A 57671-nucleotide genomic window follows, 5' to 3' on the forward strand; every position below is an offset into this window, starting at 1 on the left:
ATGTACACGTAGAACATAGAATAAAATGATAAATGGAAAAGGCGCCCGATGGGATGCCTCGTGGGAGCTACTGGATTCGAACCAGTGACCCTCTGCTTGTAAGGCAGATGCTCTGAACCAGCTGAGCTAAGCTCCCTATTACTGAATTATGGCGCAAAGATACTTGTCTGTTTGGAATTGTCAAGTGACTTTTGTAGCCTATCTTTTAAATAGCTGTCTACTAGTTTCATATTTTTTGGCATGCGTTTCCTCAGCGATACTTTCCGAAGGAAAAAATATGTGGAGCCAAAAAATAAATTAAATCATCACGGAAAGCGATTTTGGGTTGCTTTCCGTGATGATTGCAACAACAATTAAAATTAAACTAGTATGGGTTGGATGGTTCTGTCACGCGAATGAGTTTTGCATTGACGAACTCGTAGATGCCCAACTTGCCCTGTTCTCTTCCATAGCCAGATTTTTTCACGCCACCAAAGGGTAGTTGCGGCGCATTGCTGGTTTCATGATTGATGTAGACAATGCCCGATTCTATTTTCCTGGCCACTTTAACGGCGTGTGCCTTATCGCTGCTGAAAACAGTGGCTCCTAGACCGTACTTGGTATCATTGGCCAGTTTTATGGCCTCATCTTCATTTTTTACTACATAAAGCATGAAAACGGGACCAAAGATCTCCTCGTGATAGGCATCCATATCGGGTGTAATATCCGTGATGAAGGTAGGTTCCATAAATTCTCCCGAACCTTCTATTTTATGGCCTCCGATGACAATATTGGCACCTTGTTCGGCTGCCTTTTGCACTTGTTCAATAACGGTCTCTAGGGCTTTTTTCGAACTCATTGGGCCCATATCCGTTCCCGATTCCAATGGATTGCCTACCTTGATGTTTCTGAATGTTTCTTTTGCCTTTTCGATAAAGATATCGGCTATCGCTTCCACCACGATGATGCGTTTGGGTGAGGTACACACTTGTCCCGCATTGGCTATCCTGCCGAGCACGGCCCGCTCTACGGCATCGTCTACGTTGGCATCTTCCAATACGATGAAAGGATCGCTGCCGCCAAGTTCGATGACCGTTTTTTTGATATGTTTTCCCGCCAAAGCAGCCACGCTAGATCCAGCACGTTCGGAACCGGTCAAGGTGATGGCCTGGATGCGTTCGTCGGCAATGACGTCCTCTATATGATCCACGTGGAGGAAGAGATTGGTATAAACCCCATCTGGAGCTCCAGCTTCCTTAAAGAGATCTTCCATCAATTGGGCTATTTGGGGGACTATCTCAGCATGCTTGAGTACAACCGTATTGCCAGCTAGGACATTGGGGGCGGCGGAGCGCGCTATTTGATAATAAGGGAAATTCCAAGGCTGGATACTTAATATAGTACCTATCGGCTCATAACTGATGAAAGCTTCGCCCGTTTCCGTTTCTATGCTGTCATCTGCCAGGAGGCTTTGACCATGTTGGGCATAATAGTCGAAAATACCTGCAGACAGTGTCACCTCTTCAATCCCTTGTGCAAGCGGCTTTCCCATTTCTTCGGCCTCCAATCGTGCCAGTTCCTCCTTGCGTTCCAACATAATGGAAGCAAGCTTGCTCAGCACGCCTGCACGTGCTTCAAAGGATTCATCCTTCCATGTTGAATAAGCATTGGCCGCTGCTTCCAATTTCCGGTCGAGTGCAGCACTGGTCAGTTCCTCAAATTCTTTGTTTAATTGACCATTGGATGGATTGACGGATTTAAACGTCGTTGTTTTTGTCGTTTCTTTCATGGTAGTATGTTTTTGGGTATTTAATAATAGATGTACTAATGATACAAGATGAATCCATAATTGTTCATTTTTTTTGATAATGGGGAAAATAGCCGTTGCTTTGTCTGTATTAAAAGGATTTTACCATGCATCAAGTTTTTTTACTACTGGGGGCCAACTTGGGAGATAGGTGTGCTACACTGGAAAAAGCAAGAACAGCTATAGACAATGAAGTTGGAACCATAATAAAAAAGAGCTACCTGTATGAAACGCAAGCATGGGGCACACAAGGGGAGGAGCAACCTTCTTATTTAAATCAGGTACTGGAGCTGACTACTTTACTTGGCCCAGAACAATTATTGGAAACTACGATGCATATTGAGGACAAGCTGGGGAGAACGAGAAAAAAAAAGTGGGAATCCAGATTGATTGATATCGATATTTTGTTTTACGATGATTTGATGATGCAATCCGATACTCTAACGATTCCACATCCTTTGCTGCATAAAAGAAAGTTTACTCTCATGCCCTTGGTAGAAATTGCACCTGACCTAGTTCATCCAAAATTTAGGAAGAACATTACACAGCTACTTTGCTTATTGGACGATGACCTTGAGGTGCGTATGCTTGACTCTTCGACAAGCTAAAATCTACAGCTTCTATTTCAATTGACTGAACTGAACTGCCGATAAAACGATGTATAAGATAACAATGAGCGGAATAGCACTGAATTGCCATAGCAGTATCAAAACCAAGGAGCAGAGTAATAAAAGATACCTATAAGCATTATTTTTTAGACCGAAGTCGGTGAATTTCAAAGACATAAGCGGTATTTCCGCCACCAGTAAAAAGCTAAGGGCTAAAGTTAGGATGATGAGTATGACAGGATTTTGAATATAAGCACTGACGAGTAAGCTAGGGCTCATGGCTATATGGGGCAAACCCAATATAAAAAGCGCGCAAGCAGGTGTAGGTAGACCGATAAATATGGTAGTTTGGCGAGTGTCTAGGTTAAACTTAGCCAATCGGAGGGCAGAGAAGATGGTAATCAGAAAAGCAATGTATTTAAGCCATTCGTCACCGAACATCAAAGCAGGGCTTTCATGCAACATCACGTATATGATGACGGAAGGTAGTAAGCCAAAGCTTACCATATCTGCCAAAGAATCCAACTCTTTGCCCATTGGCGAAGAAACATTCAATAGGCGAGCCGCCAGGCCATCAAAAAAATCGAATATAGCAGCGGCAATGATGGCATATCCCGCATCGATAAGCTGCCCGTTGAAAGCTAAAGAGATACCTATACATCCACTGAATAAGTTGAGGCATGTAATAACATTGGGTATTTGTCTTTTCATGTATTGGATATCGTAAACTTGATGAAATCTGGCCAAAGGTATGCAAAATTTTGATGCTAGTGGACTTTTACTATTAGTTAAAAAAAACAGAGAAAACACCAAAAATAAAAAGACGGTTGGCGATATTAATTCACCAACCGTCTTAAAGTAACTTCCTGAATACACGGAAGCTTATACGATTCTAGCCGTTCATGCTAATGAGAAATTCCTCATTGGAACGTGTTCCCTGCATCTGTTTGAGCAGGAACTCCATGGATTCGTTGGAGTTCATGTCGGCAAGGTGGTTGCGCAATATCCATATCCGTTGCAAGGTTTCCTTATCGTTCAACAGGTCGTCTCTACGCGTGCTGGATGCCGTAAGGTCTATAGCAGGGAATACGCGCTTATTGGCCAACTTACGATCCAGTTGAAGTTCCATATTGCCCGTACCTTTAAATTCTTCGAAGATTACCTCGTCCATTTTAGATCCTGTATCTGTCAAGGCAGTAGCTAAAATGGTAAGGGAACCACCATGTTCTATATTACGTGCCGCACCAAAGAAACGTTTCGGCTTATGCAAAGCATTGGCATCCACACCACCGGAAAGGATTTTTCCGGAAGCAGGAGCTACCGTATTATATGCACGTGCCAATCGGGTAATAGAGTCTAGCAGGATGACCACGTCGTGGCCGCACTCTACCATGCGTTTTGCTTTTTCCAGTACAATATTGGCTATTTTCACGTGCCGTTCCGCAGGCTCGTCAAAGGTGGACGATACCACTTCAGCCCTTACGCTCCTGGCCATGTCGGTTACTTCCTCCGGACGTTCATCTATCAGTAATATGATCAAATATACTTCGGGGTGATTCTTGGCTATGGCATTTGCCACATCCTTCAACAACATGGTCTTTCCCGTCTTGGGCTGCGCTACGATAAGTCCGCGCTGGCCCTTACCGATAGGAGTAAAGAGGTCCATAATGCGTGTAGAATAGTGGTTGGGGCCGGTAAACAGCTTCAGTCTCTCGGTGGGGAAGAGCGGTGTCAAAAAGTCAAATGGCACCCGGTCTCTCACTTCGGCAGGCACATGGCCATTAATGGCTTCCACACGTACAAGGGGGAAATATTTTTCGCCTTCTTTCGGTGGGCGTATGCTTCCCCGCACGGTATCTCCAGTTTTTAGTCCGAAAAGTTTGATTTGCGATTGGGAAACATATATATCGTCTGGCGAAGTCAGGTAATTGTAGTCCGAAGAGCGTAAAAAACCATAGCCATCAGGCATGATTTCCAGTACACCCTCATTAACGATCACATTGTCAAAGTCGAGATTGCTGGCCGGGGTTTGAGAAGCAGTAGCAGCTACGCTTTCGTTGCCTGTAGGCTGACTGCTCGCTGCCTTTCTTTCGCTAGCTGGACTACGATAATCTGCTGTACTACTTTTCCGATCGGCATAGGCAGTTGCAGTATCTAAAGGAGATCTTCCTTCGTCCTGCTTGCGATGCATGCCGACGGGTTCGGCTTCTTTGACCGTTCTCACTCTTTTTCTAGGGCGCGATTCCGAAGACTCTTCAGCTGCTACTGTAACTGGCTCTTCTTCTTTCTCTTGTGTTTCTGCATCGGTAGACATGATGTGGTTAATGAGCTCTTGCTTCCGCATTTTTTCGACATCCTTGATGCCAATCAACTTGGCAATCTCACGTAGCTCGGACACGAGCTTTGCGTTCAATTCGTTTGTATTCATTTAGAAATTCTTGTTCTTTTTTGCAGGTCATAAGACGTGCCAATCACGGATAAACTATTTTACCATTTTGTACTGACTGTAAATAAATCTCCCCAGGACTGGTATATCATCAATAAAACCTTATTTTGAAAAATATGTATAGGATTTAAATTTGATTTTTAAATACAGAAACTCGCTACACTATAAATTGTCGTAATTATCTGCGTCCTCAGCAGTGCCTTACAAAACATATTATCAGAACTATTAGCGTATGCAACAACTTCTAGATGCGAAGCGAGTTTTGAGATAACGGTGCAATTGTAGGCATTTAATTTGAATTATCAAAGGAATTGTGAAATTTTTCAGCTTAGATGAATGACGTTATTTACTTTCGGCAATCAGCAGTTAGCCATCAGCTCAGGGAAAAATTTACGGAAACTTAAGCTTTCGGCTATTTAGTCCCTTTACGAGCTCAAGACAAACCTGTAATGTCAAGGGTCTATAATGCACCGCCAGATCTGTGCAAAGGCAAAAACAATTGTCAAAAGAAATTGTATTTTTGCAGCCGTTTGGACACCGTTATTTTTTTATCATAGATATCCCATGAGGCGCGACGAACTAATAGCTCAAATAAAACGCAAAAGATCATTCCTATGTGTAGGCTTAGATACGGACTTGGAAAAAATACCCGATTTTTTGCTGGATGAGGAAGATCCTATCTTCAGTTTCAATAAAGCGATTGTGGAAGCCACGGCCGACTTGTGCGTTGCCTATAAGCCCAATATCGCATTCTATGAATGCTATGGTGCAAAGGGATGGGAAACCCTGCGGAAAACGTGGGAGATACTGCCCAAGGATTGCCTGAGCATTGCCGATGCCAAGCGGGGAGACATAGGCAATACTGCGGAGCGCTACGCCAGGGCCTTCTTTGATGAGAAGCAAGCAGGTCTAGGCTTCGACGCCATTACGATAGCGCCTTATATGGGCGAGGATTCTGTAAAGCCATTTCTAACCTTTGCTGGGAGATGGGGTATCGTGCTCGCCCTCACTTCCAATTCCGGTAGTTTCGATTTCCAACTGTTCGAAGATTCTGTCGGCACGCACCTGTTTGAGCAGGTCATAGAAAAGGTGAATGAGTGGGGCAGTACGGATAATTTGATGTACGTGGTAGGTGCTACACGGGGCGAAGCCTTTGAGACCATAAGAAAGCATGCACCGGCACATTTTCTGCTGGTGCCTGGGGTAGGTGCCCAAGGTGGCGATCTGGCCGAAGTATGCCGCTATGGCATGAACGACGACTGCGGCTTGCTAGTTAACGCCACACGTTCTATCATTTATGCTAGTAAAGGCAGGGATTTTGCGGAAAAGGCTAGGGAGGAGGCTTTGAAGCTACAAGGCGAGATGGAAACGGAACTGCAACGCTACGGTATTATATGAGATCGGTAAGGCTATCAGCTTTCGGGAATTTTTAATCTCACGTCTCATATCGTAAAAATAACCAAAATCATTTTTTTTTATGAAAGAGGACATTCCATTGCATTAAAATTGTGTCATATTAAAGAAAGACGTGCCTAAAATAATCGTTAATCTCATGCCCAAATCGTACATTTGCAGATAATTTAAAGGGCCTAGCATGTTATGCGCAAAGGCATGGTGCTGGTAGGCAGTAATGGGGTGAAAAAGCCCCGCCTAAAACAAGGACGAGGAATGAGTGCCAATAACGACGAAATATTAAAAGAACTAGCTGTAGAGGAATACAAATATGGGTTCACTACGGATATAGAGATGGACATTGCCAAAGTGGGGTTGTCCGAAGAAACCGTGCGGTTTATTTCTGCCAAGAAAGGTGAACCAGAATGGTTGTTGGAATGGAGACTGAAGGCTTTCAGGCATTTTCAAAAAATGCAGCTGCCTCAATGGCAAAACTTTAAGCATCCGGATGTGGATTTTCAAAGTATTTCCTATTATGCTGCCCCCAAGGCGAAGCCACAGGTGGACAGCTTGGAAGATGTAGATCCCGAGCTATTGGAGACCTTTGCTAAGCTAGGTATCCCACTAAACGAGCAAAAAGTGCTGGCAGGAGTGGTAGCGGTGGATGCTGTATTTGACAGCGTGTCCGTAAAGACCACTTTCCGTGAAAAGTTGAAGGAACAGGGGGTTATTTTTTGTTCTTTCGGCGAAGCAGTAAAAGAACATCCCGAACTGGTAAAACAATATTTGGGAACGGTGGTGCCGCAAACGGACAATATCTATGCCGCGTTGAATGCTGCCGTTTTTTCGGATGGCTCTTTCGTATATATACCGAAGGGCGTTCACTGCCCCATGGAGCTATCCACTTATTTCAGGATAAACGCGCAGAATACCGGGCAGTTTGAGCGTACGCTCATCGTAGCAGATGAAGGTGCATATGTGAGCTATTTGGAGGGCTGTACCGCTCCTATGCGCGATGAGAACCAGCTGCACGCGGCGGTGGTAGAACTGATAGCCATGGAAAATGCCGAAATCAAGTACAGTACCGTACAGAACTGGTATCCTGGTGATAAGGACGGCAAAGGTGGTATTTATAATTTCGTTACAAAAAGGGGCATTTGCAAGGGAAACAACAGTAAAATTTCCTGGACACAGGTAGAGACAGGTTCTTCCATCACCTGGAAGTACCCATCTGTTATCCTGAAAGGGGACAATTCGGTAGGCGAGTTTTATTCCGTTGCCCTGACGCGCAATCACCAAATTGCCGACACGGGCACCAAAATGTTCCACATCGGTAAGAATACACGGAGCAAGATTATATCTAAGGGAATTTCGGCAGGGGTGAGCCAAAACAGTTATCGTGGCATGGTGCAGATAGGCAAAGGTGCCGATAAGGCACGGAACTTCACGCAATGTGATTCATTGCTAATAGGCGATCGCTGTGGAGCACATACGTTTCCCTATATCGAAGCGAAAAATAAGTCGGCCATGCTAGAGCATGAAGCTACGACATCAAAGATTGGGGAAGACCAGATTTTCTATCTCAATCAGCGAGGCATAGACCCTGAAAAGGCAGTTGGGCTTATCGTAAACGGTTACGCCAAAGAAGTGTTGAACCAGCTACCGATGGAGTTTGCCGTGGAAGCTCAAAAATTGCTTTCCATCAGTCTGGAAGGTAGTGTAGGCTAAAAGGTTAGTATCAATAAAGTAAATTATTAGTAGAGGATGCATGCGCATCCGTGATAGCGAAATATGTTAAGTATCAAAAATTTGCACGCCTCGATAGATGGCAAAGAAATTTTAAAGGGATTGAGCCTGGACGTAAAAGCAGGAGAGGTACATGCGATTATGGGGCCTAATGGCTCTGGCAAGAGTACTTTGGCTTCCGTTTTGGCCGGTCGCGAGGATTATGAAGTCACCGAAGGTGAGGTGACATTGGACGGCGTAAACCTATTGGAAATGGCCCCAGAAGATAGGGCAAGAGAGGGAGTCTTCTTGGCTTTCCAATATCCCATAGAGATTCCTGGGGTATCCAATATCAACTTTCTGAAAACTGCGGTTAACGAAATTCGTGCTTACAAAGGATTACCCCCAATGGAGGCAAAGGAATTTTTGCAGCGTGTGAAAGAAAAGCAAAAACTAGTGGAGTTTGACGCCAAATTGGCCAACCGTTCCCTGAACGAAGGTTTTTCTGGAGGAGAAAAAAAGCGTAATGAGATATTCCAATTGGCCATGTTGGAACCAAAATTGTCTATCTTGGATGAGACAGACTCTGGTTTGGATATAGATGCCTTGCGTATCGTGGCCAATGGTGTGAATACACTTCGTTCGCAGAACAATGCCTTTGTGGTCATTACGCACTATCAAAGACTGCTGGACTATATTGTTCCAGATTATGTTCATGTACTGTACAAAGGTAAAATCGTACGCTCAGGAACAAAAGAATTGGCCCTAGAGCTGGAAGAGAAAGGCTACGATTGGTTGAAGCAAAGTGTCGACGCAGCCGAAAATGCTACGATATAAAACGACCTTTAGAATTTTTATTTAAATGATAACACAAGTTTCAAGTTCATTATATCAACAGATAGTTGCCAACTTTGAGGAGGGGCTAATGGTTGGTGCACAGGTACCAAGCTTGGACACTGTACGTAAGGATGCGTTCGAACGCTTTAAGCGCACGGGCTTTCCTACCACAAAGATGGAAGATTGGAAATATACCAATCTGCAGCCTTTGCTCAATGAAAGCTATATGTTGGAAGATACATTGCCAGAGCGTAATGTGGGTCTAGAGGACGCAGTGATATCTGGTTTGGATGCCTATCGTATTGTGCTCGTCAATGGCGAGTACAGGGCGGACTTGTCAGATGTTATAGCTGAGCATGGGGTGCAAGTATTGCCATTCTTAGAGGCAGTGAACAATCCTATTTTTCAAAAGCATTTCGCTCAATATGCTGATAAGACCGACAATCCATTGGTGGCATTGAATACGGCATCCAATAAAGGTGGGGTTTTTATTTCACTTTCTGATGGAACTGTACTTAGTAAGGCAATTCAGCTGGTACACATTATGGCTTCATCGGAAACCTTGTTCAGTCAGTCCCGTAACCTGATGGTATTGAGCAAAAACACGAAGGCTCAATTGGTAGAGTCATTCATCACTTCAGATGGATCGGCTAAGTCGTTGAGCAATAATGTGTCGGAAATAGTAGTGGAGGAAAATGCGCAGCTGTACCATTATTATATCCAAGTAGCTGGCGAGCAAAGCAATTTCCTCAATCATATAGAAGTGCATCAAAAGAAGCACAGCCTGTATAACAACTATAACTGTTCCTTTCCGGGGGCCAGCTTTGTGCGCAACAATATCAATGTCCGACTGGATGACAGTGCCGTGGAAAGCCATTTGTACGGCATCGTACTAGGCGCAAGGAAGCAGTTTGTGGACAACCACACTATCGTGGATCATAGCATGCCGCATTGTGAAAGTTACGAATGGTACAAAAACATCATGCAGGATGAGGCTACTGCTGTCTTCAACGGTAAGATATTTGTACAATTGGATGCACAAAAGACCAATGCATTCCAGCAGAACAACAATATGCTGATAGGTGACAAAGCGGTAGTCTATAGTAAGCCACAGTTGGAAATATTTGCAGATGATGTAAAATGCAGCCACGGATGTACTATTGGCCAGTTTGACGACGATGCACTGTTCTACCTGCGAGCTAGGGCCATTGGCGAGCAACAAGCCAGGACATTGCTGGTACATGCCTTTGCCTACGATGTCACCGAGAAATTTGACAATTCGGCAGTACGGGATTACGTAGATCGGCTCATTGAAAGAGGATTGAATATAGCATAAGCATATTCAACAAATTTAAAGTTATGAAAATGTAAAAGAATCCATCCCAAGCGGTGGATTTTTTTATTTCTTCACTTATTTGGTTATTATAATTTATCTTTGTTATATACAAAGCAAAAGAAAGTGAAAGTTTTGACACCATATGATATAGCGGCCGTGAGAGCCGATTTTCCTTTGTTAAGAACAACTGTCAATGGCAAGCCGTTGATTTATCTCGATAATGGGGCAACGACTCAAAAGCCCCGATTTGTCATCGATGCCATACAGCAATACTATACGCTCCAAAACAGTAATATCCATAGGGGGGTGCACCATCTCAGCCAGTTGGCCACGGATGCCTATGAGGTAACCAGAAATAAGCTGAAAGATTTTATCCATGCCGAGCACGGACATGAAATTATCTTAACGGCAGGAACTACGCATAGCATCAACCTGGTATCTACCTGTTTTGGCAAGGCGTTTGTGAAGGAAGGGGATGAGGTAATCATTTCGGCCATGGAGCACCATAGCAACATTGTGCCCTGGCAGATGATGTGCGAAGAGCGGGGAGCCAAGTTGAAAGTGGTCCCCATTGATGATGACGGCGTACTGGATATGGATGCCTATGCGCGTTTGCTCAATGATCGGGTAAAATTGGTCTCCATGACCTACGTATCCAATACGTTGGGAACGATCAATCCCGTACAGCAGATTATTCAAATGGCACATGAAAACGGTAGTCCTGTACTGTTGGATGCGGCACAAGCCGTACAACATATGGCTATTGACGTGCAGGCACTTGATGTGGATTTCCTTGCTTTTTCCGGACACAAGATGTACGGACCAACAGGGGTGGGGGTGCTATATGGGAAAGAGAAGTGGCTCAATGCCATGCCGCCCTATCAAGGTGGAGGCGATATGATAAAGGACGTGACCTTTGAAAAAACGACCTACAACGACCTGCCCTTCAAATTTGAGGCAGGTACTCCCAATATCGAGGCTGGCATTTGCTTAGGAGCCTCTATAGATTATATCAATCAGATTGGATTGGACCATATCGCTGAGTACGAAGCCGAATTATTGCACTATGCCCTTGAGGCTCTTGCCGAAATAGAAGGCATTCGCTTTATTGGCAAGGCCAGGGAAAGGTCAAGTGTGATTTCGTTTTTGATAGAGGGTACGCATCCATATGACGTAGGGGTAATATTGGATAAATTGGGGATTGCCGTGCGGACGGGACACCATTGTACGCAACCATTGATGGATCGATTCGGTATACCGGGCACAGTGAGGGCTTCCATTGCTATGTACAACACACAGGAAGACATAGATGGTTTGGTGGCTGGAGTGAAGCGTGCGGCCCGCATGTTATTATAATAATTTGTACCTTTAAAAATGACGATAAACGAAATACAGGATGAACTGATAGCCGATTTTGCTTTCTTTGAAGACTGGATGGAAAAATACGAATACATTATCCAACTGGGCAAGGAACTGCCTTTGATAGAAGAAAGCAAAAAATCGGATGACTTACTTATAAAAGGCTGCCAATCTAGGGTGTGGTTGCTGGCAGAGGAAAAGGACGGAAGGATATACTTCACCGCCGATAGCGATGCCATCATCACCAAGGGACTCGTAAGTCTAATGGTAAAGGTACTATCTGGCCAGTTGGCAGAAGACATTGCCACTGCCGATCTGTATTTCATAGATAAGATAGGATTGAAAGACCACTTATCGCCCACACGAGCCAATGGTCTATTGGCTATGGTAAAACAAATGCGACTCTTTGCTTTGGCTCTTCAAGCCAAATAAAAACAATACTAGATGATATAATCAAGATGAAGCTATTTAAATGCACGCAATGTGAAAACCCTGTCTATTTTGAAAATACAAGCTGCGACAGGTGTAAGTATCAATTGGGTTTTGAAGTAAATAGCATGTCACTTTTTGCCATCAAGACGGAGGCCGATGGCAGCTATTCATTGGTGAAGCACGATGACGTTCCAAATTCGGGCTATCGTTATTGTGCCAATCATCAATATCAGGTGTGCAATTGGCTCGTAGCAGAAGGCGCAAAAAGCGACTATTGTGTCGCTTGCAATCTAAACAGGACCATACCCGACCTTGCCGTTGACGATAATTTGCGCAAATGGAGCAAGATAGAGATTGCAAAACATAGGCTTATTTACGCACTTCTGCGTTTCAACCTACCCGTAAACAGGAAAACAAGTGATGCTGTTCATGGCATCTTATTTGATTTTCTTGCTGATACGGAAGGCCAGCCACGTGTACTCACAGGCCATGCGAATGGCCTGGTGACCTTGAATATAGCAGAGGCCGATGACATAGAACGAGAAATGATGCGCAAGCAGATGGATGAAATCTATCGTACTTTGCTTGGGCATTTCCGCCACGAGATTGGCCATTACTATTGGGAGGTCTTTTTTCTCGACCACCCTGAAAGGCTTTCTCTTTTTCGTAAGATATTTGGTGATGAAAGAGCGGATTATGGCGAGTCACTTCAAAGGCATTATGAACAGGGAACACCTAAAGACTGGGAGGAGCACTATATCAGTGCCTATGCAGCGGCCCATCCATGGGAAGACTGGGCGGAAACATGGGCGCATTACCTGCATATGGTAGGAACGTTGGAAACGGCATATGCTTTTGGAGTAACAATAGATCCGCTTATACATGCCGATAAAAGGGGAATGAGTACAAGGATAGACAAAGATCCTTACCTGGAAATGGACTTTGAAGAGATCATTGGAAAATGGCTGCCACTAACCTTTGCCATGAATTCCCTCAATCGAAGTATGGGCCTAAAAGATCCATATCCATTTATCATTACGCCAAGTGTATTGGGAAAACTTCAGTTTATCCATAACGCAATACACCAACAATGGGCTAGTGTATAGTTGTGGATTATGAGTTGCGGGTCGGAACAAGCGGTTTGCTTTTTTTATTTTCATTTTTACTTTATACTTTTGAGCATGGCCTTTGAACCTGATAAAATAGATCTTCAAATCCTGAAGCTACTGCAAGAGAACGGACGGATTACCAATCTCCAACTGTCTTCCAATATTGGACTTTCGCCAGCGCCCACATTAGAACGGGTACGTAAATTGGAGAATGCCGGCTATATCAAAAGTTACCATGCCTTGGTAGACGAGGAAAAGCTTGGAATAGGCATTAAAACTTTTATACAAATCCAATTGGATTTTCATACGCACAATGCCATTCCAGAATTTGTGGAGGCCATCAGGGCGATACAAGAAGTGACGGAATGCCATCACGTAACCGGGCCATGTGATTTTATCCTCAAGGCTTATGTGAAGGATATAAAGGGCTATGAAAAGCTCATCATGGAAAAGATCAGCAAGATACCCTATGTGAAGACTTTCCAGACGATGATGATCATGTCTACTTCAAAAAAGGAGCCTATTGTGCCCATGGAGTATTAAATTGGCAATAAGTACTCATACCTGCCAGTCTATTGGAGTCTTCCCTTTCGATATGAGGTAAGCATTGGCTTTGGAAAAGGGCTTGCTGCCGAAAAAGCCGTTGTGGGCTGAAAGTGGAGAGGGGTGAGCTGAGGTGATTACACAGTGTTTGCTCGTATCTATCAGCGCCATTTTTTTTCTGGCATAGGCCCCCCATAAAATGAAAACCAAACCCTCGCGGAGTTGGGATAACTTCGTTATCGCTTCGTCCGTAAACTGCTCCCAACCCTTTTTTTGATGGGAACCTGCCTGGTGCGCTCTCACGGTAAGCGTGGCATTCAGCAAGAGTACGCCCTGATCTGCCCACTTGGTCAAATTGCCGTGACGTGGTATGGTGAATCCATCGATATCGTTACTCAATTCTTTGTACATGTTCTGTAGTGAGGGAGGAATGGCTATGCCCTCGGGGACCGAAAAAGATAGGCCATGTGCCTGTCCTACATTGTGGTAGGGGTCTTGGCCCAATATGACGACCTTTACCTTGTCAAAAGGTGTATGCTGGAAAGCATTAAATATTAGCTTATTAGGAGGGTAAATTTGATGATTGGCCTTTTCTTCCGTCAGAAAGGATTTAAGGGATTTCATGTATGGCTTTTCAAACTCATCGGCGAGCACGTCGAGCCAGCTTTTTTCCAATGCAATACTCATACTCAAACATAGCTAAAATCGGTCTTAAAGTCATAACGCAATTGAAAAAATTTGATTTGGCCACCCCGCAGTAATAATAAGCTTTACAATTGCTAATTCCATTAAATAAACAGATATTTGCAGTTTAATCTCAAATAAGCAAATTACATATGCCTAATTTTATTCGAATCATACTAGCTTTCGCACTATTGGGTGCCTCTGTCACTTTAATGGTATTTGGTCATTGGGGATGGGGTATTACGGTGCTCTTATTATCGATATTGGTTTTTGTCACCTTTTTCTTTAATGAAAATATGCTGATAGCTCAGTTTTATCTGCGTAAAGAAAATATGGATAAAGCTAAACAGTTTTTGGATAGGATTACCAATTATGAGAAACAATTGATTCGCGCACAACATGGATACTACCATTTGCTGATAGGATTGATTGAGTCCCGTAAATCGCCCCTACAGTCTGAAAAGTATTTCAAGAAGGCCTTATCTTTGGGCATGCAGATGGATCACAACATCGCTTTGGCCAAACTGAGTCTAGCTGGTATTGCCATGTCCAAAAGGAACAAAAGGGAGGCGCTGCAATTGTTGCAAGAGGCTAAGCGAGCTGATAAGAACAAGTTGTTGGCCGATCAAATAAAAATGATGAAAGACCAAATGTCACTCATCGATAAGCAGCAACATCAACAGATGAGGTATAGGTAGGCTTTAGCTTTCTTGCTCCTCTAGCAGTTGTTTCTGATATAGATCAAAATATGCACCGCCTTGTGCTATCAGGTCATCGTGTGTTCCCTGCTCTATGATACTTTCCTTATCCAAAAGGAGAATATGATCTGCATTTTTGATGCTGGAAATGCGGTGGGCTATGAATAATGCACTTTTGCCTCGCAATACGGGGCGGAGGTTTTGCAATATTTCCTCTTCTGTCTTGGTGTCTACTGCAGAAAGGCAATCGTCGAAAACGAGTACCTGCGGTTGTATAGCCAAAGCTCTCGCAATGGATAGGCGCTGTTTTTGCCCACCTGATAACGTGAGGCCACGTTCGCCGATTTCCGTTTCAAACTGGTGTTCAAAACGCATGATGTTTTCGTATAAGGCGGCTTGCTTGGCGGCCTTTTCCACAACGGCCATATCCAAAGTGTCTAAGCCAAAGGCGATATTGCGCCCTATGGTGTCTGAGAAGAGAAAAACCTCTTGTGGCACAAAGCCAACTTGACTTCTATAATCATGCAAATTGATCGTTTTTATGTCCTGACCATCAATCATTACTTTTCCTTCGTCAGTATCGTACATGCGCATAAGTAAGCGTGCGATAGTCGATTTGCCACTGCCCGTCCGACCGATGACGGCCAATAGCTGATCGGGTTTGACATGAAAGGAAACATTCTTAAGTGCCGTGATGCCTGTATTGGGATAAGTGAAGCTGACTTCTTGGAACTCAAGGTGGCCTTGTAGCTTAAAGTCGGCAGTGGTGGGAGAGAGGATGGTGGGCGTGGTCTTCAAAAACTCATTGATGCGCTTCTGCGAAGCTGCAGCACGTTGTACCAATGAGGTTATCCAGGCAATGGACATAACCGGAAAAGTCAATTGATTGACGTACACAATAAATTCGGCAATATTTCCCGAAGTAATACTACCTTTCATCACCTCTATCCCTCCAATATAAATGGTTATGACCGTACTTAGCCCGGTAAGTAATACGATAAGTGGAAAGAAAAAGGCTTGCACTTTTATCAAGGATATGGAAGCATCTTTATATGCTACGCTTTCTTCCTCAAAGGCATTCTGTTTGTTGCTTTCCCTGTTGTACGATTTAATGACCCGAATACCAGAAAACGTTTCTTGGACAAACGAACTCATAGAGGAAAGTCGTTCCTGTATTACTTGACTGCGTTGGTTGATTATCTTGTTGACATACAAGACGATGATGGATAGAATGGGGATAGGGAGTAAGGCATAAACGGCCAAATGTGCATTGACATTGAACATTGCGGTAATTACCATGACGAAAATAACCAAGATGTTAACGCTATGCATTAAGGCAGGACCCAAATAGCCTCTCACACGGCTTACATCTTCTGTTACCCTGTTCATCAAATCACCCGTATTGTTGGCTCGGAAGAATGCCATATCCAGTTTTTGGTAATGGCTGTATATTTCGTTTTTCAGATCATATTCTATATGGCGTGATGTCAGGATGATGGTCTGCCGCATCAGAAATAAGAACAGCCCCCTGATGAGGGCTAGCAGCAAAACCAGGGCACCAAATAGCAGCAAGCTATAGCCAAAAACTTGGTACACCAATGCCTGCCTATCAAAGCCAGCGAAAAGCTGGTACAGTCCGATGTTTTCTTTCACCAAGTCAAAAGCTATGCGGATGACTTGTGCGGGCAGAACCCCGAAATAGTTGGATATAACGACGAATATAAATCCGGGAATAAGTCGCCATCGGTACTTGTACAGGTATTTATTTAGATATGCTAAATGCTTCATTTGGTCTTATTGTATGTTCAATGCCTGTGATACACTCGATTTAATCTTTTTTTGGCACAAACATCATGTTGCTAATACCTCTCACCAGCAACCTAGTTCTAGTGTCATTCCATAGCTCGCATTGTACGTGACTGAGTTGCTTGCCTTTTTTGATCAAGCTGGTGCTGGCGACGATTTTGGTACCTAGAAATGCTGGCGCAAAGTAGTCTATCACATTGTTGACCGTTACGTAGAAACCTGATTCTCCCTTGACGGTCACCATCGTGAAGCCGATGATATCGTCAATAATGGCAGCAGATATTCCTCCGTGTAGGGACGAGATGCTATTGAGCATGTCTTCTCTTACTATATAGGAAAACTCCAAATGTCCTGGCTCCACCTTGAGGACTTCTGGCGCTAGCCACCTTGTCAATGGTGAACCAAAGTCGCTAATCGTTTTTCCTATGTATGTCTCTAATATTTCAAGTTTACTGTTTTTTTCCATAAATAATCTTCTGTCAGCTCAAAAATTTAATGTTCCTTGTTAATCCTTCATATTTGGCCCGTTTTACGGCCGATTTCTTAAATACCTTCTTAAAGGTATCTTCCGTCAACTCTTCCCAGTCTTGCTTGGTCATATCCAACAAGCTTTCATGCGGTGTAAATGCGGCCTCCTCATGTGGCTTGGAAAACTTGTTCCAAGGACATACATCTTGGCAAATGTCGCAACCAAACATCCAATTATCTAATTTATGCTTAAAATAGCTTGGCGTTTCCTCTTTCAATTCTATGGTGAGGTAGGATATGCACTTACTTCCGTCCACTATTTTTGGGCCAACGATCGCTTCGGTAGGGCAGGCATCAATGCATTTGGTGCATGTGCCACAATAATCTTTTGTGGGAGCAACGTCGTATTCCAGTTGTATATCGACCACCAATTCACAGAGAAAGAAAAATGAACCGTGTTGTCTGTTCAGTAAATTGGAATGTTTTCCTATCCAGCCAAGACCTGCTCTTGTTGCCCATGCCTTATCCAATACAGGCGCAGAATCGACAAATGCCCGTCCACCAATTTCGCCAATTTCTGCTTTCATAAAGCTAAGTAATCTCTTTAGCTTATCCTTTATAACGTGATGATAATCTTCGCCATATGCGTATTTTGAAATTTTAGGGGCATTGGTGTCCTTTTGTGATTGTGCAGTGTAATAATTGAGCGACAAGGAAATAACGGATTTGGCATCATCAACGAGCAACCTTGGATCCAAACGCTTGTCAAAATGGTTCTCCATATAAGCCATCTTGCCATGCATGCCACCTTTAAGCCATTTTTCCAATCTGGGCGCCTCTTCCTCCAAAAACGTCGCCCTCGATATGCCGCAAGACAAGAATCCCAACCTCTTGGCCTCTTCCTTTATCATGCGGCTATACCTTGATCTTTCCAATGACATATTGAGGCAAAGATACAGCTTTGTATATGTTTTTTGATGATTCAAAGTAGATGTTGTCTGTGTTAACTTTGAATTTTGCTAATAAAATTATTATTTTTGTGGGTAGTTAAGAAAGCAGAGCATATATGGGAGCGCTACGTCCATACAAAGAATACGGCAAAGACGATGCACAGGAGGAGGTTAATTGTTTCAACGACCTGGATCCCGCTGCTTATTATTCTTATTCCGATTATTTGCGCTGGACTTTCGAGGATCGAGTAGAACTAATAAAAGGCAAGCTGTTCAAAATGAGTCCTGCTCCAAGCAGGATTCATCAGGATATTTCCAAAAATCTTTTTCTCCTCTTAGGCAATTTTCTCAGGCACAAGCCTTGTAAGGTATATTCGGCTCCTTTTGATGTTCGTCTCCCCACAAAACAAAAATCGACAGATGATAAACTTATATACAATGTATTACAGCCTGATATCATTGTCGTGTGCGATTCGGAAAAATTGGATGATAGAGGTTGTTTAGGTGCTCCCGATATTGTTGTAGAGATATTATCTCCAGGTAATAATAGTAGGGAACTTCGTTATAAGTACGATGTCTATGAAATGGCGGGAGTGAAAGAATATTGGATAGTATGGCCGGAAAGTAAATCGCTTATGCGCTATATCTTGGGGCTGGATGGCAGGTACGTTCCCACCAAGATGCTTACGCTGGGTGAGCGGTTCGATACAGCTGTCCTTCCAGGTCTTGTAATAGACATTGATGCCGTCTTCGAAGAATAATAAATCGGGATTGCTATTCCGTTATCTCAATGTCAAACACTAATAGAATTGATTACAAGGGCTCAATAAGATTGGTTTTGAGCAGCTAACAACCTATATTTGCACTATATTTTATGCTCACCTTTCGTACAGGGGAATAAACTAAATAGTATCATGGAAGAACAAGTTATAGAACATATCAAATGTCTTATCATAGGATCTGGACCCGCAGGTTATACAGCGGCTATTTATGCCGCACGTGCAGATCTCAAACCTGTAATGTACACTGGTTTTGTACCCGGTGGACAATTGACCCAAACCACGGATGTCGATAATTTCCCGGGCTATCCAGATGGTATCATGGGGCCTGTTATGATGGAAGATTTCAGAAAACAGGCTGAACGTTTCGGTACCGAAATCAGGTTTGGTTATGCCACTTCCGTTGATTTTACCGGCCCAAAGCACAGTGTTACCATAGATGAGGTCAAGCAGATAACGGCCGATACGGTGATTATTGCTACGGGCGCCACGGCAAAATGGCTGGGTTTGGAAAGTGAACAGAAATACAATGGGTTTGGTGTATCGGCTTGTGCCGTTTGCGATGGGTTTTTCTTCAAAGGACAAGACGTGGCTATAGTTGGGGCTGGCGATACCGCCGCTGAAGAAGCTACTTACTTGGCCAAATTGGCAAATAAAGTACATATGTTGGTAAGGCGTGATGAGTTTAGGGCATCCAAAGCCATGCAAAACAGGGTACTCAATACCCCTAATATCGTCATCCACTATAATACCGAAGCCTTAGAGGTGCTAGGAGACGACCAAGCTGTAAATGGCTTGCGCGTTGTAAACAACAAAACGAATGATGAAAGCACGTTGGACATCACTGGCTTTTTTGTAGCTATAGGGCACAAGCCCAATACGGAAATATTCCAAGGGTGGCTAGACCTAGACGACAATGGCTACATCATCACTAAAGCAGATTCCACTCAAACCAATATCAAGGGGATTTTTGCTGCGGGAGATGTCCAAGACCATATCTACCGTCAAGCCGTAACGGCAGCGGGGAGTGGCTGTATGGCAGCGCTGGAAGCAGAGCGTTATCTGGCAGCAAAAGAGGGGGATGAAACATTCATTGAAGAGGATCTATATATCGCTACTCCTAATAGGAGTAAGGTATAGGGTAGAAGGCGGCATGGTTCCAAAGGCATAGGATTTTAGTGTGTAAAGTTTTGTCATACATGAAAGATAAAACCCTATGCCTATTACATTCCTTATACCTCATAAACCTTATGCCTTATAACTTTTTACCCGTTTAAGGGATATTCAGATATTTATGCGTTTGTAGAGAGATTTCCCACTTGGGATTTTCCATGACGTAATCCACAATCAAAGGAGTCATTTCTTTGGCTCTAGACCATTCGGGCTGTAGGTAAAGCTTTACGTGCGGTGCCACCATGGCGGCATGGGTTTCCGCCCAGTCAAAATCACTTTTATTGAATACAATAACCTTCAGTTCGCCAGCAGCAGCCATAACGTCCGCTCTTGGAGCCTTAAACTTTTTGGGAGAAAGGCAAATCCAATCCCATGAACCACTCAAAGGGTAGGCGCCTGATGTTTCCATGAATGTCTTTATACCGGCTTGCTGCAATCCTTTCGTCAAATAGTCCAGGTTATAGATCAGCGGCTCACCGCCGGTGACTACTACCGTCTTGGAAGGGAATTGCTTGGCGTGTTCAATAATGGTGTCTGCGTGGGTGAGGGGATGAAGCGCAGCATCCCAGCTTTCTTTCACATCGCACCAATGGCAGCCTACGTCGCACCCCCCCAAACGGATGAAATAGGCCGCTTTGCCGGTATGATAGCCCTCACCTTGAATAGTGTAAAACTCTTCCATCAAAGGAAGTAAAGTGCCGTCTTCGGGGACTGATGTAGACATTGTATGCTTTGAAGTATTTTTAAAGCGCAAAGGTAATGTTTTTATGCCAATGTCTTGGTTTCATGATGTCATCCCTTGGTAAAGGCAGGGATTATTCGTCCTCGAGCCTCTGCTCGTCTTCCTGTACCTGTTGGACGGCCGACTTATTATGTTTGTCAATATCGTCTTCGCCTATCAACATACCCCAAGGCTTTAGCTCGTCCACTCGATCAAAAATCACCTTAAATATAGCGATAACAGGCAAGGATAGGAACATACCCATAATGCCCCATAGCATTTCTCCTAATACCAATCCCACTAAGGCGATTAAGGTATTGATCTGTACCTTAGACCCGACGATCTTGGGCATAATATAATTTCCATCTATGGCATGGATGACTATATAAGCCAATAATACAAAAAACAAATGTCCGGTACTGGCAGTGGCGAAGGTGATGAGCATGGCCAGTAGGGCAGCGGTAATGATGCCTATATAAGGTATGACGTTGAACACACCCGTGATGAGGCTAAGTAATAGGGCGTATTTCACACCGATAATACTGAATGCAATGAACGTGAGGGTACTGACGATGATCATTTGCAATAGCAGGCCCAAGATATAACGCTTTACAATATATTCCACTTGATTCACGATGGCATATACGGTCACACTATGCTGCTCGGGGAACAGGGAGACGATGAACCTGAGCAAAAGCCGACGATGCAAGAGGATGAAAAAGGTGAATAAAAAAGTAAACATCAAAAACAATAATAGGGAGGACAGGGACAATAAAGTGTGGCTCAATATCGTAGTTCCCGTATTAATGGATTTGCTTGCCGCATCTGTCAAATACTCTATTTGTGCTTGATTGGTGACATGAAAGGTGTTTGAAATCCATTCTTGCAAGTGCCTGCTGGAATAGATGACCTGATCCTTAAAAGCGGGCCAATCTTCAGAGAGATTGGTCATTTGGCTGCCTATGGCGTAACCAATCAGCACAATGCAGACCACCAATGTAATCAAGGATAAAAAGGAGGAGAAAGCACGAGGAATTTTACATTTGCGCTCCAGGAAATTTGAAAGGGGCAACAATACCATTGAGCACAAAAAAGCAAAAATGAATGGAGCCAAAATTGTCCTCCCTAAAATAGCGAGATAGCCCAAGGAAATGATGCTGACCAACACGCATGCCAGCTTGATATAAAATGGATATTTCTTGTTAACCATAGGAGATGTATTTACCAGTTAATTGAGATAAAAACAATGCATGCAGAAAATAGTTAATCAAAGCTATCGATATTTTCATTAACCATTATTTTGCACAATTGTGTAACGCAAAAAACGAAATATTTTTCTTATTTTCATCCGAATAATTATTTATTTACGAGTGCAAGTATTCAATGGTATAAATGAGCTCGTTACACTCGGTTTGTTTTTTTAATGGTGATGAAGCTTGCATGAGCTGTTTTTTGAGGACAGGCCCAGATAGATTTTACCTCTACAAATGAAAATAACTTGATGCCTATGCGTACTTTAATGTGTGTTTCCAATGCTATGAAGTTTTATGTACTGTGTTGTTTGTTTTGCTTCTTGTTCTTGCCAACTGTAAGGGCACAGGACAATAAAGCTGGAATGATACACGAAGAAAGAAAAATGGAATGGTTTCGAGATGCTAAATTTGGTGTTTTCGTGCACTGGGGGATATATTCGGTCAGGGGTATATCGGAATCTTGGTCATTTTATAACAACTATATCAATCACGAAAACTACATGTCCCAACTGAACGGTTTCACAGCCTCAGCTTATGACGCCACGCAGTGGGCTGCCTTAATTGAAGCTAGCGGAGCAAAGTACAGTGTCATTACCAGCAAACACCATGACGGTGTGTCTCTTTGGCCTAGCAGTGCACCTAGGGCCATTACTGCAGTGAAAGATGCTGCTGCGAAAAGTGATTTGCTGAGCCCCTTTGTAAAGGCCTTGAGAGAAAAGGAACTCAAAGTGGGGATTTATTATTCATTGCCGGACTGGAGTCATCCAGATTATGATGTTTTCACCAGATATCGCAAGAGATACGAGCTAAAAGACGATGCCACTCGATGGAACAGGTTTATTCGCTATCAACAACAACAGCTTCGAGAACTCGGTGCAGCCTACCACCCGGATCTCATGTGGTTTGATGGTGATTGGGAGCATAGTGACGCAGAATGGCGTGCTCCTGTCATTGCATCCATCTTAAGGGAAGAAAATCCGGATATTGTGATTAATTCTAGATTGGGGAGTTACGGAGACTATGATACTCCCGAGCAGGGTGTACCTATAGTAAGACCTCAAGCATCCTATTGGGAACTTTGTTATACCATAAACGACTCGTGGGGCTATCAGCCTTTTGACAGGAAATATAAGTCAGCCAATATGTTGATCAGGACATTGGTCGACTGTATCGCTATGGGGGGAAACTTGCTGTTGGATATAGGACCTAAGGCAGATGGTAGCATTCCCCAGGAACAGGTGGATGTTCTCAAGGCAATAGGAAAATGGACTAAGAAACACCAACATGCTATCTATGGTACGAGGGCAGGTTTGGAGGGACTCGATTTTAATGGTAGGAATGCACTGAGCAAAGACGGCAAAACCTTATACCTGTATTGGGAGAAACACGGTGTGAAAAATATGGCTATTCGCGGGCTGGCTTCCAGGGTTCTGGAGGCATACGTCGTTTCTGAATCCAACAGGCCAATAGCATTTAAACAAGAAGGTGGCAGGCTATTATTGGAATTGCCAGAACATGATGAAGACGAAGATGTAACGGTAGTGGCCCTGCAACTGGAAGAAGCGGCACGCACGGTTGCGGCAGATGCTATGGGGCAGTGGCCTGACGAACCAATTGAAAGCATTGCTAGTGAAGAACGTGCGAACCTGCAGATAGATGAGCTCATTTACCGACTTAACGGCGGTAACAACTTGTTGGATCAATCTGGATTGACCATCGATGGGCTTGATTTTAACATAAGCCAGATCTCGGGCATAAGTGAAAATAGCCGTTTTTTTGAATGGATAAAAAAACATGCCGAGGCATTGTACAAAACAGGGAGGGCCTTGCCGAAGGGACATTACAATGGCTATAGTGCTCTTTCGGCAGATAAAATGACCTTGTTTCTTTTTGTGGAAGGCATGCCAACGGGCCCAATAGCTCTGAAAGGTCTGAAGAATACCGTGCAACGCGTGCGAATAGTGGGAGAGGGCAGTATGATAGACTATGGCTTGTATAATAAACTGTACTGGAGCAATGTTCCGGGATTGGTGTACATCGATATTCCTAAGGATAGACTGGACAACAGTATGACCGTAATAGCCATCTTATTGGATAAGCCCTTGGAATTGTATAGGGAATCTATCCAAGTAATTGACGATAACAAGTAAGGCATATGCAAACCGGACGTTCGAAAAAGATTGTTGTATTGACAGGAGCGGGGATATCCGCTGAGAGCGGATTGCAAACTTTCCGTGGAGCCGATGGCTTATGGGAGGGCTATCATGTGGAGGACGTTGCTACGCCTGGAGCATGGCAGAGGAATCCTGAATTGGTACAACGGTTTTACAATATAAGACGAAAAGATGTATTGGCTGCCATGCCGAATGCGGCACATCAAGCGCTGGTCGAACTAGAAGATGCTTACGATGTGCGTATCATTACACAAAATATAGACGACCTTCATGAAAGGGCTGGATCCAAAAACATCCTTCATCTGCACGGACTCATCACAAAAGCGCAATCGAGTGTCGATCCAAATTTGACGTATGATATAGCAGGCTCCGAAATCTCGATGGGGGAGACCTGTAGCAAGGGCTCACAATTGCGCCCTCACGTAGTTTGGTTCGGAGAGCAGGTACCTATGATGATACCTGCCTTACAGCTATGCCAAACTGCAGATATTTTCATTGTCGTGGGAACATCCTTACAGGTATATCCGGCGGCAAGCCTGTTGGATTATGTACCTGAAGGAATACCCAAATACCTGATAGATCCAAATGCAGACGAAATAGCGAAAGGACATAACGATTTCCGGCTGATAAACGATTTGGCTAGCATTGGAGTAGCTGTATTGGCTAAAAAACTGCTAAATGATGCCCAAATATAATTTTGTTTGTATTTTTAATAATTTAAAAATCAATTATTTATAATTGATTTGCTTACGTATTCGTTCATATGTATAACTGTGATATCATTAATTAAGCCGTACTAGACAGAATATTATTTTGTTTTAAAATTTAATAATCTGTAAATAAAGATATTGTGTAGTTTTTTATAAACAAATAATACAGCTACAATTCATTTCGTTGATAAGCGCTTTTAAAGTCTACACGCATTTCACTGAATCGTTTATTTACGCTATTTAGGAATTCTTCGTCCAATAATTGGAACAGATCGTTTATACCATCTAGTAAATCAATTTCCGCTATTTTGTATACTTGCTCTAATGTACCTTGTTCAATTTTGACAATGAACTTTTGATTCATGGAGAAAATGGAAATCTTAAAGTCTGGATGTGGCAGCTCTGCAATAGATCTCATGAATTATATGGTTTGTGAATATCATTTAAAGTAGGGAGTGGCTAGGAAATTTCAACTTAACATAATATAAATTATAACACAAAATACCCTAGGATATTTTATATGCGTTTCGTATGCGCATTTTTCGCCTTTTCCATTTGTACAATATTTTTTACTAAAGTTAGTGCGCAAGATACAAAAATCATTCTCAACAACTATATCAAATTCCGTACTCGACAATTAGATACTTTGTACAATTATCTTGTACAATCCCGAAAATCCGACTGGCTCGCAAAAATCCCATCGCCCACATATTCCACACGCACGGGTTTCGGGCTTTCGTTCAGCCTGCAGTCCATCGCCAGCTACCGCCAAACAAAGCAGCGCAACCAAATCGAGCTAGAGCGCCTAAAGTTCCAGATGCAATCAGAACTCGACAAAGAAATCCAACAGCTGGAAATCCAGATAGACCAACTATTTGCCGATGCAGACAAACTCAAAATCGCCATTAAAAACTTCGAAACCTACGAAAACCAAATACACGACATCGAGCAAGGAAAATACCAAAACAACCAGTCCACGCTCAAGGAATGGCTCACGTACAAAAAATCTTATGAAGAAAGAAAAAACAACCTACAGGCCGAACGCACCGCCATCATCAACAAATTATCGGCTATGGCCACAAAAACAAAAAGCCCCGAAGAGTTTCAGGGCTTAATTAAAATCTTTACAAACCTCACATTCTAAAGACATGGACAAAAGTACAGTTTTAAATTCAGTCTCCGAAAGAGAAATATTTTTCAAATTTCTGCAAATCACACATTTGCCAAAGGGAAACATTTCCAGCCCCTTTTCATCCGACAGCAATCCATCCTTCAGGCTCTACCAAAACAACACATTCAAGTGTTTCAGCACGGGAAAGCAAGGAGACGTTTGGCAGTTCGTGGCAGACCTAAAGGGAATAGACTGCAAGACCGAATTCCACAAGGTACTCGAAGCTATAGCACAGGAATTTGGAATCAGTACCCACAAGCATTTCAGCTACACGGCCAAAGCCTGGACCAACGAACATTACGCCTACTGGATGCAAGGAAACTGGAACGTCACAGAGGACGTCCTGGAATATTTCAACGTTAAGCCGTTGGACAAATTCGAGTACTGGAATAGCAAAAAACAAGAAATCACCAAGATAAAGCTGTTCAAGAACGTACTCGGATTTATCTACGAGGTCAACGGAAACGCAGAAATTTACATTCCAAACCAGCCCGAAAAGAAAGCAAAGAAGTTTTTCTACAACAACCTCTCCCCTGCCGATATTTTCGGCCTGCACATGCTGCTGGCAGACAAGCACGAGTTTATCATCATTGCAGCGGGCAAAAAAGATTGCCTTATATTGAACGCAAACGGCTTTCCAGCCGTTTCCTTCCGTTCAGAAAACCACTTCGTCACAGAAGCGCAAATAGCGCAATTGCGACAAAAGACAGACCATCTAATTATCTGCTACGACAACGACGCCCCTGGCAAGGAAGCCCAATCCAAGATTGCAGCAGAGTACAACCTATTGCAAATCCATCTTGCGGGCAATCAGATTAACGACATCGCCGATTATTTCCAGGCCCACACCAAGGAAAATTTCAGGGAACTCGTAGAAGAATCCCTCGCAGGGGCGCAAGATTTTGCGCCCGAAACGCAAACCATCTTCCACGTCACCGAATCGTACCTATCAAAACGCTACAAGTTCCGTTACAACAATATCGCACTCGCTATCGAATATTGCCGCAAAGGCTCCACCGCATGGCAGCCGCTCAACGAAAATTCGCTTTTCATCGAGCTGCAAAAGAACAACGTCAAGGTCTCCATCAACAACCTGTTGGCCATTCTCAAATCCGATTTCGTACCCGAGTACAATCCCATTCAGGACTACTTTGCGCACCTGCCCAAATGGGACGGCATCGAGATTATAGAAAAACTCGCCTACTACGTACAGGCCAAAGACCCCATCACCTTTGCCTACCATTTCAAGAAATGGCTCGTGCGCACCGTCAAGTGTGCCCTCATTCCAGACTATTTCAATAAGCAAGCTTTCGTACTCGTTCACAAGGGACAGAACAGCGGCAAGTCCACGTTTTGCCGCTTTCTTTGCCCGCCCACCCTCGCAGACTACATAGCAGAGGACATCAGCAACGACAAGGACGCACGTGTACTCTTATGCAAGAATTTCCTAATAAACCTCGACGAGCTGGCCGTGCTTTCTCGGAAAGAAATCAACTCCCTCAAATCCTATTTCTCCAAGACAACCGTAAACGAACGCTTGCCATACGACAGGAAAAACACCATCCTGCCAAGGGTATGCAGCTTCATCGGCAGCACCAATATGGACACATTTCTAGCGGACGAAACGGGAAGCGTCCGCTGGCTATGCTTCGAGATAACGGGCATCAATTGGGCCTACAAGACCGACATCAACATAGACAAGGTTTGGGCGCAAGCCCTGCACCTTGCGCAAAACGGATTTGATTGCGAAATGTCCCTTTCCGACATCGCAGACAACGAACGCCGCAACCAGCAATACCAAATACTCTCAACAGAGCAGGAACTCATAAACAAGTATTTCAAGCCCACTATCGAGACCAATCCGCAAGCCGATTTCCTTACCAGTACAGAGATTATGCTGCACCTGCAACCGCTGGGCATCAACCTCAACAAGATACAGATAGGCAAGGCACTCTCCGCCCTGGGCTACGAGCGCATCAAGCACAAGGAAAAACAAGTCTACGGCTATTTCTGCATCGTCTCCGAGCTCTACCCCATATCAGGCAGCACGGGCGTATCGCATACGCCCCAAAAGTCCCCATTGTCACACCCTCAAATCTTTTAGTACCATGAAAGAAAACTTCACCATCACCATCGAGGTCACCGCCCAGGGCGGTTACTACCACATCACCACAACAATGCAAGGCGGCATGCCCGCCGTGGCCGTACTGGACATACTGGCCAGTTCAGCAGACAACCTCAAAAAAGCCATTCAGCACAAAGCAGCCTACTACACCGAATACTACAGGCTATCAAACCAAGAAACCGCCGAAATGATAAAATCCATCAACATCAAAGAACTAGTGCCATGAAAATCAAAATCAACATGTACATCACCAGCACATTGCCATACGATATCATCCGCTACAGGCGCATAGAAAAGATAATAGACCAGCATGGCCGTGAAGTCACCGAAATAGACGTAGGGGCGACCCTTGCGGTCGACCATGGCGCACAATGCCAGCCCATCGTCATCATTGCAGACGGCCTATATCTTACCCTGTCACAGTGCCACGTTTTGCCCGTTTGGTAGGGCCGCACCTTGAGTGCGCCCCTATCCCGTTTTCATTTGAACAGAAAAATAAAAAACAAGTTACCTATCTTACCTAAAGCCACTTAACAGGTTGATAATAAGCTAGGTAACTTTAGGTAAGATGAACCAAATCAAGTTACCTATCTTACCTAAAACCGCCAAAATGGCTTCGCAACAAATTGATTTTCAATTTGTTAACCTTAGGTAAGATAACCTTATTTAGAATCATTCTTAGGTAACTTAGGTAAGTTCAGGTAACTTTAGGTAAGATGAATTTTTAATTTTAATTATTTGATTATGAACACTTTAAAACGCTTAGGTAACTTAGGTAAGATGATTTCGAAGTTTTTGACTTTTTACAGCGTACGGGCGAACCCTTGCGGACGCCCAATCTTGCCATATGCCCTTAAAACAAACTTTATGATTTTAAAATGACAAAAGTACGGGCGCACCTACGTGTGCGCCCATCAGGTAAGGGCGCATCCCGCATGCGCCCATAAAAGCACAAGATTATGCCCGAAATTCACTACCTCTCCAAATCTGAAGCCGATTTGCTCCTCCGTTCAGCAAAGAACTACAAGCAAAAATGCCTCATACTGCTCATGCTCGATGCAGGCCTTCGTGTATCAGAAGCATGCAGCCTACGGCTGCAAAACTTCGACTTCAAGCACAATATCATCAATGTCCACTCACTCAAGAAAAGAGACAAAACAACCATACGCACCGTACCCATGTCCGATAGGTTGTACCAGGCCATAGCAAACTACCTCCCCACGCTCAAGACCACGCAGCCCGATGCCTTTCTATTCCCATCGCATTCCGCCGATGGACACATCGGCCGCAAACGGGTGTGGCGCATACTCGCAACCAAAAAAATTGCCCTTGGCATTCCCCAGCTGCACCCACACGCCTTGCGGCATACATTCGCCACCCACCACCTCAACGAGGGAACCAAGTTGGAAGAAATCAAGACCATGCTAGGCCATTCCAGTTACGATACCACCTTGATATACGCATCCATCCCTACCGACAAGCTAAAAGAGCGTGTCAATCTCGTTACCAGCGGAAAAAGAAACTGGCTGCAAAGATTACTCGACAAAATCCGAACCCCAGCCCGCAAAATCATCAACCTAGATTTTGCGCGTGAAAGCGCCACTTTCGGACGCAATGCCGAAATCCGCCAACTCAACGAAAACGTATCCAAGAACATCAACACCATCGTTATTGCACCCACGGGGCTGGGCAAATCACATCTCCTAAAACAAATACAGACCCAAAAGAAAATGCTCAAGATAGATGACACCGAAAACTTCAAGGGCTCACTGGCCAACATCCTTTTGCTCCTCCACGAGAACGACAAAAACGCCGTCCTAGCGCTCATTTGGAAAGAATTCAGCAAAGACCAGATAGCAACCAAAGTCCAAAGGGAAACAGCCCTCAACCTTTGCGAACTCATAAAACAAGCCGTAGAGCCAAAGGAATACGTCTTAATGATTGATGACATCACACGCATCACCCCCAGCGGCAAAAAAGTCCTCGACAGGCTCAAAGATACATTCGTCATCGTCACCTCCGCCCGAGAAATCAAGGCCAGCGATACCGCCTTTCTTTGGAACTTCGAGGTCATGAAGCTAAAACCCCTGGACAGGGAAAACGCCATGCGCCTCATACACCACCACGCCACGGGCATGGAAGTCGAAAACCCCGAACTGTTCCGAAACCATATCTATGACCAGACTGGCGGAAACCCTCGTGCCATAACAGAAATGATAGAGCGGTACAGGGCAGAGCCGTTCCTCACCAACGAAGCCGTGCTAAAGCACCGCCACGTAGGTGCATTGCAGGAAATAGACATGTCATTTGCCCTCGTATTGCTCATAGCCATCATGACCGCCATGCGCTACCTCGCACGGGACCTGGAAAACCCAAACTTGCGCCTCATCGGTGCCATCGGTATGATACTATTGATTATATCACGGCCAATATTCCGTGGCCTCAAACGTAAAAACCTGTAGGGGCGCATCTTGCATGCGCCCGTCCTGTAAGGGCTTGCATGCGCCCATCAATCGCATACGTACGGGCGCGCCCTTGCGGTCGCCCGCTTAAAAACAAAATCAACATGACAACACCAAATCACCTCGCTGGCGGACTAGTTTTCACAGGCATTTGCGCCTCGCTTTGGAATGTTAATGTTTTCCAAGCACCCGCCTATCTAGTCATTACGGCCGTAGCTTCGCTACTGCCAGACATCGACCACACACGCTCCATCATCGGCAAGCTCTGCTATCCCATCGCTCGCATGATAGCCAAGAAATACAGCCATCGCACCATCACGCACTCGCTACTGTTTTTGCTCGCCTCCACGCTCGCCTTTCACCTTGCAAACCGCTATTTCATCCATCTGCCATCAGCCACCCTTATTTTCTTTTTTTCTGTCCTTTCCCATTTCATACTCGACATGGTGACAATCCAGGGCATCCCATTTTTCTATCCGTTCATCAAAAATCCTTGCGTCATCCCAGCCAAGCCCGAGTACCGTTTCAAGGCAACCGACATCAAGGCAGAGGGAATCGCCTTTTTCGTTTTCACCCTCATGCTCTTCACCTTTCAGGACTTGTTCGCAAACGGCTTTTGGATGCAGCTAAACAACGCTTTCAGCGACCTCAAGCACGTAGCCGCAGAGTTCAGGAACAACCAAAATTTTATCCAACTCGAATATGATTATAGCCACTTTCAGGAGCGCAACCAAGGCACCGCCATTGTCGTAACCGCCAGCGACAAAAACGCCGTCCTTTATCAGGACGGCACTTTTATCAGCCTCGCCACGGACGTGGATGGCATCACCATTCACGACTTCAAGGTCAGCAAAACCCAAATCCCTAAAGAAACGCAAATCGTCAATTTCGAAAATATTAAAATCGATAGTTTAAACTCCATCTTGAATGGCCATTTCATCACCAATGCCGTCATTTTCGCCAGCGAAAACGCCACGGCCATCATAGACGGCAAGCCCTCCGCAAACACCTATTTCAGTTTTCAGAACCAATATGGCATCATCTTTCAGGAAACCGACAAACAGGCCACAAGGCCGAACCAGCTCGAAATTTTGCGACTACAGCGGGAAATAGAAATAGAGGAAAACCAAATACAACAGGAAAATAAAAAATATGAGAACATGAAAACAGAACTCCAAAACCTGCAACAAAACCTCAAAAACGCAAAAAATCCCTACCAAGAAGACCACTTGCGCAACCAAATCATCAACCTCGCAAAACAGCTAGACAGCTACAGACCAAAATCAAACACCCAATTGCTCAAGCAAAAAGAAAAACTCGCCCAGCTCTCAAAGCCAACGGTACCAAACCCGACACACTACACAGGCCAAATCACTTTTTTGATAATCCAATAAGTACGGGCGACACTTGCGGTCGCCCATTTATAAGCACCATCATGAAAAAAACAATCATCCCCATCACCGCCATGCTCTTTCTCGCTTGCGAGAAAAGCAACTTCGACCCCGAAAAACTACACGACTTCCAAGTACACACAAACGTCTGTCATTTAGATATTTCCATCTACCAACCCCCCAACGTCCCAAACGTCCCTGCCACGTTTATCACACGCCGCCGATTCGATTGCGACCAAGAAAAATTCGCCCTGCTAAGGCTCAAAGCGGGTAATTACAAAATAGTGGCCACAACGCCCGACGGCAAGGAAATCTCAACCGATTTTGAGGTCAAACCACGTGGGTACGACAGCATTTATCTTGATTTTTTCTGATTTGGGCGCACCCCTACGGGTCGGGCTGATGGCCATGTGCCGCCAATAGCATTTTTGCCCCTTTCCCCGCTTCGCAAAAAATGCCATTGGCGGCACTCGCACATGGCAAAGCCTGTCATCCATTCCGCTACGCTCCATTTCTGCAAGGCCTTGCCATCGTCCCAACGCTCAAATCGCCCTCACTTCATACCCCCACAAAGCAGGGGCAATCAGTTCGGGCGGTGTAGCTATTGGCGTGGGCCATTGGCGTACTTCGCACCCTGACGGGATGCGTAACCTGTCAAACGGCCTTTCAACCGTGCTAAGCAGCTATGAACGCGAACCACATCCCATCCTTAAACATAATGTGCTATTATAAAACTGGTCTGCAACTATCAACGTCGGTGCTCCTACCCTATCCTGCAACTATCAACGCATCCCCGCCAGTTGTTATAATCACATTATGTTAAGTTGGGCTTGGCATCTATTCGGCCTCCGCTCCCGAAAGGCCATCGCTCGGGCTTATGCAGGCCTTGAGCCATCCCAGCGGCTGGCTTCGCCCATTTGTGCGCATCTCCCTCCGGTCGGTCAGGCGCTGGCCTGCGGCAGCTCGGCATTTTGCTCCCGCTTGCCGCTGTCACGGTCTTTGCCTTGCTCCGCTACGCTCCGCCGCAAAAGACCCCGCCAGCAACCCGCCGCACCGTGTGCGCATCTCCCTCCGGTCGGTCAGGGCGCACGGCCTGCGGCAGCACGGCTTTTTGATAAGCTTTCCCCACGCTCGTTTGCGGCTTGCGTCGCTCCGCGCACGCAGGTGCAGCGGGGCTTTCAGAATTATCACGTTTGCCTTTAGGGTGTCGCTTCCCAGCGGCAAGCGCCAGTCGGTCACCGCTGCCACAACCACCAACGGCGGTGACGGTCGTCTGCTGCCACAGTCGGTCAGGGCGTACCTATGTGTGCGCCCACTGTAAGGGCGCATCTCGCATGCGCCCAAAAAAAACAAAAAAACACTTGCAAAAATCCAAAATTATTAGTATTTTTAATAAAATAAACAATTGAAAATCAGTATTTTAAAACTTAAAATCATGGCCTACAACTGGAAATTTTCCCGCAAAAACAAGCAGCTTGAAATTGCGGAGTTTACGAAAATTCAAAAGGATTTGGCAAGCCTCTCCCCTGCCTCGCAACCAAAATTCAAGGTCGGGGAAAACGTGCGCATCGAAGCCCATTTTACCGGCCTTAGCCAGTCCATCCGTGCATCCGTCACCCAGTGCTATTTCAATAAAAGGTACGAATGTTACGTGTATTCTCTGCACACGTGCAACCTCGACTATTTCCGTATTTTCGGCCAGTTCACCCTCACGCTCCTGGAGCACGAGATTTCAAAATATCAATTTAATTAAATTGTTTAATTTTAAAGAAATATTGATATGTTTACCCGTAACGAACTATTCCTTTTGCATTCGGCCGTTGAAGAACAGATTTACAGCCTACGGAACCGCTTTGAGGAAGAAAAGGGCTACATCCATCCAGCCACAAAATACGAGCCCTTGCTAGAAAAAATCGAGGCCATACTCGACACCGATGATGACGGTTAGCACCGTTCGGAATTTTCGGAATTCCGAAAATTCCGAACGGAAATAGGTAAAATTCCGTTCAGAAATTCCGATTGCGACATTTGTCGCTTTTGCAAGCGACAAAAATGATGACAAAACCACAATTTTGTCACCCCCCCACACCCCCCCGCTGTAAGAAAATTTCCGCACAAAAAGGCCGATGCACATTGCACATCGGCCTTTTATTCATAATCTTTACCCCTAGTTACGGGAAGTTCCTGTAAATATCCTTACGGTGCAAAAACCTTGCTAAAGCAATTATGCGTTCTCCCTCAATTTCTTCCACAAAAAATCCCAGTCTCCAATCGCCTTGCTTATACCTGTACGTGCCCGCATGTCCAACCATATCCGTAATCTTTGGGTGAGCACGCAATTGCTCCTCGCTTTCGACAGCTAGCAATTCATTTTCGATTCCTTGTGCTATTTTCTTAAAGTTGGGCGTTAGCTTCTTTATGTCCTTTACGTATGAACTGTAATAGATTACCTGCATTGGTTAGTTGTAGAGGTTTTTCTCTTTGTCCCTAGCTATCAACGTGCTTTCCCTCTTGGAAGTTTGCATCAGTTCAAAAAAAGCTTTGTCCTCAATATGCTCGACGTTGATTATATCAAAAAGCTTTTCCATTTCTTCCACGGTAAATCCAGCATTCTTTCTTTTGTGATAGAATGTCATTCTAGGCATGTCCAGTTTTTGAGCCAAGAACTCAACCTTGTAACCCGATTGCTTGATGAAGAAATTTATATTTTTCAAAAGCTTTTTATAATCTTCAATAATGTACAACATAATTAAACATTTTTTATATATTTGCTACTGCAATTACGTTCAAATATACGATATGTTTTTGATTTTTCATAATATAAATTATAAGATATATTATGGGTTTCTGAAATGAGCCAGTTCCGCCATTACAAAATCGCCTCTCGAATTCGGGTAAGTTTCACCAGCAGCGTTTCCAGCAAATCTAGGTGCAGCATATTAGCGCCATCAGATTTGGCATTTGTCGGATCTGGATGTGTCTCTATAAACAAACCGTCCGCGCCCGTAGCGATGGCAGCTTTTGCAATGGTTTCTATTAAAGCGGGTTTTCCTCCTGTGACGCCCGAGCTTTGATTGGGCTGCTGCAGTGAATGTGTACAATCCATTATGACGGGAACACCAAATTGTTTCATTTCTGGGATATTGCGGAAATCGACTATCAAATCTTGGTAACCAAAAGTATTGCCACGATCGGTCAACATAACCAATGAATTGCTGGAGCCAAGTACTTTATCTACGGCGAACTTCATGGATTGTCCAGATAAAAATTGACCTTTTTTTATATTGACGGCCTTTCCCGTTTGAGCAGCCGCAATCAACAGATCTGTCTGCCGGCATAGAAATGCCGGAATCTGAAGAACGTCTACGTAGGCTGCCGCCATCTGTGCATCGGCACTTTCATGTATATCGGTTACGGTTGGAACGTCGAATTCCCTTCCAACTTTCTCTAGTATTTTTAAGGCTTTCTCGTCTCCAATTCCAGTGAAGCTGTCCAGTTTGGAACGGTTTGCTTTACGGAAAGACCCTTTGAAAATATACGGAATATTCAATTTATCCGTAATAATTTTTATTTTTTCAGCGATCCTGAGCGCTATTTCTTCTCCTTCTATCGCACATGGCCCCGCCATGAGGAAAAATTGCGTGGACCCAGCATGGCCAATGCCGGGCAATTGATCTATATGCATTTTAGATTGTTGTTAATTTCCTAGTTCGGACATGAATTTGATGCGCATTAATTGAATCTCTTCAAAGGTATAATCCTCGGTACCAAGGTCCTTAAGCGCCGCATCAATGGAATCTATTTCAGCAGCCCTAAAATAATCAAACACTTCATCTTGGCGTTCTTCATCAATCAATTCGTCTATGTAATAGCTCAGATTCAATTTGGTGCCCGAATTGACTATGGATTCCACTTCCTTGATGATATCTTCATAGCTCAAGCCTTTTGCATTGGCTATATCCTCTAAACCTATTTTCCTGTCGATATTTTGAATAATGGAGACCTTTAGCGCCGATTTATTGGCAGTTCCCTTTATTACCAAATCCACGGGTCTGTCAATATCGTTCTCTTCAACGTAGTTTTTAATCAGATTAATAAACTGAGAGCCAAACTTGAGTGCTTTTCCAGCCCCCACTCCATGTATTTGCTTCAGTTCGTCCATTGTGACGGGATAATGGATACACATCTCTTCCAAGGAAGGATCCTGAAATATTACGAAAGGTGGTAAACCCTTTGTTTTGGCAATTTTTTTGCGTAGATCCTTTAGCATGAGCAAAAGCTGCGAATCTATCGTTCCAGGTGCTTGGGCGGGATTTTCATCTACTGAATCGTCCGTTTTTGCCATCGGGTTGTTTAGGTAAAACTTGACGGTATAGGGGTTTTCCAGAAATGATAAACCCGTTTTGGTCATTTTGAGCAAGCCATAATTGTCCACATCCTTGGAAAGGTAATTGTTAAGTACTGCCTGTCTCAAAAGCGATTTCCAGTAAATAATGCCCTTGTCTTTACCAGAACCATAAAAAGGATGCTTGTCGTGATTATAAGATGATACAAACTGGTTGTTTTGACCAATCATCACATTGATAATGTGATTGTCATCAAATTTTTCACCTTGCTCCTGAATAAACTTAAGTACGTTAAGTAAAGATTCTTCTGCATCAAATTGTTGACGTTGGCTATTGCAGTTATCACACATATAATTGCAGCCAGCTTCATCAAAATCCTCACCGAAATAATGTAAAATCTGCTTTCGTCTGCATACGGACGATTCGGAATAATCTATTACTTCTTTTAGTATCTGCGTGCCTATTTCCCTTTCGGATACAGGTTTATCCTTCATGAATTTAGTCAGCTTTTCAATATCCTTTTCTGAATAGAAAGCAACGCAAATACCCTCTCCCCCATCTCTTCCGGCCCTTCCAGTCTCCTGATAGTAGCCTTCCATACTTTTCGGGATATCGTGATGGATCACGTATCGTACATCTGGCTTGTCGATCCCCATACCGAAGGCTATGGTAGCAACGATCACCTCTACCTCTTCCATGAGAAACTTGTCTTGTGTCTCCGCCCTTGTCTTGGCGTCTAGTCCAGCATGATAAGGAAGCGACCTAATGCCATTGATATTGAGCACCTCGGCAATCTCCTCCACCTTCTTTCGGCTAAGGCAATAGATAATGCCAGATTTGCCGGTATTTTTCTTGATAAAGCGCACTATTTCCTTTACGACGTTCAATTTGGGCCTTACTTCGTAATAGAGGTTGGGCCTATTGAATGACGATTTGAAAAGTGTGGCATTATTCATATGGAGATTCTTACGAATATCCGACTGTACCTTGGGGGTAGCTGTTGCCGTCAGGGCAATAATGGGGATGTTGTCCCCGATACCGTTTATTACTTGGCGTATTTTTCTGTATTCCGGACGAAAATCGTGCCCCCACTCAGAAATACAATGAGCCTCATCTACGGCGACAAATGAAACTTTGATCAATTTCAAGAATTCCATGTTCTCCGTCTTGGCCAGAGACTCGGGTGCTACGTAAAGCAATTTGGTTTTTTTGTCTATAACATCTTGCTTTACCTTGGTTATTTCACTTTTATTGAGTGATGAATTTAAAAAATGGGCTATACTATCGGAGCCGCCAAAGGCCCTCAGTTGATCAACTTGGTTTTTCATGAGGGCAATTAAGGGGGAAATCACGATGGCTGTACCCTCGCTCATTAGCGCAGGTAGTTGATAGCAGATAGATTTTCCACCGCCAGTAGGCATTATTACAAAAGTATCCTTCTTCTGCAGAATATTGGTTATAATCGCCTCTTGTTCACCCTTAAATGTATCAAAACCAAAAAAGTTCTGTAGGTTATCGAATAATGTTTTTTCTATATTCATTGTCCTTTCGGAAAAAATTAAAACCTAAGGCTTAGGTAGCATTGTTTAAAAATAATATATTTTTGCCTTAATTTCTACACTAATATACATATTATCCTTGAAAACGAAAAGCGACATAGAAAAAATTGCAATTAATGTTCTCCGTTTAGAATCGGCAGCGATAGCACAGCTGGCTACTTTCATCAACGATGATTTTTCCAATGCGGTCGAAGCGATTATATCCATTGAAGGAAGGGTGATCATAACGGGAATCGGCAAGAGCGCCATCGTTGCGCAAAAAATCGTGGCAACCATGAACTCAACGGGTACGCCGGCGGTATTCATGCATGCTGCTGACGCCATACATGGCGATTTGGGCATTGTACAGCCGCATGACATTGTCATCGCGATCTCAAAGAGTGGCAATACACCGGAAATCAAGGTATTGGTGCCACTTTTAAAGCATACAGGCTCCAAACTAATAGCATTGGTAGGCAATAGAGAGTCTTACCTGAGCAAGAATGCCGATTTTATTTTGGATGCCTTTGTAGAAAAGGAAGCTTGTCCTTTGAATCTCGCGCCTACTACCTCTACTACGGCCCAATTGGCTCTTGGAGATGCCCTGGCAATCTGTCTGTTGGAATGTCGACAGTTTACCAACCAGGATTTTGCAAAATACCATCCCGGTGGAGCGTTAGGGAAAAGGTTGTACCTAAAGGTGGAAGATTTGGCTTTCCAGAACGAGAAACCCAACGTTCAAATAGATACTGACATTAGAGAAGTTCTTGTTTCTATTACAAAGAATAGATTGGGAGCAGTTGCTGTGATGAACGGAAGCCAGGTGGTAGGCATTATAACGGATGGGGATATTAGGCGCATGCTGGAAAAAAGCAGTGATTTCTTACAATTAAAAGCGGGTGATATAATGGGCAAACAGCCCAAGACAATCCAAAAAGGGGAACTCGCTGTCCATGCCCTGGATATGATGAAAGCAAATAATATTACGCAGTTAATAGTGCTCGACCAAAATGCCTCCTATTTTGGCATTATTCACTTACACGATTTGCTAAAAGAGGGGATTATATAAAAAGCAAAAGGGAATCGTTTTGAGATTCCCTTTTGTTTCTGCTTTTCAGTAAATGGGCACGTTGTCCCCTACTATTACAAGTTATTGATCTTTTGCGTCAATTCTTCTGCCTTGGCATCTTCGCCTTTCAATTGGTAGTAGGCACGCATGTTGCGTAGGTTCATCTCAGAATTTGGTTCCAATTGCAATGCTTTCTCCAAGTATGGCAATGCCTTATCGGCTTCTGCCACTGCTTCAGCTACCGCTTTGTCGTATTCGTCTTGGGTTTTTATGCTGCTCGCTTTGGCAATCTTGTCATTGGTTTGATTTAGAATAATTACAGCTGCATTGCCATAGTTTCTAACGTCTTCAGGTGCAGCCTCAATTCCTTTCTTGTAAGACTCCAATGCCTTTTCCTTATCGCCGGCCGATTCGTAAGCGATTCCAAGGAAAAAGGGATAGTCTGAATTGCTTGGATCGGCTTTCACTTGCTCCTCAAGTTCTGATATAACCTCATTTCCTTTTCCCACGTTGAGGTATTTGATGATCCTAGCTTGAACAATTTTGCTGCTATCTGGGAATTTTGAAGCTGCTTCATCCATTACCTTAATGGACTGTACGGTATCGCCTTTTGCCCAATATGTGTCGGATAAGCCTATGTAAGCATCGGAATTATCCCCAGGGATTAACTTTTGGAAGTTTTCTATCGATTTGTCGTAGTCCTTATTTGCCTGGGCAGCAAGGCCTCCAAAATAGTATAGGGAATTTTTCACTTCGTCGTTGTCAAAATCATATGACAGTGCTTTATCCCAGGAAGCTTGTGCCTCTGCATATTTTCCTTCTTGGAACTCTTTTACGCCTTTATTTTGCAAGTAATAGGCCAACAGAAGTTCGGAACGTTCTTTTAAGGGGGCTATATCATCAGGAACTTTCCCTTCCAATTCATTGGATTTGCTAAGCGCTTCGTCAGCTTCTTTATATGAAGCTTCAGCCGCGTCTTGATTTCCGGATTGTTCGTTGATGAGCGTTTCCTCCGCACCTAGAACGGATGCCAATATCCAAGTTTCAGGCAATGAAGAAGTTTTCTCGTGTGCCTTGGCTTTATCTATTGAAGCCTTGGCATTGGCCATTTCTTTCGTCGCTATATCGGGAAGGTTGGTAAACGCACCACCTGATAGCGTAGAATATTTTTCGTAACTTGACTTTGCTTTGTTCAATTCACCTTTTTGGGCAAAGGATAGGGATGTTCCCATCACCAACGCAGCAAATAAAAAAGATTTGATTTTCATAATTTTCTACTAATTTGATGTGATTTGATTCAATTGATTATTCACCCTGTCCAACTGTTCGTAATTGCCAGCCTTGGCAAATAATACAGAAAGCGATTTCAATGCGTTGATCGCATTTGGGTCAATTTCATTAGCCTTTAGAAGATATTCCTGTGCCTTATATTGCTTTTCTAAATTGTCGGTATCGGCAACGAAATCCTTCAGATAAAGAAGTCCAAGCTCATAATTGCTACTATAGTCCGTAGGCTTGATTTCTATGGCGTTTTTATAGTACTTTTCTGCTTCCGTCTTGTTGCCTACCATTTCATAGCTAAATCCAGCTAAATAATTGAGATTCAAATTTTTTGGATCTTTAGACATGGCATTGGGTATCAATGGGATAATCGATTCATAATTGCCCGTCGAGGCATATAAATTCATCAGGTCAAAAAGGATGTCCTTATTGTCTGGAAAATAGTCCAATCCCGTCAACAACGTGTTTTTAGCTGCATTTAAATCAGAGGCATTTATGTACAGGTTAGCTAGTGTTAGAATATATTCGGGTTTGGAGGTATTTTTACTCCTTAAGAATGCCTGGTACGAGCGAATGGCATTTTGATTGTCGTTCGTTTTCTCATTCAGTACCGCGATATTGTGCTTTACGTTGATCTCTCCTTTGCTAAGACTATCGACCATTTTAAAACTTTTTAATGCCTCATTGAACTTGTTGTTCTTCAATTCCCTATTAGCCTGCATCAGATAAGCGCCAGCCAATTTGTTGTAGGCATAAGCTATTTTTGGTTGGTTTTCATGGTTCAGGTTATCATCGCGCAGCCTGTTCAGCATATATAGACCTTCATTTATTGGGTCTTTCTCATATTTCTGAGTTCGGTTTGAATCTACGTAAGCCAAGGTACTATACACCAAGGCACGGAGCAAGTTGTTATTATAATTTAAAGAGTCTCTACGCTCTTTAAAGGCCAAATCTGCAAACTTTCTTGCTTCGATCAGGTATTTGATGTCACCACTGCTGCTGAAAAGTGCAAAGTTATTGTTGCCTTCTTTCAGGTTTGACTGGCCGAAAGTACTTGCCGCAATCAGCGATAGGGAACAAACTAAGATGAACCTTATTTTTTTCATTTTGATTTAACTAACAAACCAAACTTTTCTTTGATTTAACAACTGGCGGATTCTCCATAACAAAATGCCCTAAAGTTATTGAAAATCTATTTTTTTTTAAAACCATGATTGAAAATAAGAGCAAAACTCATTCCAATCATGGTTTGTTTATAACCGTTGATCCCACGTTATTCGAAAAACTTCCTTCAAACGGCTTTATTCCTTGTCTTCTGAACTTTCAGCGTCGCCATTCGGGTCCTCGGGTTTTCCGTCAGTGTCACTTGTATTCTGTACTTCGTCAGTTGGATGAGCAATGACTGCATCATTTTGTACATTTTCTTCCTCATCCTCATCGTGAGCTACCTTAGTAACCGACGCAATGGAGTCTCCGTTTTTCAAATTGATGAGCCGTACCCCTTGCGTGGCCCTTCCCATGACACGAAGTTGGCTGACCGCTATACGGATTACTATTCCCGATTTGTTGATGATCATGAGATCGTCATTGTCAGTCACATCGTTAATGGCTACCAGCGTGCCCGTTTTTTCCGTAACGTTTAAGGTCTTGACCCCTTTTCCTCCCCTATTGGTTATGCGGTAATCGTCTATATCGGTTCGTTTTCCATAACCGTTTTCCGAGACTACCAATACCGTGGTCTCGGGACTATTTACGCTAATCATTCCTACTACCTCATCCTCTTCCCCTGCTAGGGTCACACCTCTCACTCCAGTGGCTGTTCTGCCCATTGGTCTTACCGTAGATTCGTTGAAACGTATTGCGCGACCTGATTTCAATGCCATCACAATTTCGCTTTTACCATCGGTCAAGCAAGCCTGAAGCAAATGATCACCCTCATTGATATTGATGGCGTTTATACCGTTTGCCCTTGGCCTAGAGTAGGCTTCCAGCGATGTTTTCTTAATGGTACCCTTTTTGGTACACATGATGATGAAATTATTTTCCAAGTATTCTTGGTCTTTCAAGTTGATAACCTTGATGTAGGCCTTAATCTTTTCTTCCTTGGGAATATTGACTATATTTTGGATAGCCCTTCCACGTGACGTTCTGCTTCCTTCCGGGATTTCAAAGGCACGCAACCAGAAACAGCGGCCAGCTTCGGTGAAGAACAACATATAGTTGTGGGCTGATGCTGTAATGATGTGTTCGGTGAAGTCCTCGTCTTTCGTGCTTGATCCGAGCGATCCCTTACCTCCACGGGCTTGAATGCGGTATTCGGTAAGTGGTGTACGTTTTACATAGCCTTCATGCGAGATGGTGATGACAATCTCCTCATCGTCGATGAAGTCTTCCATACGCATATCTTCAGCCGAGTGTACTATATGCGAGCGTCGCTCGTCACCATACTTTTCTTTTATTTCGAGCAGCTCATCCTTAATGATCTGCATGCGCAAGCCCTCATCGGCCAGTATAGCCTTCAAATGCTCGATGGTTTTCATCAATTCGGCATATTCTTCCTTGATCTTATCACGTTCGAGTCCCGTGAGTCTCCTCAGTGTCATGTCCAAGATGGCTCTTGCCTGAATATCACTGAGACCAAAGCGTTCCATCAAGCCAGTACGTGCATCCTCTGGCGTGTCGGAGGCGCGGATAAGCTGTATTACTTCATCAAGATGATCCAAGGCAATGAGCAAACCTTCCAGAATATGCGCACGTTTCTCGGCTTCTGCAAGTTCAAATTTGGTACGGCGAATGACCACCTCATGCCTATGCTCCACGAAATGGTGGATCATATCCTTTAGGTTCAACAACATGGGCCTACCTGAAACCAGGGCTATGTTATTGATACTAAATGAGGTTTGTAGAGCCGTGTACTTGAATAAATTGTTCAGCACGACGGAGGCATTGGCATCTCGCTTTATTTCATATACAATGCGCATTCCTTGCCTGTCGGACTCATCGCGAATGGCCGAAATGCCTTCAATTTTCTTTTCGTTGACCAAGTCTGCCGTGCGCTTGATCATATCGGCCTTATTGACTTGATAAGGAATTTCGCTGACGATGATGACTTCCCGATCATTTTTGACGGTTTCAATTTCGGCCTTTGCCCTCATCATCACTCTACCTCTACCTGTCTCAAAAGCTTCTTGGACACCTGCGTATCCATATATCAGGCCTCCTGTTGGGAAATCAGGAGCCTTTATGTGCTTCATCAACTCCGAAATTTCTATTTCCCTATTGTCTATATAGGCAATAGTACCGTCCACTACCTCGCTTAGGTTGTGCGGGGCCATATTGGTGGCCATACCCACGGCAATACCCGATGCACCGTTAACCAATAGATTGGGGATTTTCGTGGGCAATACACTCGGCTCTTCCAGCGTATCGTCAAAGTTGAGCTGGTAATCAATGGTGTCTTTGTTGATATCAGCCAGCATCTCTTCGGCTATCTTTTTAAGCCTTGCTTCCGTATAACGCATAGCCGCAGGGCTGTCGCCGTCTACGGAACCAAAGTTTCCCTGGCCATCTACCAAAGGATATCTCAGGCTCCATTCTTGTGCCAATCGTACCATCGTATCGTATACGGATGAGTCGCCATGTGGGTGGTACTTACCTAAAACGTCCCCCACGATACGGGCCGATTTCTTGTAGGGCTTATTGCTTGTGACACCTAAGTCCAACATGCCGTAGAGCACCCTCCTGTGTACAGGTTTAAGTCCATCCCTCACATCGGGAAGGGCACGAGAAACAATGACAGACATAGAGTAATCTATGTAAGCCGATTTCATTTCTTCTTCAATACTGATGGGGATGATCCGGTCGTTTGCCGGTATTAGGTTATCGTCGTTTTCTGTTTCGTCAGCCATAATTAAATTTAATCAACTGGCAATCCATTCCTAGATTGCGCAGGCGAAATTAACAATTTTTTATTGATGTTGCGCACATTAATGTGCTTAATACACGAGCCAATCTCTCTCCTTCAGCAGCTGGCTCTGTGTTTTTTCCTCCAATGAACCGACAAGTGGTTTATAATTGTATATCCAGTTGGCCTGTGGAGGCATACTCATGAGTATTGATTCTATCCTGCCATTGGTTTCCAGCCCGAATTTGGTACCAGAATCGTATACTAAATTAAACTCCACATACCTGCTCCTCCTCACAGATTGCCACTGTTTATGCGAATCGTCATAGGATTTACCTCGGTTTCTGAACATCAATTCGGTATAGATAGGTGCAAAACTTTTGCCCAGATGAACACTGAAATCAAATAATTCCTCATAGCTCAGGTCTGTGTTCTTCGGAGTCAGCTTGTCGTAGAACACGCCTCCTATCCCCCTTGTTTCGTGCCGATGCTTGATGTAGAAATAGTCGTCTGCCCACTTCTTGAACCAAGGATAGAATTTGGGGCTTGCCGCATCGCAAACTTTTTTTAACTCGCCATGGAAATATTTGGCATCTTCGGCAATGATGTAATGTGGCGTTAGGTCGATGCCACCACCAAACCATCGGGTTTGCTCGTTCAGCTCGAAGTAACGGATATTCATGTGGATAATGGGCATCCACGGATTTAGGGGGTGTATCACAATGGAAACGCCAGTAGCGAAAAACTGATCATCACTTACCTGAAATGCCTTCTTGATATTCTCTGGCAGCTGCCCGTGTACGGCCGAAAAGTTCACCCCTCCTTTTTCTATCACGTTTCCCTGCTGGATAATTCTGGTACGGCCTCCACCGCCTCCTTCCCTATCCCATAGCTCTTCCTCAAATTTGGCTCCCCCATCGGCGCTTTCAAGAGCTTGGCATATCTCATCTTGTATGGTTCGGTATGCCGAAGCAATTGCTTCCTTTGTTGTCATCCTGCAAATATAAGGCAATAGGACTAAAGCTGAAAGTCCCATTCGACACACAATCGTTTGATAGTCCATTTGCGAGCAGAAATATAAAATCTATTGAGAACGAAACTGACTGCGTTCCTACTTCGTATGACAAAGACGATGAGAACAGCAATGAGGAACGGACTTAATCGCCGAAAAGCAGGAATTACCCAGAGAAGACATATTCAACTACTCTTCCCAATAGTTCAAATCCTTGTCGAAAGTCTCTTCCAAGCGCGACAGTGCGAATATGGCGATAAGCGACAATAATACCACAACGCCCATACCAGCATGGATGATACCCCATTTTCCTACCAAGAACTCAAACAGAAAGGTGCTGGGTATCAATGCCGCTCTCACAAAATTGGGAGCGGTGGTAGCTACTGTTGCCCTTAGATTGGTGCCAAACTGCTCGGATGATATGGTAACGAAAGTAGCCCAATAGCCAACGGACAGCCCCATGAAAAAGGCCAGCCACTTGAATTGGGCTTGCGTAATGCCAGTAGAGGTAAGGTAAAGAAATGAACTTATCAGAATGAGTATCTGAAACAATAGGACGGCCTTTTTTCGCGAGCGCGTCATTTGAGCAAAGAGTCCGGCAAAGATATCGCCCAGAGAGATACCTATATAGGCAAACATAATACCCTCACCTGCGCTCAGGGTGGTCGGTGAACCCAATGCATGGCCAAACTCTGGCGCTTGGGTGATAAAGATCCCAACCACAAACCAGATGGGCAGACCAATGAGCATGCAGTACAGGTAACGTAGGAAACGCTCTTTGTTATTGAATAACATAAGTATATTGCCCTTGCTCCATTTGGACTGTTCCTCCCCTTGCTTAAACAAATGCGATTCAAATGCTCCTAGGCGCATCAGTAGCAATAGTATGCCCATACCGCCCCCTACGAAATAAGCGTTGCGCCAATTGAAATGTTCTGCTACATAGAAAGCGACAATAGCACCCAACACGCCGATCCCTGCAATGAGCATGGTACCATAACCCCTCTTCCCTTTGTCCATACTTTCGCTCACCAAGGTAATGCCGGCACCAAGTTCGCCTGCCAATCCTATTCCGGCAATGAAACGAATCCAGGCATATTGATGGATTTCCTGTACGAGTCCATTGGCCATGTTGGCCAAGGAGTATAGCAATATCGACCCAAAAAGTACCTTGATACGGCCATACCTGTCTCCTATGATGCCCCAGATGATGCCACCCAATAGCAGTCCGGCCATTTGCATATTCAGCACATACTCGCCATCGGTGCGCATATCCTCTGCGGGGATACCGATATCCCTGAAGCTATTGATGCGTACAATGGAAAATATGACCAAATCGTATATATCTACGAAATATCCTAGCGATGCAATGAGTACCAACAGCCAAACGCCCTTTTTGCTAGAATCAGATTTAGTTTCTTGTGACATGTTCATGAAAAATTGGGCTAAAATAAAAATAATTCGAAAGGAAAAAGCAATTGCCTTTTATTTATTCCTGCCTTTAAATTCTTCCCATTTGGCTCGTATATAAACGATAATATCATAATCGGATGATGAGTTTATCCAATCGTAGTCTGGAAGATAGTTTATCATGAACAAATCCAAATCCTTTCCTTCCAGTTTTGTGATGTTTGATACCAAGGCGCGATTGAAGCGTTGTTCCACCATATCGGCCTCAAAATCCTTTTGCAATGTTCTTTGAAGCCGTCTGGCATCTCTTCCTGACTTTCCCAGTGCGTTATACAATTTGGTTATATCTAATGCAAAACCTACACCTACCGTAAACATGTTCTTAGTGTCTCCTTTCGAATAGATATCCTTGTATTCCCTTCGATTCTCTTCCAATTTCTGTTGAGGCGATGTATTGCGTCTTGACGTAATGAATACTTCCGGGAGCACAATACTCATTGTTTTCAATTTTACCTGATAATAGGTGGATTCATTTACCGTCAGGGTATCCGTCAAGTGCCTAGGTGATAAAAAAACAAGCCGATCTCCTTTCCGTGCCTCCAGATGAAAGAGCCCTTGTCTATCGCTTTGAAAGATGGTATCCCTATTTATATGCTTAATAAATATGCTATTCAGCGGGATATTCGTTTCTCGGTCGGACACCATGCCCTTTATAAGCCTGTTGGGTTGTCCCAGGCCTTCCTTAGTGAGATGAATTAAAAATACTATTACTATAGAAATGACACGAATGGACATAGCCAGTTTTTTCACTTTGAAATGTCTATGAGCTTTCTAAAATAGCTATTTAATAATTGGTTTGCCTCTGTTTAACATCATTTAACACAGAGATTGTTGATTTACTTTAATGTTATTGCGATGGTTTTAAGTCTGCACAGTAGCCTAGATGTTGTGATTTTGATTAAATAGCCCTAGCTTTGTATTATGCTTGCATAATAAATTTGCCGTTATGAATTTATCTGAAAACAGTCTGAAATGGGTAATGCGCTTATATCCCCCACTTTTCTTCCAACGAATATGGACCAAGAAAGTCCATAAGGATTTCCTTGGGGTAGATGTAAAAATAAACCATAGCCTATGGAACAAGAACTATAACGGTTCCATTTTCGGCGGCACCATTTTCGCAGCATCTGATCCTTTCTATGCGTTGCTGTTCGATCAGATATTTAGAAAAAAAGGTTATAAGACAAGGGTTTGGCTCAAAAGCGCTGAAATTAATTACCTGAAGCCAGGTAGGCATTATCTCCACTACACTATTACCATTTCACCAGAGCTGATCGGTGAAGTACAGCAAGCGTTGGATCATCAGGGGAAATTCACAAAAAAACTTCCTATTAGTATTTTCGATAAAAATGGCTTACTTTGTGCTGAGGTGCAGAACGAAGTCTATGTTCGCAATCTGTTATATCAAGGTGAACGTCAAAGCATTTCGTACTAATCTGTTTGTTTTTTTGCACCCCAAATTTGAATTGTAATCACTTAAACAAAGTCTAAGGTGAATATCAAGCATTTAATTCTTCAAGGAGAAGGTGAACGACTCGATTTCAAGAACAAGATAAGTAGTGAGGTGAAAATTGCCAAAACGCTAGTTGCTTTTGCCAATAACAAGGGAGGCAGGCTGCTCGTGGGTATTGCCGACGATGGTACGATTAGAGGTGTGAAGAATGAAGAAGAAGAACGCTATACACTGAACAAGGCTGCAACTTTGTATTGCAAGCCGATAGTTGATATCCGTTTTGAAGAAGCGTTTGTCGACGATAAGGTTGTGCTTATCGCCGAGGTTTCCGAAAGTGACACCAAGCCGCATTTTGCCTTAGACGAGCAAAAAAAATGGTGGGTATATATCCGTATCAAGGATAGAAGCCAGCTTGCGGGCAAGGTAGTGGTAGACGTCCTGAAACGATCGTCGTTGCCAGATGGCGTTTTCATTTCCTATTCCGAAAAGGAAAAGAACATGTTGGAGTACATTCAGACGCAGGAAAAGGTCCTGTTATTGGATCTCTGTAAGCATATGAAGCTATCGAGAAGGAAAACACAAAAGATATTGGTAGACCTTATATTAGCAGGATTGATCAAGGTCAGTATGTCCGAAAAGGGCGAATATTACTCGGCCATGCCCGAAGCGGTATAAGCTCGGAAAAGGGATAAATTGCATATCCCTATCAATTTGTCTAAGTTTGCCCAAAACAATCTTCATGAAATATTGCATATATCTTTTTGTAGGGCTTTCTTTACTAGCGCTAGGGGCATGTCAGCAGCATGGTGCAAGCGAACAGGATGAATTGCTGAAGGACATCATGGCTGATCATGACAGCATTATGCCCAGGGTGGGAGTATTTGTACGTTACAATATGGCTTTGGATTCCGTACTGGACCAATTACCGGCACAAAAGTTAGCCAATCCGACATTGGATACCACTGCCAAGCGGACTAAGCTATTGGCTATAAAAAGTGCCTTGGAAAGTGCTACGGACAGTATGAACGAATGGATGGCCAACTTTGAGCCCGATCAATCTGAAAAGACGGCTCAAGAGGCAAAGGATTACTTAGAGGCTGAAAAGGGAAAGCTGGAAAAAATGAAAGTAGCCTTTAAAAACGTCGACTCGCTATTGCTTGCCAATCCATTAAGATAATAATTGTAAATTATTTAAAATGAAATATATAATAAATAATTCAAAGTGGTTTTATCTTCTTTCAGCACTAATGATGGCAACAGCCGCCTGCAAGCAGAACGGGAATTCGGAAAAGCTGCCTATTTTGGGAAAACGAGAAGCAGTCTCAAAAATAGTGAATGGCAATGAGCTAATAGATACGCTATATCAAACGATTCCTGCCTTTTCGTTCCTGAATCAGGACAGTACCGAGATTAATCAATCCGATTTCTCCAATTCCATTTACGTAACTGATTTCTTTTTCACTACATGTCCCAGCATATGTCCCATTATGAGCAGAAACCTGCTACAGGTACTTGACAAATACAGGGGCAACGAAGAAGTGAAGATCCTATCTCATACCATCAATCCAAAATATGACAGACCTTCCGTATTGAAGAAATACGCGGATAAGTTGGGCATAGAAGGCAATCAATGGGAATTTGCCTGGGGGCCGCAGGCAGATATCTATAAGATGGCCGACAGTTATATGGTCTTTGCCAAGGAAGATCCCAATGCTCCAGGTGGTTTTGAGCATCAAGGTTGGTTCATCCTAGTGGATAAGCAGGCCCGCATACGTGGCGCTTATGATGGCACTGATGCAGATCAAGTAAGTAAATTGCTGAGCGATATGGACATATTACTGGCAGAATACCATGAGCAATAGATCATTGACTGTACTAGGCACTTTGCTCGCCATCGTTGCTGTACTTTACGCCTGCCAGGGAGAAGAAGCTATCAGAAAGGCACAATACTATACCAATGGGCAAAAACTATATGCGCAAAGATGTCAAAACTGCCATGGAAGCAATGGCGAAGGCTTAGGACAGTTATATCCGCCTCTTTCGGATACGATTTATTTGGCAGGTAACCTGAACAAGGTAGCTTGCATGATAAAATTTGGAAGCAATGAAACCATTGAGGTACTCGGGAAGATCTATGACTCGGAAATGCCTCCAAATAAGGATTTGACCGATCAGGATATTGCCTATATCATGACCTATATCGGCAATTCATTCGGCAATGAATTGGGATGGATCAAAACAGAAGAGGTAACCAATAGTTTAGCGGCTTGCAATAAAGGTGATTAACTATTGACTAACAAGCGATGATTACGCTTGACGCATATTGCGGGGTTGACGAAAAGATAAAGGCTTATAAACTTGTTTTAGCCTGTCGGATTTGTAATTGACTTATCGCGGTAGTAATCGTATATTTGCGACCGAGTAAGCCGTTCTATCGCTGTTTCGATTTATCGGAAGAGAGGAAAGTCCGGGCAACATAGAGCATCTCGCTTCCTAACGGGAAGGATCTCGGCGTAGGTCGGGGTACGGAAAGTGCCACAGAAAACAAACCACCTCGAGCAATCGGGGAAAGGGTGAAAACGTGAGGTAAGAGCTCACGGCCTTGTATGGCGACATGCATTGCGGTAAACCCCGGGAGTTGAAAGACCAAATAGGTTCTGGATGGGGTGGCTCGTCCCAAATGACCGTCTCTGGCGGTCATAGCCAGAATGGGTAGGTCGTTTGATCCCGACAGCAATGTCGGGGCTAGATAAATGATAGAAATCCCAATGCACAATTGGGAGACAGAACCCGGCTTATAGGCTTACTCTTTTTTACATTTTTTTCAATCAATTTGGCGGAATCCATATTGAAGGTATCGAGGCTATCGAAATTATGACAAAAATATTAATCATTGATGATGAACGTGCCATTCGTAGCACGTTGAGGGAGATTTTAGAATACGAAGATTATCAGATTGTTGATGTCGACAATGGTATAGAGGGTCTGGATGTCATCAAGAAAGAGGCAATTGATTTGGTGCTATGCGACATTAAAATGAGTCGTATGGATGGCATGGAGGTGCTGACAGAAGCCCTTAAGATAAAGCCTGACCTACCCTTTATCATGATTTCTGGACATGGAACGATTGAAACAGCGGTGGAGGCCAGCAAAAAAGGGGCCTACGATTTTATCAGTAAACCACCCGATCTTAATCGATTGCTCATAACGGTACGCAATGCCTTGGAAAGAGGATCGCTAGTCAGCGAAACCAAGGTGCTGAAGCGACGTGTAAGCAAAACTAGAGACATCCTCGGCCATTCTGATGCCATCAATAGGATCAAGGAAACCATAGAGCGCGTAGCGCCTACAGAGGCTCGGGTATTGATAACCGGGGCCAACGGAAGCGGAAAGGAACTGGTCGCAAGATGGCTTCATGAAAAATCCCACCGGGCGGATGCCCCTTTAATAGAGGTCAATTGTGCAGCCATTCCCAGCGAATTGATTGAGAGTGAGTTATTTGGACATGAAAAGGGGTCGTTTACCTCCGCCGTAAAGCAACGTATCGGTAAGTTCGAACAAGCAGACAAGGGAACGTTGTTCCTCGATGAAATAGGCGACATGAGCCTTTCTGCCCAAGCCAAGGTATTGCGTGCTCTTCAAGAAAACAAGATTACGCGCGTAGGAGGCGATAAGGAGATTGAGGTAAACGTGCGTGTTATCGCGGCTACCAACAAGGATCTCCTAAAAGAGATTGAAGACGGCAATTTTCGGATGGACCTATACCATCGCCTAAGTGTGATACTCATACATGTACCGCCATTGAGCGAACGCAAGGACGACATTGCGATTATTGCAAATCATTTTTGCGATGAGATTTGCGGCGATTATGGTATGCCGGTAAAACAATTTACACCTGAAGCGATACTAGCGTTGCAAAGTCTCCCTTGGACAGGCAATATCCGGGAATTGCGCAATATGGTAGAACGTTTGATCATTCTAACGGACAAGGTGATTACCGATAAGGATGTAGTTGCTTTTGCCAACCCCTCCTCTCCTGCCGTTCACTCACAGCAAACTGCTGTCACCTCGCAAGGCAAACTTTACGAAAGTGACGCGGAAGAAGAAGCAAACGGAAGGGCGGCAAATAATGCAGAAACATATAATTTCGATCAGTTTAAATCTTTTCAGGATTACAAGGATTTTGCAGAAAGGGAATATATCAAATATAAGTTGGAACACAATGCTTGGAATGTCTCTAAGACAGCCGATGATATAGATATACAACGAAGCCATCTCTATAGCAAGATAGAGAAATATGGATTAAAGCGAAATTGATGCTGCTTTACGATGCGTTAGCTCGTGGCGGTTTTCATCAATTCCAATTGGGGTTTTGTGGAAAACTGGCGATGTGTGCGTATCTCGGGCCAAGGCTAATGACCGCCTGCTTCCAAAGATCTTCGCTATCATTTTCATATACCATGCCTGGATTATAGCTATTGCCTACTATCCAGGCATTTTCCTTAAGCTCTTTTTCCAATTGCCCTTTTTGCCAGCCGGAATAACCTATGAAAAATTTAATTTCATGCTCTTTTATGGCTTGTTCATCAATGAGTAATTTCAAGGCCTCAAAATTACCTCCCCAATATAGGTCCTCCCCTATCTGTATTCCACTGTTTAATTTGTCATAGGCACGATGTACGAATTGAATGGAGTTTTGGGCAACGGGTCCACCAATGAATAATGGGAAATGTGCTTCATCCATGCCTACCATAACATCGTTGAGTGATAGATTGCTAGGTTGATTGATGATCAAACCGATGGTACCATCGTCATTGTGTTCGCAAAGCAAGATGACTGAGCGCGTAAAATTGGGATCGAGCATAAAGGGTTCGGAAAGTAAAATACTGCCTACCTGCGGAACAAATTGATTGTGTATTCCCATGATGATAAATTTTATTCTAGTCTCTCCTTGTCAAAAACCAATTAAACATACATATTGTTGTCGTACTTTCCAAATTTCAATAAAAGTCATAATTATCTCACACCCTATATATAAACCGACACCGATTGCCGATTTTTATATTTCAATTTTTTATGTTTGCAACGAATAGGAAATATTATCATGGATTTGCACCTCGAAGACATTCGGGAGGAATATAAGCAAGCTGAGCTGCATGAAAGTAGCGTTAAGGCCAATCCTCTCGAGCAGTTTGACATATGGTTTAAGGAAGCGTTGCTGGCAAAAGTGCCCGAAGTAAATGCTATGACACTAGCTACGGCAGATAGCAAGGGAATTCCCAATGCGCGCATCGTACTGTTGAAACATGCCTCCGAGGAAGGATTCAGTTTTTATACCAACTATGTGAGCGAAAAAGGTGAAGAAATGGCCAAAAATCCATTCGTAGCCCTGGTGTTTTTTTGGTCTCAATTGGAGCGGCAGGTCCGCGTGCTAGGACAAGTCGAAAAGCTATCTGTTCAAGAATCTACGGCCTATTTTCATTCCAGGCCTATTGGAAGTCAGCTGGGAGCATGGGCATCGCCACAAAGCAAGGAAATACCGAATAGAGAATATCTTCAGAAAAGAATTAAGGAACTTGAAACGGAATATGAGGGCAATGAAGTCCCCAAACCACCGCATTGGGGTGGCTATTTGGTAAGGCCTTTTAGGGTTGAATTTTGGCAGGGACGCCCCAATAGGCTGCACGATCGTATTCGATATGAATTGGTAGACAATAATTGGGAGATTGTTCGTTTGGCTCCTTGACTTTTTTATCTTGACTTAATGATAGATTTAACGCATATAAAAAGTATCATCTCGCAGACTTGTGGCGAGCAGGCTATCCTCGGTGAGGAGCTGACTGGTCTGCAACCAACCCTTATCATCCACATGGACTACCTGGTGGCAGTATGCGCGGCACTCAAGAAAAATCCTGATACGTGGTTTGATTTCTTATCCTGTATCAGTGCCGTGGATCTGGGCAATGAAGGTTTCGGAGTCGTTTATCACCTTAGTTCTATTCCCAAGAAAGAACAGCTCTGCCTTAAGGTGAACGTGCCTGCAAACCGCGATGATCAGACTACCTTGCCCCTTGTACCCAGTGTAAATTCGGTTTGGAAAACGGCTGAATGGCATGAGCGCGAAGCTTATGACCTAATGGGGATATTTTTCGAAGGGCATCCAGATCTCAGGCGTATTCTGCTGCCAGACGATTGGGATGGCTATCCTCTGCGCAAGGATTATAAGGATGCCGAAACTTACCATGGTATAGCTATAAACCCGACAAGATGAGCGAAACCATAAACACGATTCCCGTCGGCCGTACGCAAGAGGCTGTAGACAAGTATCAGCAACGTATGCAAGATTTAAAGGACGGCGAGATGGTTATCAATCTGGGACCGCAGCACCCTTCTACGCACGGCGTGCTTCGGTTGGAATTGATTACTGATGGCGAAATCGTAAAGGAAATCGTACCCCACTTGGGCTATCTGCACCGTTGCTTTGAGAAACACGCCGAATCCATGAGTTATGGCAAGGTCATACCGTTCACCGATAGGTTGGACTACCTCGCTTCAATGAACAATAGCCATGCCTATGTTATGGGAGTGGAACGGATGTTGGGCATAGAAAACAATATACCCAAGCGAATAGAGTACATCAGGGTGTTGGTGTGCGAGTTAAATCGTATAGCATCGCACCTGATTGCAGTTGGGACTTATGGTATCGACATAGGAGCCACTACCCCGTTTTTATGGTGTTTTAGGGACCGAGAGCATGTTATGAATATGCTGGAGTGGGCATCAGGTTCTCGTATGCTTTACAATTATATCTGGATTGGCGGGTTATTTTATGATCTACCTGTGGGATTTGAGGAACGTTGCACTGAATTCGTACGCTATTTCAAACCTAAGCTGGTCGAACTTGACGACTTACTTACCAATAACCAGATTTTTATCTCTCGTACCGCCAATGTGGGCGCTCTTCCGCTGAGCACGGCCATAGACTATGGATGCTCTGGCCCCATGTTACGCGCTTCTGGGCTGAAATGGGACCTGCGCCGAGTGGACAATTACTCCGTCTATCCCGAACTGGATTTTGAGATCCCGATAGGTACGGGTGCCATGGGATCCGTGGGCGATTGTTGGGATAGGTATAAAGTGAGGATAGATGAGGTGAAGGAATCTGTAAAGATTATTGAACAATGCTTGGAAAGACTCCAGAAGGAGTTCAAACGGACACCCGATTTCGATCCACGGGCACTGGTTCCAAAAAAAGTGAATCCCAAGCCCCAAGATTATTATGTGAGAGCGGAAAATCCCAAGGGAGAATTAGGTTTTTATTTCGTAACCGATGGCAAAAACGATATTCCAAGACGTGTCAAATGCCGAGCTCCTAGCTTCCATAATCTTTCAGTACTTCCTGAAATTGGTAAGAATACTCCTATTGCCGATTTGATTGCCATTTTAGGCTCAATTGATATAGTATTGGGAGAAGTAGATCGATGAAAAAATAAGAATATAAATGCGTTATCTAATTATTTTTCAGGCAATCGTTGCCGCTGTAGCTGGACTGCTCATATCGAGTATGTCTTGGGTAGGCAAAATGGGTATCAATATCGCGTACAAAGAGTATGCAGTGTTAAAATCATGGTGGAAAGTAGCAATTATTTTATTTGCCATCCAGCTATTGCTTATTTTAATCCAATGGTTATTGACAAGCAATAGTGGAAAAAGGAATAAGGGATGGATGTTTCTTTTCTTAGCATTGGGAATTATGGGATTGGTCATTACCTACCATGATTTCCAAAATACGCTCTCTCATAAATTGCTTAAGGAAAAGTTCCGTTCAGGAGTTTATCTGTTTTGGCTCGGTTGGCTGGTATCGAGTGTCTTTTTCCTAACAAAAAGTAATAAAATATTGGCTATTGGTAATAAAAATACGGTGGTGACAAAAATTTGACAATAAAAATTAAAAATTTATGTAAAAATATTTGGATTAGTGTAGTTGAAACACTATCTTTGTATCATCATAATTTAGGTTTATAATTGGTTAGTAAAGGTTCTTGGTCTCCCCGGCCAAGGACCTTTCTTTTTATACGGTAGTTATGGATTTTATAGATATTGTATGTCATTGAATCTATAGTTAAGCTATTTTGCTCTATTGATAATTAAACGGATAATTTCAGCAATGGCCTTCCTGGATTCTGGGAAACCAAGGATCATAAAAACGTGTGGCATTTCCTCATACTCATAATAGTTGATGTCCACGCCTTGTGATTCGCATAAGGATCTGAATTTCCGGGCATCTGCCACAAAAATATCATGCGTGCCGATGAAAACGCTAATTTTTCCAAAGTCTTTAAGCGGGCCGTGAATCGGGCTGAGCAAGTAATTGCTGACATCTGTATCGCCAGCATAGGCCCTTCCTGCCATTTGCAAACCCTGTATACCTAAAAACGCATCTTTCGGATCAATGGCTTTCATATCCGGATTGGACGTGCTGACATCCAGCCATGGAGACAGCAAGATGGTCTGTGCAGGTGGCTCGATGCCTTCGTTTTTCATTTTCTGAGACAGTGCCAATGAAAAGCCCCCACCAGCCGAGTCACCCATAACAATGAGATTTTCTGCTCCGTGTTTGGCGAGCAGATCTTTGTATAGTGGCTCGATCATGGTGAAAGAATCTTTATATGTAAACGCCGGCGCCAATGGATAATCGGGAAAAATAACGGTGCACTTGCTCTTGATGATCAGGTCGCGAACAAACTGCCAGTGCTGCAATGCCGCAGGATGGATATATCCGCCGCCGTGCAAAAACAGCACAATGGTATCGCTTGCATCTTTCTTGGGCGACAACGTATATACATTCCGTCCGTTCGCTCGTTCGGTTTCAACATGCAGTCTATAACGTAACCATTTAGGCGGTTCGGGTCTGTAACTTTTCAGGTCGATCTGACCAGAAAGCATTTCTTTCTCCCAACTTCCTTTCGTATTCGTCAAGCGAAGGAGTTTTTGAAAAATTTTGCTTTTGATACTTGCCATAATTGTATTGTTTATTTTGTGAGTTTTAAACTATTAAGGAACTAAGTTCCATTAAGAAAACAACCTTAATACCCTTAACTTCTCAATGGTTCTATTTTTCTAACCATTAAGGAATGAAGTTCCATTAAGAAAACAACCTTAATACCCTTAACTTCTTAATGGTTCTATTTTTCTAACCATTAAGGAATGAAGTTCCATTAAGAAAAGAACCTTAATATCCTTAACTTATTAATGGTTCTATTTTTCTAACCATTAAGGAATGAAGTTCCATTAAGAAAAGAACCTTAATATCCTTAACTTCTTAATGGTTTTCTCAAAAAATTTAAACCATTAAGGGATTTAAGGGACATTAAGAAAAAAACCTTAATATCCTTAACTTCTCAATGGTTCTATTTTTCTAACCATTAAGGAATGAAGCTCCATTAAGAAAACAGCTTAA

General features: G+C 43.6%; 57 protein-coding genes, 1 tRNA gene and 1 other RNA gene. 35 read left to right on the forward strand and 24 right to left on the reverse strand.

Going from position 1 to position 57671, the window contains the following annotated elements; all coding sequences use genetic code 11:
• Positions 1-61: 61 nt before the first annotated feature.
• Together A37S_RS0117190 and A37S_RS0117195 are read right to left on the reverse strand one after the other, a co-directional pair.
• Positions 62-136 (reverse strand) — tRNA-Val (locus A37S_RS0117190).
• A 228-nt stretch (positions 137-364) separates the two neighbouring features.
• Positions 365-1768, reverse strand: a complete 1404-nt coding sequence (locus A37S_RS0117195) for an NAD-dependent succinate-semialdehyde dehydrogenase (RefSeq protein WP_028298064.1) — start codon at positions 1766-1768, stop codon at positions 365-367.
• 125 nt (positions 1769-1893) lie between these two features.
• Here A37S_RS0117195 and folK point away from each other — a divergent pair, with 125 nt between their 5' ends.
• A complete protein-coding gene (folK, locus tag A37S_RS0117200) occupies positions 1894-2394 on the forward strand; it encodes a 2-amino-4-hydroxy-6-hydroxymethyldihydropteridine diphosphokinase (protein WP_028298065.1) in 501 nt (166 codons plus the stop codon).
• 12 nt (positions 2395-2406) lie between these two features.
• Here folK and pssA read toward each other — a convergent pair whose 3' ends face one another.
• Complete coding sequence (pssA, locus tag A37S_RS0117205) at positions 2407-3105, reverse strand: CDP-diacylglycerol--serine O-phosphatidyltransferase (RefSeq protein ID WP_028298066.1); 699 nt, start codon at positions 3103-3105, stop codon at positions 2407-2409.
• A gap of 181 nt (positions 3106-3286) precedes the next feature.
• Positions 3287-4822 carry a transcription termination factor Rho gene (rho, locus tag A37S_RS0117210; protein ID WP_028298067.1) on the reverse strand — a complete coding sequence of 512 codons (1536 nt, stop codon included), beginning with the start codon at positions 4820-4822 and terminating at the stop codon, positions 3287-3289.
• Positions 4823-5404: 582 nt separating this feature from the next.
• Here rho and pyrF point away from each other — a divergent pair.
• From pyrF to A37S_RS0117250, 8 genes are all read left to right on the forward strand, one after another.
• Positions 5405-6238 (forward strand): orotidine-5'-phosphate decarboxylase, encoded by an 834-nt coding sequence (gene pyrF, locus A37S_RS0117215; protein ID WP_028298068.1) that lies wholly within the window; start codon positions 5405-5407, stop codon positions 6236-6238.
• Positions 6239-6508: 270 nt separating this feature from the next.
• The gene (sufB, locus tag A37S_RS0117220; protein WP_028298069.1) at positions 6509-7960 is read left to right on the forward strand and encodes a Fe-S cluster assembly protein SufB; all 1452 of its coding nucleotides are present in this window, start codon (positions 6509-6511) and stop codon (positions 7958-7960) included.
• Between the two features lie 63 nt (positions 7961-8023).
• Complete coding sequence (gene sufC / locus A37S_RS0117225; RefSeq protein ID WP_028298070.1) at positions 8024-8794, forward strand: Fe-S cluster assembly ATPase SufC; 771 nt, start codon at positions 8024-8026, stop codon at positions 8792-8794.
• A 25-nt stretch (positions 8795-8819) separates the two neighbouring features.
• A complete protein-coding gene (gene sufD / locus A37S_RS0117230) occupies positions 8820-10130 on the forward strand; it encodes a Fe-S cluster assembly protein SufD (RefSeq protein ID WP_028298071.1) in 1311 nt (436 codons plus the stop codon).
• Positions 10131-10253: 123 nt separating this feature from the next.
• Entirely contained in the window at positions 10254-11486 is a 1233-nt protein-coding gene (locus A37S_RS0117235) for an aminotransferase class V-fold PLP-dependent enzyme (RefSeq protein WP_036602981.1), read from the forward strand.
• An 18-nt stretch (positions 11487-11504) separates the two neighbouring features.
• A complete protein-coding gene (locus A37S_RS0117240; RefSeq protein WP_028298073.1) occupies positions 11505-11921 on the forward strand; it encodes a SufE family protein in 417 nt (138 codons plus the stop codon).
• Positions 11922-11947: 26 nt separating this feature from the next.
• Positions 11948-13027 carry a zinc-binding metallopeptidase family protein gene (locus tag A37S_RS0117245; protein ID WP_028298074.1) on the forward strand — a complete coding sequence of 360 codons (1080 nt, stop codon included), beginning with the start codon at positions 11948-11950 and terminating at the stop codon, positions 13025-13027.
• Positions 13028-13102: 75 nt separating this feature from the next.
• Positions 13103-13573: an Lrp/AsnC family transcriptional regulator gene (locus tag A37S_RS0117250; protein ID WP_028298075.1), complete on the forward strand. Its 471-nt coding sequence runs from the start codon at positions 13103-13105 to the stop codon at positions 13571-13573.
• A gap of 15 nt (positions 13574-13588) precedes the next feature.
• Here the strand turns inward: A37S_RS0117250 and ung are convergent, their stop codons facing one another.
• Positions 13589-14260 carry a uracil-DNA glycosylase gene (gene ung, locus A37S_RS0117255; protein WP_028298076.1) on the reverse strand — a complete coding sequence of 224 codons (672 nt, stop codon included), beginning with the start codon at positions 14258-14260 and terminating at the stop codon, positions 13589-13591.
• Positions 14261-14409: 149 nt separating this feature from the next.
• On the opposite strand from ung, the gene A37S_RS0117260 reads away from it, so the two are divergent.
• Positions 14410-14955: a tetratricopeptide repeat protein gene (locus A37S_RS0117260; RefSeq protein ID WP_028298077.1), complete on the forward strand. Its 546-nt coding sequence runs from the start codon at positions 14410-14412 to the stop codon at positions 14953-14955.
• A gap of 3 nt (positions 14956-14958) precedes the next feature.
• Here A37S_RS0117260 and A37S_RS0117265 read toward each other — a convergent pair whose 3' ends face one another.
• The 3 genes from A37S_RS0117265 to queG are packed head-to-tail and all read right to left on the reverse strand — an operon-like array spanning position 14959 to position 18140.
• On the reverse strand, positions 14959-16743 hold the full coding sequence (locus A37S_RS0117265) for an ABC transporter ATP-binding protein (protein ID WP_028298078.1): 1785 nt from the start codon (positions 16741-16743) through the stop codon (positions 14959-14961).
• A gap of 40 nt (positions 16744-16783) precedes the next feature.
• Positions 16784-17227, reverse strand: coding sequence for a PaaI family thioesterase (locus A37S_RS0117270; protein ID WP_028298079.1), 444 nt, complete (start codon positions 17225-17227; stop codon positions 16784-16786).
• A 13-nt stretch (positions 17228-17240) separates the two neighbouring features.
• A complete protein-coding gene (queG, locus tag A37S_RS0117275) occupies positions 17241-18140 on the reverse strand; it encodes a tRNA epoxyqueuosine(34) reductase QueG (RefSeq protein ID WP_342663607.1) in 900 nt (299 codons plus the stop codon).
• A 155-nt stretch (positions 18141-18295) separates the two neighbouring features.
• Between queG and A37S_RS0117280 the strand changes: the two genes are divergently transcribed.
• Entirely contained in the window at positions 18296-18940 is a 645-nt protein-coding gene (locus tag A37S_RS0117280) for a Uma2 family endonuclease (protein WP_028298081.1), read from the forward strand.
• A 153-nt stretch (positions 18941-19093) separates the two neighbouring features.
• Positions 19094-20098: a thioredoxin-disulfide reductase gene (trxB, locus tag A37S_RS25105; protein ID WP_036602960.1), complete on the forward strand. Its 1005-nt coding sequence runs from the start codon at positions 19094-19096 to the stop codon at positions 20096-20098.
• Positions 20099-20231: 133 nt separating this feature from the next.
• Here the strand turns inward: trxB and A37S_RS0117290 are convergent, their stop codons facing one another.
• Both A37S_RS0117290 and A37S_RS0117295 read right to left on the reverse strand, forming a co-directional pair.
• Positions 20232-20855 carry a 7-carboxy-7-deazaguanine synthase QueE gene (locus A37S_RS0117290; protein ID WP_028298082.1) on the reverse strand — a complete coding sequence of 208 codons (624 nt, stop codon included), beginning with the start codon at positions 20853-20855 and terminating at the stop codon, positions 20232-20234.
• 91 nt (positions 20856-20946) lie between these two features.
• Positions 20947-22062, reverse strand: a complete 1116-nt coding sequence (locus A37S_RS0117295; RefSeq protein ID WP_028298083.1) for an AI-2E family transporter — start codon at positions 22060-22062, stop codon at positions 20947-20949.
• Positions 22063-22467: 405 nt separating this feature from the next.
• On the opposite strand from A37S_RS0117295, the gene A37S_RS0117300 reads away from it, so the two are divergent.
• Positions 22468-24255, forward strand: a complete 1788-nt coding sequence (locus tag A37S_RS0117300; protein ID WP_245586417.1) for an alpha-L-fucosidase — start codon at positions 22468-22470, stop codon at positions 24253-24255.
• A gap of 5 nt (positions 24256-24260) precedes the next feature.
• Complete coding sequence (locus A37S_RS0117305) at positions 24261-24974, forward strand: SIR2 family NAD-dependent protein deacylase (protein ID WP_028298085.1); 714 nt, start codon at positions 24261-24263, stop codon at positions 24972-24974.
• Between the two features lie 184 nt (positions 24975-25158).
• Here the strand turns inward: A37S_RS0117305 and A37S_RS0117310 are convergent, their stop codons facing one another.
• The gene (locus tag A37S_RS0117310) at positions 25159-25407 is read right to left on the reverse strand and encodes a hypothetical protein (RefSeq protein WP_028298086.1); all 249 of its coding nucleotides are present in this window, start codon (positions 25405-25407) and stop codon (positions 25159-25161) included.
• A 228-nt stretch (positions 25408-25635) separates the two neighbouring features.
• On the opposite strand from A37S_RS0117310, the gene A37S_RS0117315 reads away from it, so the two are divergent.
• The 7 genes from A37S_RS0117315 to A37S_RS0117345 all read left to right on the forward strand — a co-directional run bounded on the left by A37S_RS0117315 (position 25636) and on the right by A37S_RS0117345 (position 32512).
• The gene (locus tag A37S_RS0117315) at positions 25636-26133 is read left to right on the forward strand and encodes a hypothetical protein (RefSeq protein ID WP_157278769.1); all 498 of its coding nucleotides are present in this window, start codon (positions 25636-25638) and stop codon (positions 26131-26133) included.
• 4 nt (positions 26134-26137) lie between these two features.
• On the forward strand, positions 26138-28264 hold the full coding sequence (locus A37S_RS25110) for a VapE domain-containing protein (RefSeq protein WP_084163954.1): 2127 nt from the start codon (positions 26138-26140) through the stop codon (positions 28262-28264).
• A 4-nt stretch (positions 28265-28268) separates the two neighbouring features.
• Positions 28269-28511 (forward strand): hypothetical protein, encoded by a 243-nt coding sequence (locus tag A37S_RS0117325; protein ID WP_028298088.1) that lies wholly within the window; start codon positions 28269-28271, stop codon positions 28509-28511.
• Positions 28508-28732, forward strand: a complete 225-nt coding sequence (locus A37S_RS0117330) for a hypothetical protein (protein ID WP_028298089.1) — start codon at positions 28508-28510, stop codon at positions 28730-28732. Before A37S_RS0117325 ends, A37S_RS0117330 begins: the two co-directional genes overlap by 4 nt.
• A gap of 512 nt (positions 28733-29244) precedes the next feature.
• A complete protein-coding gene (locus A37S_RS0117335) occupies positions 29245-30747 on the forward strand; it encodes a tyrosine-type recombinase/integrase (protein WP_036602964.1) in 1503 nt (500 codons plus the stop codon).
• A 104-nt stretch (positions 30748-30851) separates the two neighbouring features.
• A complete protein-coding gene (locus A37S_RS0117340) occupies positions 30852-32141 on the forward strand; it encodes a metal-dependent hydrolase (protein WP_028298091.1) in 1290 nt (429 codons plus the stop codon).
• Between the two features lie 41 nt (positions 32142-32182).
• Positions 32183-32512 carry a hypothetical protein gene (locus tag A37S_RS0117345; protein ID WP_028298092.1) on the forward strand — a complete coding sequence of 110 codons (330 nt, stop codon included), beginning with the start codon at positions 32183-32185 and terminating at the stop codon, positions 32510-32512.
• 440 nt (positions 32513-32952) lie between these two features.
• Here the strand turns inward: A37S_RS0117345 and A37S_RS27185 are convergent, their stop codons facing one another.
• Positions 32953-33132, reverse strand: coding sequence for a hypothetical protein (locus A37S_RS27185; RefSeq protein ID WP_157278773.1), 180 nt, complete (start codon positions 33130-33132; stop codon positions 32953-32955).
• Positions 33133-33573: 441 nt separating this feature from the next.
• Between A37S_RS27185 and A37S_RS27190 the strand changes: the two genes are divergently transcribed.
• Positions 33574-33891: a hypothetical protein gene (locus A37S_RS27190; protein ID WP_157278775.1), complete on the forward strand. Its 318-nt coding sequence runs from the start codon at positions 33574-33576 to the stop codon at positions 33889-33891.
• Positions 33892-33918: 27 nt separating this feature from the next.
• Positions 33919-34086, forward strand: a complete 168-nt coding sequence (locus A37S_RS27195) for a hypothetical protein (RefSeq protein ID WP_157278777.1) — start codon at positions 33919-33921, stop codon at positions 34084-34086.
• 223 nt (positions 34087-34309) lie between these two features.
• Here the strand turns inward: A37S_RS27195 and A37S_RS0117360 are convergent, their stop codons facing one another.
• The 4 genes from A37S_RS0117360 to recQ form a co-directional block, all read right to left on the reverse strand.
• The gene (locus A37S_RS0117360) at positions 34310-34594 is read right to left on the reverse strand and encodes a type II toxin-antitoxin system RelE family toxin (RefSeq protein ID WP_028298094.1); all 285 of its coding nucleotides are present in this window, start codon (positions 34592-34594) and stop codon (positions 34310-34312) included.
• 3 nt (positions 34595-34597) lie between these two features.
• A complete protein-coding gene (locus A37S_RS0117365) occupies positions 34598-34852 on the reverse strand; it encodes a hypothetical protein (RefSeq protein WP_157278779.1) in 255 nt (84 codons plus the stop codon).
• Between the two features lie 155 nt (positions 34853-35007).
• On the reverse strand, positions 35008-35823 hold the full coding sequence (gene kdsA / locus A37S_RS0117370; protein WP_028298096.1) for a 3-deoxy-8-phosphooctulonate synthase: 816 nt from the start codon (positions 35821-35823) through the stop codon (positions 35008-35010).
• 12 nt (positions 35824-35835) lie between these two features.
• The gene (gene recQ / locus A37S_RS0117375) at positions 35836-38025 is read right to left on the reverse strand and encodes a DNA helicase RecQ (protein ID WP_028298097.1); all 2190 of its coding nucleotides are present in this window, start codon (positions 38023-38025) and stop codon (positions 35836-35838) included.
• A 97-nt stretch (positions 38026-38122) separates the two neighbouring features.
• Between recQ and A37S_RS0117380 the strand changes: the two genes are divergently transcribed.
• On the forward strand, positions 38123-39091 hold the full coding sequence (locus A37S_RS0117380) for a KpsF/GutQ family sugar-phosphate isomerase (RefSeq protein ID WP_028298098.1): 969 nt from the start codon (positions 38123-38125) through the stop codon (positions 39089-39091).
• Between the two features lie 74 nt (positions 39092-39165).
• Here the strand turns inward: A37S_RS0117380 and A37S_RS0117385 are convergent, their stop codons facing one another.
• From A37S_RS0117385 to A37S_RS0117410, 6 genes are all read right to left on the reverse strand, one after another.
• A complete protein-coding gene (locus A37S_RS0117385; protein ID WP_028298099.1) occupies positions 39166-40359 on the reverse strand; it encodes a tetratricopeptide repeat protein in 1194 nt (397 codons plus the stop codon).
• Between the two features lie 9 nt (positions 40360-40368).
• Entirely contained in the window at positions 40369-41478 is a 1110-nt protein-coding gene (locus tag A37S_RS0117390) for a tetratricopeptide repeat protein (RefSeq protein ID WP_036602967.1), read from the reverse strand.
• A gap of 195 nt (positions 41479-41673) precedes the next feature.
• Entirely contained in the window at positions 41674-44280 is a 2607-nt protein-coding gene (gene gyrA / locus A37S_RS0117395) for a DNA gyrase subunit A (RefSeq protein ID WP_028298101.1), read from the reverse strand.
• Between the two features lie 87 nt (positions 44281-44367).
• Complete coding sequence (gene hemF / locus A37S_RS0117400) at positions 44368-45270, reverse strand: oxygen-dependent coproporphyrinogen oxidase (protein ID WP_028298102.1); 903 nt, start codon at positions 45268-45270, stop codon at positions 44368-44370.
• A 207-nt stretch (positions 45271-45477) separates the two neighbouring features.
• Positions 45478-46716, reverse strand: coding sequence for an MFS transporter (locus tag A37S_RS0117405; RefSeq protein WP_028298103.1), 1239 nt, complete (start codon positions 46714-46716; stop codon positions 45478-45480).
• A 57-nt stretch (positions 46717-46773) separates the two neighbouring features.
• A complete protein-coding gene (locus A37S_RS0117410) occupies positions 46774-47508 on the reverse strand; it encodes a hypothetical protein (protein WP_157278781.1) in 735 nt (244 codons plus the stop codon).
• 196 nt (positions 47509-47704) lie between these two features.
• Between A37S_RS0117410 and A37S_RS0117415 the strand changes: the two genes are divergently transcribed.
• From A37S_RS0117415 to A37S_RS0117440, 7 genes are all read left to right on the forward strand, one after another.
• On the forward strand, positions 47705-48193 hold the full coding sequence (locus A37S_RS0117415; protein ID WP_028298105.1) for a DUF4442 domain-containing protein: 489 nt from the start codon (positions 47705-47707) through the stop codon (positions 48191-48193).
• Between the two features lie 57 nt (positions 48194-48250).
• Positions 48251-48886, forward strand: a complete 636-nt coding sequence (locus A37S_RS0117420) for an AlbA family DNA-binding domain-containing protein (protein ID WP_028298106.1) — start codon at positions 48251-48253, stop codon at positions 48884-48886.
• Between the two features lie 64 nt (positions 48887-48950).
• Positions 48951-49388 (forward strand): hypothetical protein, encoded by a 438-nt coding sequence (locus A37S_RS0117425; RefSeq protein WP_028298107.1) that lies wholly within the window; start codon positions 48951-48953, stop codon positions 49386-49388.
• Positions 49389-49407: 19 nt separating this feature from the next.
• Positions 49408-50073 (forward strand): SCO family protein, encoded by a 666-nt coding sequence (locus tag A37S_RS0117430; protein ID WP_028298108.1) that lies wholly within the window; start codon positions 49408-49410, stop codon positions 50071-50073.
• Positions 50063-50497 carry a c-type cytochrome gene (locus tag A37S_RS25115; RefSeq protein WP_036602970.1) on the forward strand — a complete coding sequence of 145 codons (435 nt, stop codon included), beginning with the start codon at positions 50063-50065 and terminating at the stop codon, positions 50495-50497. The genes A37S_RS0117430 and A37S_RS25115 overlap by 11 nt, the downstream gene beginning before the upstream one ends.
• A gap of 132 nt (positions 50498-50629) precedes the next feature.
• An RNA gene (rnpB, locus tag A37S_RS26385) (RNase P RNA component class A) lies at positions 50630-51025 on the forward strand.
• Positions 51026-51085: 60 nt separating this feature from the next.
• Positions 51086-52528 carry a sigma-54-dependent transcriptional regulator gene (locus A37S_RS0117440; protein ID WP_028298109.1) on the forward strand — a complete coding sequence of 481 codons (1443 nt, stop codon included), beginning with the start codon at positions 51086-51088 and terminating at the stop codon, positions 52526-52528.
• Positions 52529-52565: 37 nt separating this feature from the next.
• Here A37S_RS0117440 and A37S_RS0117445 read toward each other — a convergent pair whose 3' ends face one another.
• A complete protein-coding gene (locus A37S_RS0117445) occupies positions 52566-53135 on the reverse strand; it encodes a YqgE/AlgH family protein (RefSeq protein ID WP_342663608.1) in 570 nt (189 codons plus the stop codon).
• 180 nt (positions 53136-53315) lie between these two features.
• Between A37S_RS0117445 and pdxH the strand changes: the two genes are divergently transcribed.
• The 4 genes from pdxH to A37S_RS25120 all read left to right on the forward strand — a co-directional run bounded on the left by pdxH (position 53316) and on the right by A37S_RS25120 (position 56150).
• Positions 53316-53957 carry a pyridoxamine 5'-phosphate oxidase gene (pdxH, locus tag A37S_RS0117450; RefSeq protein ID WP_028298111.1) on the forward strand — a complete coding sequence of 214 codons (642 nt, stop codon included), beginning with the start codon at positions 53316-53318 and terminating at the stop codon, positions 53955-53957.
• Between the two features lie 18 nt (positions 53958-53975).
• Positions 53976-54482, forward strand: a complete 507-nt coding sequence (locus A37S_RS0117455; RefSeq protein WP_036602974.1) for an NADH-quinone oxidoreductase subunit C — start codon at positions 53976-53978, stop codon at positions 54480-54482.
• A gap of 65 nt (positions 54483-54547) precedes the next feature.
• Positions 54548-55696 carry an NADH-quinone oxidoreductase subunit D gene (locus A37S_RS0117460; protein WP_028298113.1) on the forward strand — a complete coding sequence of 383 codons (1149 nt, stop codon included), beginning with the start codon at positions 54548-54550 and terminating at the stop codon, positions 55694-55696.
• A gap of 16 nt (positions 55697-55712) precedes the next feature.
• Positions 55713-56150: a hypothetical protein gene (locus A37S_RS25120; protein ID WP_036602977.1), complete on the forward strand. Its 438-nt coding sequence runs from the start codon at positions 55713-55715 to the stop codon at positions 56148-56150.
• A 188-nt stretch (positions 56151-56338) separates the two neighbouring features.
• Here A37S_RS25120 and A37S_RS0117470 read toward each other — a convergent pair whose 3' ends face one another.
• Positions 56339-57232 carry an alpha/beta hydrolase gene (locus A37S_RS0117470; RefSeq protein WP_028298114.1) on the reverse strand — a complete coding sequence of 298 codons (894 nt, stop codon included), beginning with the start codon at positions 57230-57232 and terminating at the stop codon, positions 56339-56341.
• Between the last annotated feature and the right edge of the window lie 439 nt (positions 57233-57671).

It is taken from the genome of Olivibacter sitiensis DSM 17696, from assembly GCF_000427965.1.
Taxonomy (GTDB): Bacteria; Bacteroidota; Bacteroidia; order Sphingobacteriales; family Sphingobacteriaceae; genus Olivibacter; species Olivibacter sitiensis.

Coding starts and splice junctions, on each gene's coding strand:
- A37S_RS0117240 (WP_028298073.1), top strand. CDS start 11,505: ATGACGATAAACGAAATACAGGATGAACTGATAGCCGATTTTGCTTTC.
- A37S_RS27195 (WP_157278777.1), top strand. CDS start 33,919: ATGTTTACCCGTAACGAACTATTCCTTTTGCATTCGGCCGTTGAAGAA.
- A37S_RS0117360 (WP_028298094.1), bottom strand. CDS start 34,594: ATGCAGGTAATCTATTACAGTTCATACGTAAAGGACATAAAGAAGCTA.
- sufB (WP_028298069.1), top strand. CDS start 6,509: ATGAGTGCCAATAACGACGAAATATTAAAAGAACTAGCTGTAGAGGAA.
- A37S_RS0117260 (WP_028298077.1), top strand. CDS start 14,410: ATGCCTAATTTTATTCGAATCATACTAGCTTTCGCACTATTGGGTGCC.
- A37S_RS0117385 (WP_028298099.1), bottom strand. CDS start 40,359: ATGAAAATCAAATCTTTTTTATTTGCTGCGTTGGTGATGGGAACATCC.
- A37S_RS25115 (WP_036602970.1), top strand. CDS start 50,063: ATGAGCAATAGATCATTGACTGTACTAGGCACTTTGCTCGCCATCGTT.
- A37S_RS0117270 (WP_028298079.1), bottom strand. CDS start 17,227: ATGGAAAAAAACAGTAAACTTGAAATATTAGAGACATACATAGGAAAA.
- A37S_RS0117390 (WP_036602967.1), bottom strand. CDS start 41,478: ATGAAAAAAATAAGGTTCATCTTAGTTTGTTCCCTATCGCTGATTGCG.
- kdsA (WP_028298096.1), bottom strand. CDS start 35,823: ATGCATATAGATCAATTGCCCGGCATTGGCCATGCTGGGTCCACGCAA.
- A37S_RS0117430 (WP_028298108.1), top strand. CDS start 49,408: ATGAAATATATAATAAATAATTCAAAGTGGTTTTATCTTCTTTCAGCA.
- pssA (WP_028298066.1), bottom strand. CDS start 3,105: ATGAAAAGACAAATACCCAATGTTATTACATGCCTCAACTTATTCAGT.
- A37S_RS0117440 (WP_028298109.1), top strand. CDS start 51,086: ATGACAAAAATATTAATCATTGATGATGAACGTGCCATTCGTAGCACG.
- A37S_RS0117455 (WP_036602974.1), top strand. CDS start 53,976: ATGATAGATTTAACGCATATAAAAAGTATCATCTCGCAGACTTGTGGC.
- A37S_RS0117330 (WP_028298089.1), top strand. CDS start 28,508: ATGAAAATCAAAATCAACATGTACATCACCAGCACATTGCCATACGAT.
- hemF (WP_028298102.1), bottom strand. CDS start 45,270: ATGACAACAAAGGAAGCAATTGCTTCGGCATACCGAACCATACAAGAT.
- rho (WP_028298067.1), bottom strand. CDS start 4,822: ATGAATACAAACGAATTGAACGCAAAGCTCGTGTCCGAGCTACGTGAG.
- A37S_RS0117245 (WP_028298074.1), top strand. CDS start 11,948: ATGAAGCTATTTAAATGCACGCAATGTGAAAACCCTGTCTATTTTGAA.
- A37S_RS0117345 (WP_028298092.1), top strand. CDS start 32,183: ATGAAAAAAACAATCATCCCCATCACCGCCATGCTCTTTCTCGCTTGC.
- A37S_RS0117280 (WP_028298081.1), top strand. CDS start 18,296: ATGGGAGCGCTACGTCCATACAAAGAATACGGCAAAGACGATGCACAG.
- A37S_RS0117340 (WP_028298091.1), top strand. CDS start 30,852: ATGACAACACCAAATCACCTCGCTGGCGGACTAGTTTTCACAGGCATT.
- A37S_RS0117425 (WP_028298107.1), top strand. CDS start 48,951: ATGAAATATTGCATATATCTTTTTGTAGGGCTTTCTTTACTAGCGCTA.
- A37S_RS0117415 (WP_028298105.1), top strand. CDS start 47,705: ATGAATTTATCTGAAAACAGTCTGAAATGGGTAATGCGCTTATATCCC.
- recQ (WP_028298097.1), bottom strand. CDS start 38,025: ATGAATATAGAAAAAACATTATTCGATAACCTACAGAACTTTTTTGGT.
- A37S_RS0117445 (WP_342663608.1), bottom strand. CDS start 53,135: ATGGGAATACACAATCAATTTGTTCCGCAGGTAGGCAGTATTTTACTT.
- ung (WP_028298076.1), bottom strand. CDS start 14,260: ATGAGTATTGCATTGGAAAAAAGCTGGCTCGACGTGCTCGCCGATGAG.
- A37S_RS0117265 (WP_028298078.1), bottom strand. CDS start 16,743: ATGAAGCATTTAGCATATCTAAATAAATACCTGTACAAGTACCGATGG.
- A37S_RS0117305 (WP_028298085.1), top strand. CDS start 24,261: ATGCAAACCGGACGTTCGAAAAAGATTGTTGTATTGACAGGAGCGGGG.
- A37S_RS0117460 (WP_028298113.1), top strand. CDS start 54,548: ATGCAAGATTTAAAGGACGGCGAGATGGTTATCAATCTGGGACCGCAG.
- sufC (WP_028298070.1), top strand. CDS start 8,024: ATGTTAAGTATCAAAAATTTGCACGCCTCGATAGATGGCAAAGAAATT.
- gyrA (WP_028298101.1), bottom strand. CDS start 44,280: ATGGCTGACGAAACAGAAAACGACGATAACCTAATACCGGCAAACGAC.
- A37S_RS0117470 (WP_028298114.1), bottom strand. CDS start 57,232: ATGGCAAGTATCAAAAGCAAAATTTTTCAAAAACTCCTTCGCTTGACG.
- A37S_RS0117310 (WP_028298086.1), bottom strand. CDS start 25,407: ATGAGATCTATTGCAGAGCTGCCACATCCAGACTTTAAGATTTCCATT.
- sufD (WP_028298071.1), top strand. CDS start 8,820: ATGATAACACAAGTTTCAAGTTCATTATATCAACAGATAGTTGCCAAC.
- A37S_RS25110 (WP_084163954.1), top strand. CDS start 26,138: ATGGACAAAAGTACAGTTTTAAATTCAGTCTCCGAAAGAGAAATATTT.
- A37S_RS0117295 (WP_028298083.1), bottom strand. CDS start 22,062: ATGGTTAACAAGAAATATCCATTTTATATCAAGCTGGCATGCGTGTTG.
- pdxH (WP_028298111.1), top strand. CDS start 53,316: ATGGATTTGCACCTCGAAGACATTCGGGAGGAATATAAGCAAGCTGAG.
- folK (WP_028298065.1), top strand. CDS start 1,894: ATGCATCAAGTTTTTTTACTACTGGGGGCCAACTTGGGAGATAGGTGT.
- A37S_RS0117405 (WP_028298103.1), bottom strand. CDS start 46,716: ATGTCACAAGAAACTAAATCTGATTCTAGCAAAAAGGGCGTTTGGCTG.
- trxB (WP_036602960.1), top strand. CDS start 19,094: ATGGAAGAACAAGTTATAGAACATATCAAATGTCTTATCATAGGATCT.
- A37S_RS0117300 (WP_245586417.1), top strand. CDS start 22,468: ATGATACACGAAGAAAGAAAAATGGAATGGTTTCGAGATGCTAAATTT.
- A37S_RS25120 (WP_036602977.1), top strand. CDS start 55,713: ATGCGTTATCTAATTATTTTTCAGGCAATCGTTGCCGCTGTAGCTGGA.
- pyrF (WP_028298068.1), top strand. CDS start 5,405: ATGAGGCGCGACGAACTAATAGCTCAAATAAAACGCAAAAGATCATTC.
- queG (WP_342663607.1), bottom strand. CDS start 18,140: ATGATAAAGGAAGAGGCCAAGAGGTTGGGATTCTTGTCTTGCGGCATA.
- A37S_RS27190 (WP_157278775.1), top strand. CDS start 33,574: ATGGCCTACAACTGGAAATTTTCCCGCAAAAACAAGCAGCTTGAAATT.
- A37S_RS0117195 (WP_028298064.1), bottom strand. CDS start 1,768: ATGAAAGAAACGACAAAAACAACGACGTTTAAATCCGTCAATCCATCC.
- A37S_RS0117325 (WP_028298088.1), top strand. CDS start 28,269: ATGAAAGAAAACTTCACCATCACCATCGAGGTCACCGCCCAGGGCGGT.
- A37S_RS0117290 (WP_028298082.1), bottom strand. CDS start 20,855: ATGTCTACATCAGTCCCCGAAGACGGCACTTTACTTCCTTTGATGGAA.
- A37S_RS0117250 (WP_028298075.1), top strand. CDS start 13,103: ATGGCCTTTGAACCTGATAAAATAGATCTTCAAATCCTGAAGCTACTG.
- A37S_RS0117335 (WP_036602964.1), top strand. CDS start 29,245: ATGCCCGAAATTCACTACCTCTCCAAATCTGAAGCCGATTTGCTCCTC.